Genomic DNA, 46,372 nt, shown 5'->3' with positions numbered 1-46,372 from the left:
GTGGGGGGGTTTTCTGGGGGAAAGGAAGACCAGGAGGAAACGCGGGGTCACTGTGGTTGGGGTGGGGGGGTTGGCCCCAACCGGATGGGCGACCCCGCCCGGGCCCCCCCCACGGGACGGCGACATCCGCGCCCGGATCGCGGCGGTTCCCGGCATGCGGCTCGTCGGCGAACGCCCCGGTACCGACGGGCAGACCGTCCTCGACCTCGCCTTCCGGCAGCCCACCGATCACCACCACCCCGAGCGGGGTTCCTTCGAGCAGCGACTGACGCTGGTGCACAAGTCGGTCGACCGCCCGATGGTGCTGTACAGCAGCGGCTACGACCTGGGGTCCACGCCGCAGCGCCCCACGGAGCCGACGGTGCTGCTGGACGCCAATCAGATCACCACCGAGCAGCGGTTCTTCGGGGAGTCCAAGGCGGCGGACCAGGACTGGTCCACGCTCACCATCTGGCAGGCGGCCAGCGACCACCACCGTCTGATCGCCGCGCTCAAGCAGCTGTACCGCGGGGCGTGGATATCGACCGGGGGCAGCAAGGGCGGGATGACGGCCGTCTACCACCGCCGCTTCTACCCGGACGACGTGGCCGGCACGGTCGCGTACTCGGCGCCCAACAACACGGACGACCGGGACGACCGCGCCTACGACGCCGGCCTGGCCCGGGTCGGCACCCCCGAGTGCCGGGCCGCCCTCATCGAGGTCCAGCGGCAGGCCCTGCTGCGCCGCGAGGCGATGACACAACGGTACGGCCGCTGGGCGGAGGAGCAGAAGGCCACCTTCCGGACCGTCGGCAGCGCAGACCGGGCGTTCGAACTCGCCGTGCTGCGCCTGCCGATGATGTTCTGGATGCACCAGCCGGCGGACGCCTGCGCCAAGGTGCCCGGGGCCGACGCCTCCGATGACGCGCTCTACGAGTGGGTGGCCGGGGTGACGCTGCTTCCCGTGTACACCGACCAGTCGCTGGAGCCCTACACCCCGTACTTCTACCAGCTGGGCACCCAGCTCGGGTACGCGACGTTCTCCGCCCCGTACCTGGAGGGGCTGCTGCGCCACCCGGGAGTCCAGGAACTCCGGTCGTACGTACCGCGGGAGATACCCCTGCACTTCCAGCGGGGAGCGATGGCCGACATCGACCGCTGGGTGCGGAGCGACGGCCGCTCGCTGATGTTCGTCAACGGCCTGAACGACGTGTCGGTCGCGGAGCCCTTCCGGCTCGGCAGGGGCACGCGCGACTCGTACGTGTTCGAGGTGGGCGGCGGCAGCCACCACGTCTCCGTCAAGGGCCTGCCCCCGGCCGATGCCGACCGGGCCACGACCGCGCTGCGCCGCTGGGCCGGGCAGACCGGCGCCGGCCGGGGGTGAGCTGCGGGCCGCCGGTCAGGGGTGGGCTGGTCCGGGCAGCGTCCGGCGGCACATCCAGTGGCCGTCGGTGCTCCAGCCCAGGAAGCGGCGGGCCAGGCCGCCGTGCGCGGTCCCGTCCGCTCCGAACGCGCCGCCCGCGGCGACCATCCGGAGCCCGGCCACGGCCGGGCCGAGCCGGGCGGCCGTGTGCCACGGCCGACGGGCGGCCTCGGCTGCCGCCCACTCCACGAAGGCCGCCTGCCGGTCGGAGGTGCACAGCGACAGGTGGAACAGCATCTGCCGCCAGGCGTAGGCCGCGTCCTTCACCGTGGCCAGCGGGCGCGGGTGCCCCTCCACCCGTGCGACCAGCCGGCAGGCGGTGGTGAAGCAGGCCCGGGCCAGGGCCTCCCAACCGGCCGCCGGGGCGATGCCGGCGTGCCGGACGAGGACGGCCAGGTTGTGGGTGGTGAGGATCTGCGCCTGCTCGATCACGGTGCCGTTCGCGGCGGGCGACCACGACCGGGAAGCGCCGCCCCCGGAACCCGCCGAGCGGTCCCGGGCGGCATCGGCCCGCTCGGCGCACATCCCGGCGAAGGCCGGCGCCGTCGCCGGCCCCGCCCCCGTCCGGGCCCCGGCGCCCCGGGCGAGGCGCTCGGCGGCCTGGACCACCGCCATGCTCCGCACCGCCGCGCCGTCGATCCCGTAGTAGCGCGCGTACAGGGTGCCGTCCAGGAGATCGGCGGCCACCCGGGCGGCGGTCAGGAACTTCGGGGAGAAGGTGCCCGTGAAGATGTCGGCCGCCAGCTCTTCCACGAACGGCGCCTCCGTCAGCTCCGCCTGCCGTGCGAGCTGGGACAGTTCGCGCACCAGCGGGTTGGGCAGCAGCGTCCCCGGGAACGCACCGACCGCCAGCTCGCCGAGCTGCCTCAGGGCGGCGCCGGCCGCGCCCCGGGCGCGGTCGGCGGCGTCCGCCTCGGTGCCGTGGGCGGCGAGTGCCCGCACCCAGGGCAGCTCCTCCACCCGCACCTGGTGGGCGAGGTCGAGCAGCAGCAGCGAACGGCGGTTGCGGAACGCGCTGTACGTCGCGGCCGCCAGGGTGCGCAGCGCGGGGTCGCCGTAACGCTGGGCGGTCGCCGCGGCCACCAGCTGCGGCACCAGCTCGGCGAGGACCTCGGCGGACGGTACGACGCCCTGCTCGACCAGGGTCTCCAGCGGGGCGCTCAGCGCGGAGCGCACCGTCTGCCGCAGCCGCTCCGGAACCGCGGTACCGGCCGGCAGGCCGGAGGCGCCCGCCTCCGCCTCGGTGACCGGGGCGACGGGCGATTCCACGTCGGGCGTTCCGTCGCGCTGGTCCAGCGGGGCAAGCCGCTGCGCCACGAGCGCGGCGATGCGGTGGTGGGCGGGCAGGGCCGCCTGCCGGGCCTGGATCCGGCGCAGCTGCGTGTGCTCGGCGGATCCCGGCAGGCCGCGCTTGGCGACCATGGAGGTCACGGCGTGCTGCAGCAGCCCGGCCAGTCGGGCGGGGACGGGCCGTCCGTCGGCGGTCTCCTCCAGGGCCCGGCGCAGGATGCCGGCGTTCGACTTCGGGTTGCGGTGCTTGCCGCACAGCGGGTGGGCGGCGGCGAGCTCCCGGTAGCGCTCCAGCAGCGCGACGGCCTCGGCCCGCGACGGGTCGCCCGCCGTCTCCGCCACGTTGGGGGTGCCGGTGCCGTACCGCAGCCAGTGGGCGAGCAGTTCGTCCTCGAACGGCCGCCACACGGTCAGGGCCTCCCGCTGCGCCTCGACGGCCGCCTTGGGCTGCCGGGCGGCGAGCTGCCCCGCCACCTCGCCGACGCTGCGGCGGTGCACGGCGGCCGCGTCGGCGGCCGGCCGGTCCGTCGGGCGCGGCAGGAAGCGCAGTCGGTCCGCGAACGGTCGGATTTCGGCGACCAGCGCGGCCGCCGCGTCGATGTCGCCGGCCCGGACCAGCCAGGCCACGGTCAGCAGTGCGGACTCCTCCGGCAGCACCACCTCGTAGCGGCCGCTGTCCAGCAGCTCCCACAGGCCGGTGAGGCCTTCCTCGGTCAGGGCGTGCGCGAACAGCCCGGCGCGGGTCGCGGGAAGGCCGGCGCGGCGCGCGGCCTCCTCCTCGTACGGGGTGAGCGGACCGCTCGCCGCGGGCGTGCCGGTGGCGAAGCCGCCCCGCACCACCTCGGGCGTCACCCAGGCCGGCAGCCCGGCGACGGGGGTGCGGGACCCGACGGTCAGCTGCCCGGCGGCCATGCCGGACAGCACGGCCCGCCACTGCCGCACCCGGCCCTCGGCGCGCTTCCGCGTGGCCGCGTCGGGGTGGGCCACGGAGGTGCGCAGCGCCTGCGCCAGCCGGGCCGCGGCATAGGTCGGGGAGGCCGTGGCGGTCTGCGCCGGCGGCGCCGTACGGGGCGTGGTGGGCTGCTGGTCAGCGATCTCGTCCATAAGCCGGCGTGGCAGGTTCTGCCCCTGCGCCCCCCGGATGGGAAGTCCGGTGCTCTGCTGACTGAGCTACACGCCGTCGGTGCGCCCGACCTTAGGGAGGCGCGCACCGCCCCGGCAAACGATTTCGGGGCGGGCGGCCGGGCCGGGGGCCCGGTCGCCCGCGTCGACGAATCATTCGATAATGAGGCACATGGCACAGAAGGGCTCAGCGCGTCACCAGCCGTCGACCCTGACCGTCAAGGGCCGTGACGTGCGCCTGCGCACCATCGGCTTCGTCGTTCTGGCCGCCCTCGCCGTCTGGTTCATCGCCGTCAACACCGGGCGGGTCACCGTCAGGTTGTGGGTCCCCACCGTCGCCGTCCCGCTCTGGGTGGTCCTCACCGTCACCCTCCTCGTCGGCATGGTCCTCGGCGTGTTCCTGGCCCGGCGCCGGGCCGCCCGCCGGTAGCGGCGGCGCCCTACCGGTCCCCCGCCGCGGGGCGGCGGCCCACGGGCAGCAGGTACATCAGCGGCTGCTCCAGGTCGTCCAGGCCGAGGAGTTCGTGGGACAGGTCGTCGTGGAACCCGCCGAGCGGGGTGCCGCCCAGTCCGAGCGCCGATGCCGTCAGGAGCAGGGTCTGGGCCAGGTGGCCCGTCTCCAGGAGGGCCAGGCGCAGGGCGCGTAGTCCGTAGCGGCGGCGCAGCAGGCCGAGGTTCGTGTACACGCCGAGGACGACCGGCGCCCCGTCGACGCCTATCCAGTCGGGGTCCGTCGACGGACGCGACAGGTACGTCGACAGGGGCTTGATCTGCGACAGCTCGGGCACCGGGCCGATACGGCTGAGCGTCCGCCGCTCCGGCACGCAGTCGTACGTGCCCGCGGGCACCCCGGCCACGTCGAGCACCAGCAGCCGGACCCGGGCCGTGTACAGGGCGCCCGCACTCGGGTAGGCGCGGTGGACGAGCGTACGGACCGTGCCGTCGGCCAGGGTCTGCTCCGAGCGGCTGTTCGCGGAGAGGGAGTTCCACAGCAGCGCGCCCAGGGTGCCCGCGTCCAGCGGTCCGGCGAGTGCGCCGCGCAGCGAGGCGCGGTCGACGAGCACGGTTCCCAGCGGCACGGCCGGCAGCGGGTCGGCGGGCAGGGCGAACTCCGGACCCGGCGGGACGGGCCGCGGGGCGGGGAGGTCGTGCAGCGCGGAGTCCTCGCCGCGGCCGATCTGGAACTTGCTGCGTTCCAGGTACTGGACGTCGGCCGCGGTGTGCCCCTGCGGGAAGAAGCCGGGCGGCTCGTCGGTCTCCAGCAGGGTGCGGGCGGCGAGCCGGCACACCGCCCGCTCCTCGTCGGGGGTGACGCCGAGCCGGTTGAACAGCATGTGGAGCTGCGAGGCCCAGATCCATGCCGTCGCGTCGCGGGTGGTGGCCCGCTCCTCGTCCGCGGTGCTGCCGGCGCGCAGCAGTGCGTCGGCCTCGTGGACGCGGTCCGCCCAACGGCCGAGCCAGCCGGCCGCGGTGCCGGTCTCCAGGCGTTCGCGTACGGCCGTCGCGCGCCGCGCCAGGCCCGTACGCTGCCCCGCGTAGACGGAGTTGACGCGGGCGTGCACGGAGGCGCCCGGTAGCAGCGGCACCTCGGTGACCCATCGCCAGCCCGCCGCCTGGCCGCGCAGCCAGCGGGCCGTGGTCAGCCGGTCCATGCCGAGGGCGCACCCGGTGGCGTGGGCCAGGTCCGCGGCGAGCGTCAGCCGCACCGCCGCGCCCGCTCCGGCACCGCCGACCGCGTGGAGGTCCCGCAGGGCGTCCAGGGCCACCTGCGTCGACGCGGCGAAGACCTCCTCGGCGACCGGGAGGGCCCGCGGGCCGCCGTAGCGGTCGGTCTCGGGGACGTACGGGACCTCGCGGACCTCCCCGTGCCGGGAGGGCCACGGGCCCGGTACCGCCGGCACCTCCTTCGCCGCCCGCGCCAGCTCCCGCGCCAGGTCCGCGGCGGCCGGCGCGCTCAGCCCGCGCACCCGGATCCGCAGGTGGGGGCCGTCCTCGCCGTACCGGATGAAGAACCAGCGGGTGGCGTCCCCGCCGGGCGCGGTGAGCCGGTCGAGGAGCGGGGCCGCCTCACGGAGGAGGAAACGGTCGGTGTCCTCGGTGCTGGAGTGCAGGAAGAGGTGGAGGCTGTGCCAGGTGTCGGTGGTCATCGCGTGCGGTCCTCGTTCGCGGGTGCGGGTGCGGGTGGAGGGGCGGGGTCAGGGGAACGGGTGCGGGTGCAGGGCCAGGTCCTCGTGGCGCAGCGGCCGTTCGGTGCGGCCCAGCCGGTACGGGACCTCCAGCAGCCGGGTCAGCCCGCGGGTCCGCCGGTTGACGTGCCCGAAGGTCATCGGCAGCGAGCCGGGGACGACGACCTTCACGCAGTGCAGGCCGAGCTGGTCGCGCAGCCCCGGTTCGGTCTGGTCGACGGTGATCACCTCCAGGCCGGCCCGGGAGAGCCGCTCCACGGTGGCCCCGAGCAGGTCGGTGAGGTCGCGGACCGGTTCGGGCGCCCCCGGCCAGGCCTCGGCCACCGACACGCAGGGCGTGTCGGCGTGGAGGAACTCCAGGCGCGGGCCCGCCTCGGGCAGGGTGTTCAGCCCGACGTGGTCGTCGAGGCCCACCACCAGCTCCGGGCGGTCCAGCATCGGTCGGAGCCGCTCGGGGTCGCGGGGCCCGCCCTCGGCGAGCGAACGGTGCGCGGATTCCAGCACGTTGGTGACGACCTCGGCCACCGCGGACCTGATCGCGGCGCGCGGGTCGTGGTGGGCGCCCGCCGCGAGGAACATCCGCGGTGCGTCCGGGTGGCCGCCCTCGTACCGGCAGACGGCGACGACCGCCGGGATGCCGAAGTCGTTGGTCGCGTCGAGCAGCGACAGCCGGTAGCCGGCCAGGGCCGCCCGGTCCGCGAGCATGGCCGTGCCGGTGTCCTCGGGCGGTGGCTGGACGCGGCGCAGCGGGGTGGCCGCGTACCAGGCCATGAGGAAGGCGTCGCGTTCGGCGACCTCGAACAGACCGTAGAGCGCTGCCTCTTCGGGGCTGTTGCCGAGTCCGCAGCCGTTGGAGGACTCGTACACCACGCGCGGCCGGCCGGGCCCCGGAACATCCCAGTAGGCGGCGTGCTCGGGGACGGCGACGGCCCGCTGCCGGGTGAGCGACCAGCCCTGCACCCAGTCCATCTCCAGCTCCGGGGTGTACGGGACGGTCGGTGAGGCGGAATGCCCGTGGTGGGCGGGGTCGGGCAGGCCGAGCCGCTCCGGGTCGAGGGCCCGGTCGGGCCCCAGGGCGGCGAAGGAGGCCCGCAGGTCGGTGCGGCGGCCGGTGGGGCGCATGCCCGCGTACCGCTCGACGGCTTCGAACAGGGCGATGCGCTCGCTGTCGGCGAAGTCGCGGGCCCGGCCGTACCCGCCGTCGTCCAGGTCCCGGCCGTCGGTGACGACGGCGGTGGTCAGGGAGAAGGCCGAGTCCTCGGCGCGCATCAGCCGGCGCACCGGGCCGAACCGCTCGTCGTACAGCGCGGCGCGCAGGCCCTCCGCGGTGGTGCGGGAGTTGGGGGCGCGCAGCACGTACGGATCGGGCAGCGGTCGGGGCCCGGCGGGCAGCGGGTCCGCGCCGGCGGCCGTGTCCAGGGGGAGGGGGCGGCACACCGGGCAGCCGCCGACGGGCCGGATGCGGTGGGTGGACCAGGTGCCGCGGCCCAGGTGGACGACGTACACGGTGGCGGTCTCGACGGCGCCGGCGCCGCCCGTACCACCGTCGCCGTCGCGGCCGTCATGGCCGTCATGGCCGTCATGGCCGTCATGGCCGTCATGGCCGTCGGCGCCGTCCAGCAGGTCCTGGGCGAGGGCGCCGACGCAGTCCGCGAGCGCCGGGGACAGGACGCCGGCCAGCTCCAACCCGGGGCTCCGCCACGGCACCCGGCCGCCCGCCGTGGCCAGCCGCTGGTACTCGGCGCAGCTCAGGCAGGCCGCCGCGCCGGGCCACAGTACGGGACCGACCACCGCCAGGGCGCCGTCGAGCCGTACGGGCACCAGGGCCACGGGGTGGCCGAGCGCGTGCCGGCTCAGCTCCTCGGCGAGGCGCGGGGTCCACCGGGGCAGCAGGACCGCGGCCCGGCCGGACGGCAGCGCGAGCGCCGCTCCGGCGTCGAGCACGGGTTGCGCCAGGGTGCCGCCGAGCGGCCCGGAGGCGTCCCGGGGGGCGTTCGCGGCCGGGACGGCTGCCGCCGCCTTCGTCATCGTTCCTCCTCCGGGGTGTGCAGGACGGTGAAGCCGAAGGCCCGCAGCCGGTCGGCTAGTTCCCGGGCCTCCGCCGGGAGGGCCGGCTCCGGTCGGCCGGCGGTGGCGGGGCGGTCCGCTCCGGTCAGGCGTCGCAGCGCGGTCTGGAACGCGGCTTCCCGGCCGGCCAGGTCGGCCAGCCAGCCGCCGGTCCAACCGGGGTCCTCCCAGGCGGCCGTGCGCACTCCGGCGGCGGCCAGCGGGGCGACGGCGCCGCCGGACGGCGGCGGGCTCCCGGCCGGAAGTCCGGCGTCGCGCGCGCAGAGCGCGGACACCGCGGCGAGCGCGGCGAAGGCGGCCGCGTCCCCGGGGGTCGCCTCGACGGCTTCGCCGAGCACCGGGCCGGCGGCCGGCCCCGTGCCGTGGACCACGGCGTGGTGGACCTGCGCGCCCGGGGCGGCCCGGAACACCTCCAGGCGCGCCGACACCCCGAGACGGACCGTCAGCGTGGTCCACCAGTGCCCGGCCTGCGGATGGCCGGTCCACTCCCCCGGGTCCCCGGGCGTACGGTCCGCCGCGCGCCCGAGGCGGTCGGCCGCCGCAGCGCGCAGGGCGCGCCCCGAGGCGTGCCCCGGATCGGCGCCGACGGTGTAGCCTGCCCCGCCCAGCCGCAGTTCGGCGGCCCGGCAGAACACCTCCAGGCGCGCCAGGTCCAGCCGCGGCGCGCCACCGACCGGGCCTTCGAGGCCCGCAAGGCCGTCCGCGGGCCCGGCCCCGGAGGGCGCGCAGGCCGCGAGCGGCACGGGAAGCTGCGGCAGGCTCCCCGGGAGGGGCTCGGGCAGCAGCCCGCACCGCCGGTCGCCGAGGGCCGTCACCCGGCGGAGCGCCTCGGCGAGGGTGCCCGCGGGTGCCAGGTCGCCCCGCCGGTCGGCGTCGATCCGTTCCGGGCCCAGCCAGCTGCGGTACTCGGCCCGCAGCGGCCGGGCGTCCGCGAGGAGCACCGCGGGCAGACCGGGGAGCAGGCGCCCGTCCTCACCCTCGTCCGCGGGGTCCGGCAGGCCGGCCGCGGCGCAGAGCAGCCGGTGTGCCGCGGCGCCGCCGATCAGGGTGGCGGGCAGGCGCGGGGGGCCGGCGGGGGCGGCCGCGGCCTTGGCGAGCCGTGTCTCCAGGGCGGTCGCGTCCGCGCGGATCTGGGCGGCGCTGCCGGGGGCCGTGGCATAGCCGGCCCCGCCGCACAGCCCGGCCGCGACGCCCCGGTCCGGACCGGACCCGCGGGCGTACAGCAGGATGCGCCCCGCGGGCAGGGCCGGGTCGGCGGCGTACGAGACGGGCAGCCCGCCCGCGGCCAGTGCTCGCCCGGCGGCCCTGGCCAGCGGCCCGTCGGGGGATGCGGCCACCACCTCCGCCCGCGTCGTGGCCAGCGCGGCGGCCGCGGCGGCGGGATCCTCGGCCGCGGCTTCGAGCCACGGGGCGTCCGAGCCGGACCCGCCGACGGAGCCGGCAGGGCCGGCAGGGTTGACGGCGGGGACGGCAGGGCCGGCAGGGTTGACGGCGGGGACGGTGACGAGCAGGTCGTACTCGTCCAGCCGGCCCAGGAGCGTGTCCACCGCGGTCCGCAGGGCGGAGTCCGGCTCGATGCCGTCCAGCAGATCCTCGAGCCGGCCGTCCCGCAACGGCCCCTCCAGCAGCCGCCACAGGGTGGGCAGTGCCTTGCTGCCCTCCAGGGTGACGCTCCCCCGCCGGCCCCGCAGGTGCAGGCCGTCCCGCACCACGGTCACGGCGACGTCGGGACGCAGCCGACGTACGGGCGCGGCGGGAGCGGGGGTGGCGGCGGCGGCGGCCGGAACGACTACCGGAGCAGAAGGACCAGGAGCAGGTGCAGGAGCAGCGGACCGTGCGGTGCTCATGAGCGCGCCTCCACGGCCTCGATGACCGCGTCGATCTCCGCCCGCCAGTCGCATCCGGTCAGCCCGGGAACCGTACCGATGACCAGGTACGCGGCCAGGTAGCGTTCCAGCGGCCGGATGTCACAGATGGCGAAGAGCCGGTACAGGGCGTTGGTGCAGGCCCGGTACACCAGGTAGTCGGGACGGCTCCACATCGCGCCGTGCGGGTCGGAGCGGCGCAGCAGGCGGTGGAACTCGCTGTAGCGGGTGCGGAGGTCCTGGTTCCAGCGGGCGTGCACCTCTTCGTCTCCGGTGGCGGCGGCCCGCGCCCGGTACTCCAGCGGTACGCCGTGGAGGTCGGCGCCCGCGTCGTAGCGGCTCTGCGCCAGCTGCCAGGCCCCCGCCGAGAAGTCCGCCCAAGCCCGCTCCCAGCCCTGGGCACCGCCCTCGGCGATCCGGCCGACGAGCGCGGTGACGGAGCCGCCCGCGCGTTCCGCGTGGCGCTGGAAGCTGCTGCGGATCCGGCCGTCCGGGTCGTCGTGGACGAGGAAGTCCTCCAGGTGGGAGACGTATGAGAAGTGGCCTCCGGCCAGGCCGTCGGGGTGGGCGCAGGCGTGCGCCGCCAGGGCGGTGACGGCGAGCCGGAGCCGTGCCTGCGGGGTGTCGCCGTGCTCACCGAGGAAGCCGGCGCCGGCCGTCAGCGGACGGATCCCGGCCCGCAGCAGGTCGTCGCGCAGGTCGGCACCGTCGTCCCCCAGCAGCCCGACGAGGGGGGTGCGGTCGACGGCCTCGATGCGGACCGTGTTGTCGGGGACGATCGGCCCGTACGGCGGCGGGATGAGCTCGCTGCGCCCGGCCTGGGCGGCCCGCTCAAGCAGCTCGGCCTCCGTGAGGTCGCCCTTCGAGGGGTGTGCGCGGAGCCAGTCTCGGATCCGGGCGGCAGCGGCCGCGGCGGCCGTGTCCACGCGCGCGGACGGCCCCTGGAGGCGCAGCCGCAGGTGGGGTCCGTGCAGCCAGTGTCGTTCGACGTGGGCGGCCAGGCCGTCCGCCGTACAGGCCTCGGCGAGGGGGAGCATCACCTCCCTCAACAGGGACGCCTTGACGGGGTGGTGGTAGTAGGCGACCACATCGCGGGCGCCGTCGTCCTGGGGCTGCATGCCTGGCACGCTCCGTTCCTCTGTCGTCTGTCGGCGGGTCATCGCTGCGTCCGTCCGGCCCGGTAGACCTCCAGGACGAGCTCGACCGCGCGGGTGGGCACGTCGAGGCCGCCGGGGGCGGGCAGCGCTTCTTCGAGGACGGCGCCGTCGGCGTACCGGGAGAGCCATTTGGGCAGGCAGCGCAGGTGCAGGGCGTTGCCGAGGTCCACGAACTGGGGCTTCGGGCGGTCGAGCCGGGCCAGGAAGTCCTCGGCGGCGCGGCCGGTGGGTGCGGTGGCGGCCGGGTGCAGGAAGAGCTGTCCGGGCAGGTCCAGCAGGGCGCGCCAGCGGGCCACGGCCTCCGCGGGGACGGCTCCGGCGGCGCCGAGGTCGGCGCGCAGTTCCCTTACGACACCGGGCGGCAGCAGCCAGCGGCGGCGGTCGAGCACCACGTGGCGGTGGCGCAGGCGGGGGGTGAGGGCGACGCGGCCGCCGGGAGCGGTGAGGGTGTGCCGGGGGGCGAGCGCCCTGAAGTCGACGACGCCGTGGGGCTGGTCGCACAGGTGGGCCCCGATGCGGCGCGGGAGCAGGACGGGCGCGAGGAAGCCGAGGTAGAGCACGTCCAGGTGTTCGCCGGAGCTCTTGAGCCGGATGCGGACCTGGTCGGCGGCTGCGTCGTGGACGAGTTCGAGGTCGGCTTCGGCCAGGGAGGCCCGGCTGCGGTCGGGGCCGATCTCGTCGGGGACCAGCAGCGGGTGGAGGTTGGCGTTGAAGCCGCCGACGGGCCGGATCTGCGCGGCGCGGGCGGCGGGCCCGAGGCCGCGCCGGATCTGCCGGGACACCTCGGCGGCGGCCCGCGGGTCGAGTGCGTCGAGGAACCGGCTGGTGAAGCGGCCCCAGCCGCCGTACACGTGGTTGACGCACAGCAGGCCGCGGGCCGGGTCCCGCTGGAGGAAGTAGGCGTAGCTGAGGGGCCGTTCGACGGCCCAGCCGGGCAGCCGGTCGCCGAGTCCGCGGAGCAGGTCCGGCGGCAGCACGACCTCTTCGGCCACCGCGGCACCGCCCTGGCCGCCGCCCGCGGCTGCGGTCGCGCTCGCAGCTGTGGTCGCGCTCGCAGCTGCGGCTTCCCGGATCCGGTCGGCCGCCTCGGCGCGCAGGCGGGCCAGTTCGGCGACACCGGTGGGCAGGGCGTCACGGCCGGCGGGGTCGAGGAGGGCGAGGTTGCCGGCGGTCTCCCAGGCCTCGGCCACGTCGGCGCCGAACTCCCACGGGTGGGCGCAGCGGCCGCCGGGCCCGTACCGTTCGACGAAGCGGTCGCGAATGACGCGGCGTACGAGGTGGCCCAGGTCGAAGAGTTCGGCGAGGGCGGTGGCCTCGCCGAGCGCCTCGTGGTCGGCGGCGCCGAGGAGGCCGTCGAGTTCGAGCGGGTGCGGGGCGACGACGTCCTCCGACAGGACGGTCAGCGGGGCGGAGACGGCCGGGACGGGCCGTCCGGCGTCGGCCAGTTCCGCCGTCCACCGCTCGGACAGGGAGGCGAGGAGTGCGGGCCGCCGGGCTGCGGGTGCGTCGGCGAACGCGGCGGTGTCCCGGTCGAGTTCGACGAGGCGGTCGGCGCGGGCGGCGTCGGCGGCGCGGTCCGCTTCGCCGGGCGCAGCGGCGGCGGTCTCGCGCAGCCATGCGGCGAGGCGGTCGAGGGGTTCGGCGTCCTGCGGCGGGACCGGGTCGTCAGGTACCAGCAGGCCCGCCTGTCCGAGGCGGTCGAGGAAGGCGCCGGCCGCGGCGGGGGCCTCGCCTCCGGCCCCGTTGAGGGCGGCGGCCAGCAGCCGCGTCAGCTCGTCCAGGGGCACGGCGGCTGCCCGGGTGTGCTCGGTGACCAGGCGCAGCGGTCCGCCGTAGGCCAGTTCCGCCTCGTCCTCGCCGGGGACGAGGTAGCGGCCCCCGGCGAAGGAGGACCGCGCGCGGGAGTAGGTGGCCCGCCCGTCGGTGATGCGGGCGGTGCTGGTGGTGCGGTGCGGGAGTCCGGCGCGGCGGTGCGGGGAGTCGAGGAGGGCGAGGGTGAGGGCGGCCGTCAGGGTGCGGTTGGGTTGCACCAGGGCGCGGAAGGGGCCGTCGAAGCGGGGCCCGGCGCCCCAGGAGCGCACCGAACCGGTCGGGGGCGCGGCGGGGCCCGGGTCGGTGCGGAGGGGCCCCCAGCCGACGGCGGTGAACCAGGACAGCGGGCTGGTCTTGGTGCTGGCCCGCAGGGCGTAGCGCAGCACGCTGGCCTCCTCCTTGCGGGCGCGGCGGTCGGCCGCGCCGGTGGCGGCGCGGGCCACGGCCCGGTGCAGGTCGGCGCTGGTGAGGGCGACGGCCCGGGCCAGGGCGGGGTCGCTGCACAGGGCGGCGAGGGCGGTGCGTTCGGCGGCCAGGGCCCGTTCGGCGGCGGCGTCGAGCCCGTCGAGCAGGGCGCGGCGGCTCTCGCGCAGGTCGATCCAGGCGGCGAGCCGGGGCATCCGGTCGGGCAGGTCGCCGAGGCGGGCCAGCAGGGCGGGCCGGGGCTCGCGACCGTTGTGCAGTGCGCGGCGCAGGGGAAGGACGACGTCGCGGTGGAAGTCGGCGGGATGGCCGTCCCGGCTGTCGTGCAGGTCGTCGCAGAGCGGAACGGTGGTGCGGAGCAGCTGTGCGTCGAGCCGGTGCAGGCGGTCGAGCAGGGCGCGGAACGCGGTCGCGGCCGGGTCCTCGGCCGGGTGGGCGAGCACGGTGGCGCGGGCCAGCGCGTAGGGTGCCGACCGGACCCGGTAGCCGTCGGCACCGACGCGGTCGCCGACGCCGGTGGTCGAGTCGGCGACGGCCGTGGAATACGGCTGCGGCATGGGGTTCCCCGTCCTGTCGGTGGTGGTGCGCGGGCCTCCCGCCGCACGCGGGGTGCGGCGGGAGGCTCTGGGTGTGCGTGCGGTGGTGATGTGGTGCCGTTAGAACGGCTGCGGGTACTGCGGGTGGGCGCAGGAGGAGGAGCCGCAGGAGCAGGAGCTGCCTCCGTTGGACGCCCCGCCCTCGGGCAGCGCGATGGTGTCCCGCATGGAGGTCACCGTGAGGTCTCCGAGGTCGAGGTCCTCGATCTCGAATGCCGTGGTGCCGCTTTCACCGGTCATGGCTGTTTCCTCTCGTTGAGGGTCTGCTGGTCGGAATCGGTGCGGTGTACGCGTGTGCGCATGAACGCGTGTGCGCATGAACGCGTCTACGCATGGACGCGTGTGCGCATGGACGCGTGGACGCCGGTCGTCAGCCGACGAAGATGTCGCTGTCCAGGGTCGGCTTGTTGCAGGAGGACGAGGCCTGGCAGGAGCAGGAGCCCCAGGACGCCCCGCCCTCGGGCAGCGCGGCGGTGTCGCGCATGGCGGTGACGGTGAGGTCACCGAGGTCCAGGTCGAGGTCCTGGAGGTCGAATTCGGACATGCGTATCTCCCGGAAATTGGAGGTGGAAAAGCGAATGCGCGATGCACGAAATACCGCAGTCACGGGATGCCGATAACGCCGACATCCGGGACTGCTTTCGAGCTGAAAAAATATTGCCGGGCTCACCGCACGGCCACAAGGGAGCACAGAACAAACACAATTAGATTGTCAGGTCCACGCCTTCTGGCCTGTTCCGTGCGGCCTGAAACCAACCAGCCGAAAAAAATCAAGAACTACGCGTTCCGCATTACGCATGGCCGCATGTACCGCCGGTCGATCGCAGCTACGACCTGCGGTTTCCCGGCCCATAGGCCCCAAAAGTCAGCACCGGACCAGCACCGGAGCGAGAGGGGCCGGCTCGGAGCGGCAACGAGGGCAACTCCGCGAACTACCAGGACCTCCCGCCACCTTCGCGAGAAACTCCTGGACGTTGCCTGAACGCGGCATCAGCACGGCGGCCGGAGCGGCGCGCTCGACCGCCTCGGCTGTGTCGGTCCAGCCAGGGAGGCGAGGCGCTGCTGCTATGCGAGGCTGCGGGTCAAAGGCGACGGACATCGGCCGCCCGCGACATCCTCCACGACGACCAGGACGCTTTGAACCTGTGGGCGCTCAACCGGTGGGCACAGGACGGCACGGAGGTGCTGCACCGCCTCCCGGATCGGTTCGATTCCTACGAGCTGCACCCCTTCCTGGAGCACAGCGACTGCGTCCGCCGCTACACTCTCCGTCCGCCCGAGCGCAGTGATGCGCAGGCCTGGAGGCCGCGCCGCAGCCGGTCCGCTATGGCGTCGGGGACCGCTTTGGTGTCCGTCATCTCGTCCGTCTCCGGACCCTGCAGCGGCGAGCCGGGACTCCTCCGCGTGCCTGCGGGCGGGCAGGCTGCCGACCTCCTTCGTCTGCTGCCCCCGGAGCGGATCCCGCAGATCATCGCGTCGTGGGCGGCGGGCCTACCGGGGGAGTACGCCATGCCCGACTGGCCCGCACGCCCCCGGGACGCGCTGGTCGTCGGCGCTCAGCGGGTTCCCTCATACGGCCAGCATGCGGTTGTTGCCCATGGCGCTTTCGGCGTCGGCGGCGTACGGCTGCTCCGGTGCGTCGGTGCGGTTACTGGCGGCGACGTGCCAACGGGGCTCGGCGGCCCGGAAGTCCTGTCGCCCCTGTTCGGGCAGCGCGGGCCCGTCTTGGCGGGCCGGCGCGACGGCGTGCCCGGGTCCCCGCGGAGCAGGGCGATTCGTGGCAGCCCCGCTTTCGGGCCGGAGACGGCCCCCACAGGCGCGCCCGGGCGGCGGTGTGGGTGGGGTTCACATGCCCGGGGCGGTAAGTGTGGTGACGGGCAACATGTGCGGCTGACCTGGGCGTTCCTATGGTGTGGCGACACGGAAACGTCCCCAGCCCCGTCCGGAAGTGGTACTCATGGCCGCCTCTGCCACACCGTCCCCAGCCCCCGGCAGCATCAAGCGCATCGTCGCCGCCAGCCTCATAGGCACCACCGTCGAGTGGTACGACTTCTTTCTCTACGGCAGCGCCGCCGCCCTGGTGTTCAACAAACTGTTCTTCCCCGCCACTGATCCCCTGACCGGGACGCTGATCGCGTTCATCACCTATGCGATCGGGTTCGTGGCCCGGCCGCTCGGCGGGGTGGTCTTCGGCCACTTCGGCGACAGGGTGGGGCGCAAGAGCCTGCTGGTGGTCAGTCTGCTCATGATGGGCGGGGCCACGTTCGCCATGGGGCTGCTGCCCACGTACGCGAGCATCGGCGCGGCAGCCCCCGTCCTGCTGACCGTGCTGCGCCTGGTGCAGGGCTTCGCGCTGGGCGGTGAGTGGGGTGGCGCGGTGCTGATCGTGTCCGAGCACGGCGGGGACCGGAACCGCGGGTTCTGGGCCTCCTGGCCGCAGGCGGGTGCACCGGGCGGGAACCTGCTGGCCACCGGTGTCCTCGCGGTGCTGGCGGCCGTGCAGTCGGACGCGGCGTTCCTCGCCTGGGGCTGGCGCGTCCCCTTCCTGCTGTCCGGTGTCCTCGTGGTCGTCGGCCTGTGGATCCGGCTCAGCGTCTCCGAGTCCCCGGTCTTCCTCGCCGCGCAGGCCCGGGCCCGGGCCGAAGCCGCCCGCGGGGCCCGGGAGAAGGCCCCGGTGGTGGAGGTGCTGCGGCGCAGCCCGCGGCAGGTGCTGATCGCCATCGGCACCCGCTTCGGCGAGAACATCTCGTACTACGTGCTCACCTCCTTCCTCCTCGTGTACGTCACCACCCACCTCGGCCTGCCCAAGAGCACCGCCCTCAACGCGGTCCTGATCGGCTCGGCCGTCCACTTCGCCGCCATCCCGGCCTGGGGCGCCCTCTCGGACCGGATCGGCCGGCGACCGGTCACCCTGATCGGCTCGGCCGGCATGGCCCTGTGGGCCTTCGGGTTCTTCGTGCTCGTCGACTCGGGGTCGTTCGCCGTCATCACCGCGGCCGTCACCGTCGGGCTGCTGCTGCACGGGGCCATGTACGGGCCGCAGGCCGCCTTCATCTCCGAGATGTTCGACACCGAGGTCCGCTACTCCGGTGCCTCGCTGGGCTCCCAGCTCGCCTCGATCGTCGCCGGGGCGCTCGCGCCGATCATCGCCGTGGAGCTCCTCAAGGACCACGGCTCCTCGGTGCCCGTCTCCCTCTACCTGTGCGCTGCCGCGCTGGTGACCACCCTGACCGTCGCCCTCGCCCGGGAGACCCGCGGCCGCGACCTGGCCGTGGGGAGCGGGGCCGCCGCCGGCCCTGCGTCCGCGTCCGCGCACGCGTACGGGACTGCGGCCGCGGCCGGGCCCGACCCCGCCTGAGCCGGGCCGGACCCGCACGGGAGAATGCCGCCATGACCTCCGCGAAGGACCCCGGCACCGCACCCGGCGGGGCGGCGGCCGCCCTGCGGGAACTGCTCGGCCTGCTCCACGAGGGCGCCCCGGTCGAGCAGTTCACCCGGCCCGCGGAACGGGCCCGGGCGGCCGGGGCGGGCCCCGCCGAGCAGGCCCTGGTGGCGGAGGCCACGCAGGTGGCGCTGGAGGTGCGGCGCACCCTCGACCAGCGTCGGCGGCGCGAGGCGGAGCTGACGGCCCTGTTCGACACCGCCGGCGACCTCGCCGCGCTGCGCGACCCGGACGCGGTGCTGCGGGCCATCGTCCACCGGGCCCGCATGCTGCTCGGCACGGACGTGGCGTACCTGACGCTCAACGACCCGGTCGCCGGGGACACGTTCATGCGGGTCACCGACGGTTCGGTGTCCGCCGCCTTCCAGCAGCTGAGGCTCGGCATGGGCGAGGGCCTCGGCGGGCTGGTCGCCCAGACGGCCCGCCCGTACGCCTCCGCCGACTACCGGACCGACGACCGGTTCCGGCACACGCCCGCCATCGACCACGGGGTGCAGGAGGAGGGGCTGCGCGGGATCCTCGGCGTACCGCTGCGGGTCGGGACCCGGGTCATCGGGGTGCTGTACGCGGCCGACCGGGCGGTGCGCGCCTTCGCCCCCGACGCGGTGGCGCTGCTGGCCTCGCTCGCCGACCACGCGGCCGTCGCCATCGACAGCGCCCGGCTGCTGGAGGAGACCCGGGCCGCGCTCGTCGACCTGGAGGCCGCGACCCGGACGGCCCGGGAACGGAGCGAGGAGATGCGGCGCGCGGCCGAGACCCACGACCGCCTGACCCGGCTCGTGCTGCGGGGCGGCGAGGTCGGCGACGTCGCCCGGGAGGTGGCCGCCCTGCTCGGCGGAGGTGACCTGGTGGTGTACGACGCCGACGGGGCGGAGCTCGCGCGGGTCGGCGCGGAGCCGGTGGGCGTGCCGGACGGCGCCCTGGCCGGTGCGCTGGCCGCGTCCCGGTCCGGCGGTCGTGCGGTCGAGGTCGGCGGGGTGTGGGTGTGCGCCGTGCTGGCCGGGCCGGAGCTGCTGGGCGGGCTGGCCCTCGGCGGGCGCCCCGGGCTCTGCGACAGCGAGCGGCGGCTGTTCGAGCGGGCCGGACTGGTGACGGCCCTGCTGCTCCTGCTGCGCCGGTCCGTCGCCCAGGCGGAGGACCGGGTCCGCGGTGAGCTGCTCGCGGACCTGCTCGCCGCGCCGCCGGCCGGGCGGGTCCACGACTCCGACAGCCGGCTCCTGCGGGCCCGCCGGCTCGGGGTGGACCTCGGCCGGCCGCACGCCCTGGTGGTGCTCGACTGCGACGCCGCCCTGCGGTCGCGGCTGGCCGCCGAGGCGGGGCGGCACGCCCGCGCCCGCGACGGCCTGGCCGGCCCGCACCAGGGGCGGGTCGTCCTGCTCGCCCCGGCCGACGACCCGGGCGCCCTCGCCCGCACCCTGGCCGCCGACCTCGGCCGGGCCCTGGGTGCGCCGGTCACCGCGGGCGCCGCGGGTCCGGCGGCGGCCGGGCCCGCGGCGCTGCCGGGCGCGTACGCGGAGGCGGTGCGCTGCCTGGAGGCGATGCACGCGCTGGGCCGCACCGGGCAGGGCGCCGGCCTGCCCGACCTCGGGTTCCTCGGGGTGCTGCTGGGCGGTGGGGCGGACGTGGGCGCGTACGTGGACCGGGTGCTCGGGCCGGTGCTGGAGTACGACGCGCGGCGCGGCACGGAACTGGTCCGGACCCTGGAGGCGTACTTCGCGGAGGGGGCCAGCCTGGCCCGTACGAAGGACGCCCTCCACGTGCACGTCAACACGGTGGTCCAACGCCTGGACCGCATCGGGCAGGTCCTGGGCGGGGACTGGAACACTCCGGCCGGCGCGCTGGAGGTCCAGCTCGCCCTGCGGATCCTGCGCGCGGGCCCCGCCGCCTTCCCCCGCCCGGGGGAGGTCGGGCGGCGGGACGGCGACCGCGGAGGTGGTGGCGGCCCCGGGTAGGGGCGCGGGGCGGGGCGAGCCACGACGGGGCCGGTCGCCGGTGCGGCTCGGCGCGGCGGGCCCGGCGCCGTCAGTCCTCCCGCGGGGTGTGGTGGCCGGCCCACGGGCCGAAGGTGAAGTCGGCGCCCCGGCGGTGGACTTCGAACGCGCCCGGCCCGGCGAGGTGGGCGGGGACCAGCAGCTCGCGGCGGTCGGCGGCCCGTTCGAGGACGCGGCGGCGGGTCGCGGCCGCACCTCGCGGGTCCATGCAGAAGCAGCTGTTGCAGGAGGGACGGAGGATCTGGACCGGGCTGTGGAGCAGGTCGCCGACGAAGACGGCCCGTTCGCCGCGGGATTCCAGGCGCAGCACGGCCGAGCCGGGGGTGTGGCCGGGGGCGGCCTCCAGGGTGAGGTGCTCGTCGATGCGGTGGGCGCCCTCCCACAGGACGGCCTGTCCGGCCCGGTGGACGGGGGCGATGCTGTCCTCGTGGATCAGCCGCTCGTCCTCCCGCAGGCCCTGGCCGTAACCGTTCCCGGGGCCGAAGTGGTGGTCGTCGGCGGCCGGGACGAGGTAGCGGGCGTTGGGGAAGGCCGGGACCCATTCACCGTCCGCGTCGACGGTGTTCCCGCCGACGTGGTCGGCGTGCAGGTGGGTGTTGACGACGGTGTCGACGTCCTCGGGCCGGACGCCGGCGCGGGCGAGGTCGCCGAGGAGGTCGCCCTGCCGGTGGTGGAAGTGCGGGGTGCCGGGCCGCTCGCGCCCGCTGCCCACGCCCGTGTCGACCAGGACCGTCCGTCCGCCGCTGCGCACCACCCAGGTCTGCAGGGCGAGGACGGCGAGGTCGCGGTCGGGGTCCCAGTGGTCCGGTGCCAGGGAGGCCTCGTCGTCCTTCCACACCTGCGGTCCGGCGTCCGGGACGAGCTCGCGGGCGGGAGCGAACGCGCCCTGCCACTCCACGACCCGGATGATCTCGACGTCGCCCAGCACGATGGTCTGCGTGTTGTTGTCGTTGCTCATGACGTCCACCGTAGGAAGGGGAGTTGAGCCGCTCAATGCGCGAGCGGCGCGTACGGATACGCCGTTGTCTCAGGCGTGCGGCGGGCGGGCAGCGGCCGGCGGGCAGGGAGGGCGGTTACGCTGGCGCGATGGACGTGGTGAGCGATGCGATCTCGGCGGTGCGGATCGGGCGGCCCTCCTCGCAGCGGGTCCGGGTGCGCGGGCGGTGGTGCACGCGGTTCGCCCCGTACGACGGGGCGGGCTTCCACGTGGTGTTGGAGGGCGGTTGCTGGCTGCTGCCCGAGGCGGGTCCGCCCGTCTCGCTGGCCGCGGGGGACGCGGTGCTGCTGCCGCACGGTACGGGCCATGTGATGGCCGACTCCCCCGCCGACGCCGAGAGGGTGGCCCGGGCGGTGCCGTTCGACCAGGAACCGGAGGGGGTACGGGCCGGGACGCTGCTGGTGCCCCCGGCCGGCCTGCGCGGTACGGACGGCCCCGCCGACGGACCGGACGGCGGCGGGCCCGGCGGCGTCGGACCGGGCGACGGCGGGCCCGACCAGGTCGGCGGCGGACCGGCCGTGGAGTTGCTGTGCGGCAAGTACCGGCTCGACCGGAGCCGCGCGCACCCGCTGATGCTGGAGCTCCCCGCGGTGGTCCACCTGCCGAACCGCGTGGGCGGCTCTCTCGAACTACGGGCCGCCATCGACCTGCTGGGCGGCGAGCTGGACGGGGCGCGGCCGGGCTCGGCGATGGCGGTGCCCAGCCTGCTCGACCTGCTGCTCGTGTACATGGTCCGGGCGTGGATGGCGGAGGGCTCCCGCGGAGCCTGGCCGGCCGCCCTCGGCGACCCCGTCGCGGCCGCCGCGCTGCGCGCCCTGCACGCGGACCCGGCCGCGCCGTGGACGGGTGAACGCCTCGCCGCCCGCGCGGGGGTGTCCCGGGCCACGCTGGCACGCCGGTTCACGGCACTGGTGGGCCGGCCCCCGATGGCCTACCTCGCCTGGTGGCGGCTGACGTACGCGGCCGCCCTGCTCCGCGACACCGCGGATCCCCTCGCCGCCGTCGCCCACCGGGTCGGGTACGGCACCGCGTACGCCTTCTCGCACGCGTTCAGCAGGGAGTTCGGGACCACGCCCGGCCGGTACCGGGCGGCCCGGGCAGTTCAGGAGCCGTGAGCGGCCGGGGACGGGCCCGGGGCGTGTCCCCGGGCGTGGTCCGCGCCGCTCACGGCTCGCGGTCGTGCCGGGCCGGACGGCCGTCCGGCGGGCTCAGTGGCCCCAGCGGCCTCAGCGGGCCGGGCACTCCTTCCAGGAGAAGTGGTACACGGTGCCGATGCCGCCGTCCGTGGAGTCGACGGTCATGTAGCTGACCTTGCTGGTGTCGGAGGTTCCGACCTCCGCGCGCAGCTCGGTGTTGATGTTGAGGTTGCGCTTCTCGCCGCACGGGGCGAAGACGAGGGCCGAGATGCTGGCGGTGTCGGTCACCTGCCAGTTGTCCTCGAGCGCGCCATGGAACTGGTGGGTCCGGTAGGCGGTCTGGCTCATGCCCTGGAAGTAGTAGCTGGCCTTCTGCGTGCCGACCGCACCCTCGGCGAGGCTGCCGAAGCCGCGGTAGTCGACCTTCGCCACCGCATAGGTGTAGCCCTGGGGGACGTTGACGACGAGGGAGAGGAGGCAGTTCTTGCGGCCCGCGGTGACGGAGCTGCCGCCGCCGGCCTGGGCCAGGTAGTCGCTGTAGGTGACGGTGAACGCCGAGTTGTCGGGGGCGACGGCGACGCTCGCGGTGCCGGGGCGGCAGCCCGAGCCGTTGACGCTGGCGACGTCGACGCCCACCTGCCCCGGAGGAGCCACCGGGGCGGCGCCGGGGGCGGCGCCGGCCGCGGGCGACAGGGCGACCAGACATCCGGTCGCGGCGACGACGGTCAGTGCGGTGCGAAGTGGCTTGATCACAGTGGCCATGGATAACCACCGCCGGACGACCGTCCATCTCACTGGGCACGGGCGCTCACCCTCTCGGACTCCCCGATTCACCGAAGAAACGTTTCATCGGCGGCTTCCGGCGGCCGAACGGCCCTGAGCGGCACACCGTCCGCCGCAGTACGGGGAGTCGAACCGCGACAAACAGCCGTTTTCTTCTACTCTGGGCCCTTTCGGGAGTGGGAGGAGAGCAGCTCATGGCGGATCGGTGTGGGTTCGTACGGCGGTCGGCCGCCCTCTGCGCCGGTACGGTCGTGGCCGCGCTCGCCTCCCTCACCCCGGCGACCTCCCTCACCCCCACAGCCGCCCTCACCCCAACACCCGCTCTCACCCCAGCAGCCGCCCCAGCCCCAGCAGCCTCACTCAACCCGGCGGCCGCCCAGACCCCCGCTGCCCAGACCCCCGCCGCCCGAGCCCCCGCCGCACGGGCCTCGTCCGGAGCACGGACGCGGACCGCCCCCGCACCGGCGGTCCCGGACCCCGGCGAGGCCGCCGTCCTCGGCGAGGCGCACGCCCGGGCCCACGCCGAGCGGCGCCGCGCCACGGCCGGCGCCGAGGACTACCCGCAGGCCAAGCGCAGCTCCGGGCTGGCCGCGCTGACCCTCTCGCAGCGCAAGACCAACGACGCGCTGCCGGCCGCCCGGTTCGGCCGGTTCACGGAGTTCTTCCCCTCCCCCGACTTCGGCGTGCACACGGCCCTGCTGCCCACCGGCAAGGTGCTGCTGTTCTCCTTCGAACGGGTGGAGGTCAACCCCACCAAGGAGACCGGCCCCACCGACCGCATCGGCCGGACCAACGCGGGCCGCGCCTTCCTCTGGGACCCCGCCCTCGGCACCGGGGCCCGTGCGTTCCGGAAGGTGGAGCCGCCGACCGTCCTCATGCCCGACGGCCTGAACGCCCCGCGCCCGGCGCCGTTCTTCTGCGCCGGGCACGCGTACCTGCCCAACGGCATGGTCGGGGTGTTCGGCGGCAACACCGGCGGCAAGGGCGGCAGCGGGGCCAAACTGTCGTTCGTGTTCGACCCGTGGACCGAGACCTGGTTCCGCAACCAGGACATGTCCGTCGGCCGCTGGTACCCGTCGGTGGTGACCGGGGCGGACGGCCGGCAGATCATCATGTCCGGCCAGTCCGAGCGGGGTACGGGCACGCCGACTCCGGTGGTGGAGCGGTTCCCCGCACTGCGGCATCCCGTGCCCTGGCGCACGTACGACATCCCCGTCGGGCTGGCGTCGGAGCGGCTGCGGGTGGACGCGCCGTTCCGCAACGACTACCCGCACCTGTTCTCGCTGCGCGACGGGATGGTCTACGGCCTGGGCCGGGACGCCGACCAGCAGTGGCTGTTCGACCCGGTCAAGGAGACCCGGTCCGACCTGCCCCGGCGCCCGGCCGACTTCCGCGGCTACGGTTCGGCGGTGCCCCTGCCCGCCGGGCTGCGCGGCCCCGACTCGGTCCTGGTCCTCGGCGGGGACCCGCGGGACCCGAACACCTACCGGCTGTCCGGCGGCCGGTGGACCACCGAGGAGCCGCGGGCCTTCGGCCGTACGCAGGACGACACGCTGATCCTGCCGGACGGCACGCTGCTCACGGTCAACGGCTCCCTGGACACCCGGGACTACGGGCACGGGCCGTTCAATCCGAAGGCCGACCTCAAGTACCGGCAGATCGAGCTGCGCGACGCGCACGGCCGGTGGCGGCTCGGGCCGGCGCAGCGGCTGCCGCGCGGCTACCACTCCAACGCCCTTGTCCTGCCGGACGGCCGGGTGCTGGTCACCGGAGACGAGCTCCAGCAGATCGCGAACGACCCCGACATCGGCGACGAGATGGACGGCAGCATCGAGCTGTACGAGCCGCCGTACCTGCACCAGGGCGGCGACCGGCCCGCCCTCGGCCGGGTGCCCGCGGGCGAGCTCGGCTACGGGACGGACTTCGAGGTGGCCAGCTCCACCGCGGCCGCGGTCACCCGGGCCGTGCTGCTGGCGCCGACCACGGTCACGCACGCGGTGAACACCAGTCAGCGGCACCTCGAACTCGCCGTGACGGCCCGCCCCGCCGCCGGCCGCGCCACAGGGACCGGCGGCACCCTCGGCCTGCGGACGCCGCCGAGCGCGGCCGACGCCCCGCCCGGCTACTACCTGCTGTTCCTCCTCGACGGCAAGGGCGTGCCGAGCACCGGGAAATGGGTGAAGCTCGGCGTCCGATGACGGCGCACCGCGCCGCCGGCCGGCCCCGCCTCCGCCTCCGCCTCAGGACGAGGGGGGCGGCTCGACCGCTCGACCCGGGTCGGCCAGTCGGTGAGCAGCGCCTCCACGGGGACGGCGTCGCGCGCGGACAGGGCGTCCAGCAGGGCCCGTTCGTTCGCCGGTGCTCGGTGAACGCCCGGTCGACGAGCTCGCGCCCGCGGGGGTGAGCGCGACGACACGTCCGCGGCCGTCGGCCGCGGACCGGCGGCCCTCGCACAGCCCGTAGCGGCGGTAGGACGGGTTCAGCCGGTCGGTCAGCAGCAGGCCGAGGTGGTGCAGCCGGCCCGACCACCCCCTGTACGGGGCCGCCCTGCGGGCCCTGCCCGCCGGGCTGCTCCTCCTCGCCGTCGCCCGGAAGCTGCCGAGCGGCTCCTGGTGGTGGAAGTCGCCGCCGTCCGACGCCCTGAACACCGGCTGCTTCTTCGCCCTGGTGTACGTCGCCGCCCAGCGCCTGTTCGGCCACGTCCTCGCGAAGCGGTGGAGCGCGTAGGCCGACGTGCCGGCGTCGACGGTGCGGCAGTTCTGCGGCGTCCTGCTGAGCCCGGCGGGCGTGTTCCTAGGGCGGAACAGAGGATTCCTCACCGTTCGTGACAGTGAGAATTCAAGCCGTAATAATTGTGTGAATCCCTGACTGAATTACCGTCAACAAGCCACATCACCTTATCTCGATTTGATAACGAGATGACGCAAAAGGACTGGACCTTTGGCGTCCTACGCGCGTAACTGCGCACTCATACAAGCGAGTTGACTGTTCATCAAATCAGATCACCAGGTAACAGTCTGATATCTCGACCACCATTCCCGTTTGTCCGAATTCTCCTCGCCGCCCATCTGGCAGGCTTCCGCGGACCCACTCCTCCGACCAAGGATTTGAGGTGCGCATGACGGGTCACCGTCGAAGGAAGCCCGAACACCGGCGCAAACCGCGCCGCTTGATACTCGTCACCGCCGCCATGGCCTCGGCGGCGGTGATCGCGGGGGGCATTGCCTACTCCGGCCTCGGCGACGACGCCCAGGCCGAGACGACCGCGCAGGCGGCCGCGGAGACGCTCACGCCGGCCGCCGCACCGGCCCGTGACGCGGAGCCGGACCCCCTGAAGGAGCAGCCCGCCAACGACGCGGACCGCGGCATGGTCTACGACGGCCTCAAGGCCGCGCAGAAGGGCGACCGCTGCGTCGGCGTCTACCGCACGGAGACCGGGCTGTGCAGCCACGGTCCGGACGCCCCGCCCAAGGACGTCGACATCAAGAAGGACGTCGCCCCGGCCGTGAAGTCGCAGGCCGTGGCCTCCGATCCGGCCAAGCCGGACGCCGCCGCGGAAGGCAGCGGGCGTCCTCAGGACGCGCCCGCCGCCGACGCCAAGGCCGCCAAGGACGCGCCCAAGGACGCGCCGGCCCCCGCCGCTGCGGGCTCCGGCAGCAGCAGCAAGACCGCCGCCGCCGGTCCCGCCGGTCAGACCGTCCAGTGCGACGCCGACGGCAACAGCGGCAACCGCGTCCAGGTCGTCTACGTCCACGGCCCCGACCGCGACCGGTACTCCGAGTACTTCGCGTCGTTCCGCAAGTGGGCGGCCGACGCCGACCTCATCTACTCCAACAGCGCCCAGGAGACCGGCGGCGTCCGTCACATCCGCTACGTGACGGCAGCCGACTGCACTCCGACGGTGCTGAACATCGAGCTGTCGGCCTCCGCGATGGCCGACTTCAACTCCACCAACAACGCGCTCGCGGACAAGGGCCTCAACCGCCGCGACCGCAAGTACATGATCTTCGCGGACAGCCAGGTGTACTGCGGCATCGGCACGTTCGCCGGTGACGAGCGCCCGGGCCAGAACAACCAGAGCAACTTCGGCCCCTCCTACGGCCGTACGGACTCCGGCTGCTGGGGCGGACACACCGCGGCGCACGAGCTGGGCCACAACCTCGGCGCGGTCAACAACAGCGCCCCCAACACCAGCCGCGGCGCCCACTGCACGGACGAGTGGGACGTGATGTGCTACTCGGACACGCCGTACTACCCGCAGATGCGCAACGTCTGCACCAACCAGGCGGCCGAGAACATCCTCGACTGCAACCACGACGACTACTTCCACACCAGCCCCAAGCCGGGCAGCTACCTGGCCACCCACTGGAACATCGCGGACAACCAGTTCCTGATGAAGTCCAAGGGCGGCAACGGCACGGACCCGGGGCCGAACCCCAACCCGCAGCCGACGCAGAAGCCCACCCCGACGCCGACGAAGAAGCCCACCGGCGGACCGACGGTGACGGCCGGCCAGATCCAGTCGACCTCGGTCGTCGTCAGCTGGCCCAAGGTGGACGGCGCCGCCTGGTACCAGGTCCTGCTGAACGGCAAGCACCTGACGTGGGTCCAGTCGCAGTCCGTGCGCATCTACAACCTCCAGGCCGGCACGGAGTACAAGGTCGCCGTCTCGGTGCGCGACAGCGCCGGCCGTGACAGCGGCGCGGGCAAGACCACCGTCTTCCGCACCACGGGCGGCGGAGGCGGCAACACCGCCCCCAACACCCGCTACACCCTCCAGAACGGCAGCACCGGCATGACCGCCGAGCTGTGGGGCGGCCGCAGCGCCGACGGCACGGTCCTCGTCGGGGCCCAGGCCAACGGCTACGCCCACCAGCAGTGGCTGTTCGAGGACGCCGGCAACGGCCTGGTCCGCATCAAGTCCGCCGTCTCCGGCAAGTGCCTGCAGACGGGCGGGGCCCCGGCCCAGGGCATGTGGATCGCACAGCAGCCCTGCGGCAACGGCTCCACGCAGCAGTGGAAGCTGGGCTCCCGCAACGGTACGACGGCCATCACGGACCCGAGCGGCGGTTACGCCCTGACCGTGTCGAACCGTCCGTACTACGGCGAGTGGCTGCTCGACCTCCAGCGCGCGGACGGCCGCGCGAACCAGGTCTGGACGGTCCAGAAGGCCGGCTGACCCGAGCCGCCCGACCGCCGGCGGACGGCTGCTCCCCACGCGGCCGTCCGCCGGCCCCTCACGTTCACCGCCCCACCGCACCGGCCGCGCGCCCCCATGGCGCGGCCGGCGCCGCGCGCTTCGCACCGCGGCGACTGCGGGACCGCTCGCATCCCACCGCACCAGGGAGCACCACAACGATGCGCACACGACACGCTTTCCCCGTCCGCACCGGACTCGGAGCCCTGCTCCTGTTCCTCGCCCCCGCCCTGGGCCTGGCCGTGCCGACGCCGGCCCACGCCCACGGCGACACCCTCAAGGTCGTGATCACCGGCCAGCGGGAGGGACACGTCACCACCGAGGTCACCTGGGAGAACGACGGGGACGCCGTCGACGAGAACGTTGCCGCCACCGTCAACGCGACCAGCGTGGACGGGACCCGTACGCAGGGGCCCTGGCGACTCGTGCGGGGCCAGGGCGTCGGCTGGAGCACGGCCGAGGTCCTGCCGCCCGGGACCTGGAAGGTGACCGTCGACGTCGGGTTCCCCTCGCTCGGGCACGCCGAACGCGAGGTCGACGTACCGGTCGTGGACCCCGTACCGCCCACGGGCTCCGCTGCGCCGACCGCTCCCGTCCCGGTGGACCCGTCCGCCTCGGCCGCGGCGCCCTCGGCCGTGCCGTCGGTCGCGGCTCCCGCGCAGTCCCCGTCGCCCGCCGCTCCGGCGTCGCCGCCGGCGTCCGCCGCCGACGCCGAGAAGGCCGGCAGCAGCAGCGCCGTCTGGTGGACCACGGCGGGCGTGGCCGTGATCGCCCTCGCGGGCGCGGCCATCGGCGTACTGGTGCGCCGGGCGCGGGCGCGCCGGCGCTGAACGAACGGGCGCCCGGCCGGATCCCGTCGGCGACCTGACAACCAAACGCGACCGCGTTGACGCTCCGCCGGGCCATGCCGTTCGCTCGGGGCATGAACACCACCACCGCCGTACGCTCCACCGCCCGGGTGTTCCGCCCCTTCCACACCTTCGAGGGCGAGGGCTTCCCGGTCCGCCGCCCCTTCCCGCAGCCCGAACTGCCCCTGGTCGACCCGTTCCTCATGGTCGACCAGGTCGGCCCGCACGTGCTGGGCCCGGGGGAGGCCAAGGGCACGCCGCCGCACCCCCACCGCGGCTTCGAGACCGTCCAGTACGTCATCGACGGCGCCGTGGAGGACATCGACTCCGACGGGCGCAGACGGGTCGTGAACCCCGGCGAGGTCCAGTGGCTGACCGCCGGCTCGGGCCTGGTCCACCTCGCCCGCCCGACCCCCGAACTGCTGGCCGGGGGCGGCCCGCAGCACCTGCTGCAGATCTGGGTCAACCTGCCGGCCCGGCTCAAGGCGACGCCGCCGCGCGTCCAGTACGGGTCGGTGCCGCGCGACATCCCCACCGTCGCGGCCGGTGACGGCGCCTGCGAGCTCACGGTGATCGCCGGCTCCACCCACGGGGTGAGCGGGCCGTTCGACACCCACACCCCGGTCCTCGTCGTCCACGCCCGCCTCGCGGCCGGCGGGCGCGCCGAGTTCGCCGTCCCCGCCGGGCACAACGCCATGCTGTACGTCCTGTCCGGGACGGCGGCCACCCCGGACGCCGAACTCCCCGACGGCCACCTGGCCCTCCTCGCCCGGGACGGGGACCGGTTCGCCGTCTCGGCGCCCGGCGGCCCGGCCGAGGTGCTGGTGCTGGCCGGCGAGCCGATCGGCGAGCCGGTGGCCCGCACCGGCCCGTTCGTCATGAACGACGCCGCCGGGATCCGCCGGGCGCAGCTGGACTACCAGCGCGGCCTGATGGGTCGCATCGACGTCTGAGAACACCAGAACAGCAGAACACCCGGACACCCCCACACCCGAACGCCCGCAGTCCGGGGGTACGGCGTCCCGCGTGTGCGGTGCCGTCCCCCCGGACTGCGGGGCCGGGACGGGGTCAGACCTGCTCGGCGAGCTTCGCGGGGGCGGCCGCCTCCGCGGGGGCCGGGGCGGACCGGTCGGCCGCTACGTCGGCGGTGCCGGCGGGGCCGGGGCGACCGCGCAGTCCCACCCGGGCGATGACCGCGACCAGGGCGAAGGCCGCGGCGCCGATCCAGAAGGTGGCGGTGAAGCCGGACTCGGCGGGCAGGGCGGGGACGCCGGTGGGCAGGTGCTCGATGGTCTTCGAGGCCAGGATCGTGGTGACGACGGCGCTGCCGATGGCGCTGCCCGTGGAGCGGGAGATCGAGTTGATGCCGTTGGCGATGCCGCTCTGGTGGTGCGGGACGCTCGCCATGATCACGGCCGGCATCGCGGCGTAGCCGAAGCTGACGGCCGCACCGACGACGACGCCGGCGCCGATCACGGAGGCGGTGTGGCCGTGGTCGAGGGCGAGCCAGCCGAAGCCGAGGGCGCCCAGGGCGGCGGCCAGGGCCAGCGCGGCGCGCGGGCCGCGGTGGCGGACCAGCTGCCCGCCGACGGGCGAGGCGAGCAGCGAGACGATCGCTCCGGGCAGCAGGAACTGTACGGAGGCGCGCAGGATGGACGCGCCGAAGCCGTAGCCGGTGAGGGCCTCGGGCATCTGCACGAGGTAGGAGACGCCGAGGAAGTTCGCGAACATGCCGAATCCGACGAGGACGCCGGCCAGGTTGGCCATGAGCACCGGGCGGTGGACGAACATCCGCATGTCGACGAGGGGCTCGGCGACCTTGAGCTCGGTGAGGACCCACAGGACGGCCATGACGGCGGCGCCGGCGAAGCTGCCGAGGGTGCGGCCGGAGGTCCAGCCCCAGTCGTGGCCCTGCGAGATGGGCAGCAGGAGCAGCAGGAGGGTCAGGCCGAGGGTGAGCGCACCGAGGACGTCGGTGCGGCCGCCCGTCTTGTGGCGGGTCGCGGGAACCAGGAAGACGACGGCGAGGAGGGCGAGCGCGGCGAAGCCGGTGGCCATCCAGAAGGCGTTGCGGTAGTCGGCGTCGTCGCCGGAGGTGAGCAGACCGGTGGCGACGAGCGCGAGGCCGCTGCCGAACGCGAGGGTGCCGCTGACCAGGGCCATCGCACCGGGCAGCTTCTGCGGCCGGACTTCTTCGCGCAGGACCGACAGGGCCAGGGGGAAGATCGCGGTGGCGGCACCCTGCAGGACGCGGCCCAGGATCAGCAGCGGGAGCGAGGTCGCGACGGCGGCGATGACGGAGCCCGCCACCATGACGCCGAGGACGGCCACCAGCGTGGTCTTCTTGCCGTGCTGGTCGCCGAAGCGGCCGAGCAGGGGGGTGAAGACTGCGGCGGAGAGCAGCGTGGCGGTGGTCACCCAGCTCACGCCGGCGGTCGAGGCGCCGAGGTCGGTGCGGATGAGGCCCAGGATCGGGACCGGCAGGGTCTGCATCATCGACACGACCATGGCGGCGAGGCTCAGGGCGAAGACGATGACCGTCTCGTTGCGGGTCCTGCCGTCGGCGGGAGTGGGGGCGGCGGTGCTCATGTTCCGGGGAAACCTTCTCACTGCTTCAGAACGCAGATGTTTGACGTCATCAAGTAACTCCACAGACGGTAGAGGCCAATGATTAAGGTGGTCAAGTAAATAGTTGATAATGTCAATGATCTTGAGTACGCTCGAAGCATGAGCACCACCGCCCCCGAGACCCCCACCAAGCTCCAGCTGCTGGAGCTGCTCGCCGCCATCGGTACGGCCCAGTGGCGCGACTTCGCCACCGCGGCGGCCCATTACGGGCTCACCTCCACGCAGGCGAAGGTCCTCGCCCAGCTCGACGGCCCGCTGCCGATGCGCGGGCTGGCCACGCTGCTGGTGTGCGACGCGTCGAACGTCACCGGGATCGTGGACCGCCTCGAGGCCCGTGACCTGGTGCGGCGCGAGCCCGACCCGGCCGACCGGCGGGTCAAGAACGTGGTGGCGACGGATGCCGGCCGGGAGATCATCCGGCGGGTCCGGGAGGAGATGCAGGCCACGCACGGGGCGCTCGACACGCTCGGCGAGGACGAGCGTGCGACGCTGTACGCCCTGCTGGGGCGCCTGCGCCCGGGCCTGGAGAAGAACGCGTAGTCCGAAACGCGTAGAACGCGCGGGGAGAACGAACGCGTAGAACGTGCGCCCGTCGGGGCGGCGCCTTACGCGGGCCGGCGGCCCGGAAGGCGGACCACGGCAGTGTGTCCGGGGCTGCGCAGCAGCCCCGCGAACGGCCCGTAGGCCGGGGACCCGCCGATCAGGGCGGCGTCGTGGCGGCCGAGGGCGAGGCTCCCGCCGTCGGCTTCACCGGCGGCACCCGGGACCTCGATGCGGGCGTCGCCCTCCAGGGCGACGACCAGCAGGATCTCGTCCGGCGCGGCCGTGAGCGCGAGCGAGCCGCGGACGACGGCGGTCTCGGCCGGGGCGGCGCCCCGGCGGTACATCACGTTGAAGTTCACGACGGGCCCGGCCAGCAGCCTGCAGTCGGTCGGTGCGTCGCCGGGGAAGTCCTGCGGGGCGAACCGCTCGCCGACCACGCGGCGGGCGCCCGCCACGGTGAGGTCCATGCCCGCCCCCTCGGCGAGGGTGAGCATGCGGTCCACGCCGGGGAAGGCCGAGAACGGCCCGTCCGCGGCCACCTCGGCGAGGCTCACCCGCCACACGAAGTCGTCCATGCCGGCCCCCTCGGGCCAGGCCGCGATCTCCCGGGTCACGCCGCCGCCGTTCTTCCAGGCGACGGCCGGCCGGTCGCCGGCGCGCAGGACCCTGGCCCGACTCCCGCCGGGCACGGCTGCGCCACCCGGTACGACGTGCATGACGGCCTCCCGCGACTGCGCTGTTTCCCGTGCGGGACAGGAACCTAGCAAGGCCGCCCGGCCGGACGCGCACGGGCGGGCCCGGTCGGACAGGAGGTCCCGGGCCCCGGCGGGCGTGCAGCGGGGCCCGCCGCTGCCGGCGGGCCCCTGTCGCGGGATCAGGCCCCGCTGGCCTTCAGCATGTCCTCGCGCTCGACGATCTTCACGCGCTCGCGGCCCTGCGGCTCACCCAGCGCCTTCTCGGCGGCGTCCAGCCGGTACCAGCCCTCCCACGTCGTGTAGCGGACGTTCCGCTCGGCGAGGAAGGCCTCGACGGCGTCCGGGCCGGGCTCGGCGGGGGCGTGCAGGCGGCCGGCCGCGTGGTCCTCCAGGAGGTTCGCGACGGTCTCGTTCGCGTCACCCTTGGTGTGGCCGATGAGGCCGATCGGCCCGCGCCGGATCCAGCCGGTCACGTACGTGGACTGCAGGTGCTGGCCCGCCTCCATCACGCGGCCGCCCTCGTCCGGTACGGTGCCGGTCGCGACGTCCCACGGCAGCTTGGGCAGTTCGTCCGAGAGGTAGCCGACGGCCCGGTAGACGGCCTGCACGTCCCAGTCGGTGAACTGGCCGGTGCCCTTGACGTTGCCGGTGCCGTCGAGCTCGGTGCGCTCGGTGCGCAGGCCCACGACGCTGCCGTCCTCGCCGAGGATCTCCTCGGGCGACTCGAAGAAGTGCAGGAACAGCTTGTGGGGGCGGTCGCCGATGTCGCGGATCGCCCAGTTCTCGAGGGTCTTGGCGACCATGTCCGCCTGCTTGTTGGAGCGGCGGGTGGCGATCGAGCCCTCGTCGTAGTCGATGTCCTCGGGGTTGACGATGACCTCGATGCTGGGCGAGTGGTCGAGCTCGCGCAGCTCCATCGGGCTGAACTTCGCCTGGGCGGGGCCGCGGCGGCCGAAGACGTGGATCTCCAGGGCCTTGTTGGCCTTCAGGCCGTCGTAGACGTTCGCCGGGATCTCGGTCGGGAGCAGCTCGTCGGCGGTCTTGGCGAGGATGCGGGCGACGTCGAGGGCGACGTTGCCGACGCCGAGGACGGCGACCTTCTCGGCCTCCAGCGGCCAGGTGCGCGGGACGTCGGGGTGGCCGTCGTACCAGGAGACGAAGTCGGCGGCGCCGTAGGAGCCGTCGAGCTCGACACCGGGGATCGGGAGCGCGCGGTCCGCCGTGGCACCGGTGGAGAAGACCACGGCGTCGTAGAAGGAACGCAGCTCGTCGAGGGTGATGTCACCCGGGTAGTCGACGTTGCCGAAGAGCCGGACCTGCGGCTTGTCGAGCACCTGGTGCAGGGCGGTGATGATGCCCTTGATCCGCGGGTGGTCGGGGGCGACGCCGTACCGGATCAGACCGAAGGGGGCGGGCATCCGCTCGAAGATGTCGATGGACACCCCCGGGTCGGCGGCGGCCTCGGACTTCAGCAGCGCGTCGGCGGCGTAGATTCCGGCCGGGCCGGCTCCGACGATGGCTACCCGCAGGGGGCGAGGCATGAGTTGTTCCCTTCGACCGAAAAACTGGATCAAAGGGCACCTTAAACTAAGGGCACCCTAACCCGGCACCCGCCCCCCGTTTATAGCCTCATAACCCTAACTTATGACCCTCCAAAGCTTTGCTTTGAGGATTCGGGGTCGACCTGCGGCCGGGGCACCACGGGGGAAACTGGGAGGAAACCGGCCGGATCGGGAGGTGGTCGATGGACCCCGTCGCGGCACTGCAGCGGATCGCCTTCCTCCTGGAGCGCGGCCAGGCGCCGACCTACCGGGTACGGGCCTTCCGCACGGCGGCGGACACCCTGACGCGGATGGGCGAGGACGAGGTCGCGCAGCGGACCGCCGCCGGAACGCTGGAGACGGTCAAGGGCATCGGGCCGAAGACCGCCCAGGTGGTGCGGGAGGCCCTGGGCGGGGCCGTGCCCGACTACCTGCAGAAACTGGAGGACGAGGTCGCGGCGCACCCCGAGGGCCCGCCCGCCACACCCGCCGCCCTAGCGCTGCGCCGGGCCCTGCGCGGCGACTGCCACCTGCACTCCGAGTGGTCCGACGGCGGCAGCACCATCGAGGCGATGGGGCGGACCGCGGCCGACCTGGGCCACGAGTGGGCCGTGCTCACCGACCACTCGCCGAGCCTGACCGTGGCGCGGGGTCTGTCGCCGGACCGGCTGCGCGAGCAGCTGGACGTGGTGGCGGAGCTGAACGAGACCTGGGCGCCCTTCCGGCTCCTGACCGGCATCGAGTGCGACATCCTCCCTGACGGCACCCTCGACCAGGAACCGGAACTACTGGACCGGCTGGACCTCGTCGTCGCCTCCGTCCACTCGAAGCTCCGGATGGAAGCGCCCGCCATGACCCGGCGGCTGCTCACCGCCGTGCGCAACCCCCTGATGGACGTGCTGGGCCACTGCACGGGACGGCTGGTGACCGGCCGGACCCGCCCCGAGTCGCAGTTCGACGCCGAGGCGGTGTTCGCGGCGTGCGCCGAATCCGGAACCGCCGTGGAGATCAACAGCCGCCCCGAGCGGCTGGACCCGCCGCGCCGGCTGCTGCGGCTCGCGGTGGAGGCGGGGACGCTCTTCGCGATCGACACGGACGCGCATGCGCCGGGCCAGCTGGACTGGCAGCCGACCGGCTGCGAGCGGGCCGTGGAATGCGGGGTGACCGCCGAACGGGTCGTGAACACGTGGCGGGAGAAGGACCTGCTGGCCTGGACCCGTACGCGCAGGCCGCCGCGGGGGCGGGGCCGCAGCGGTGCGGGTTCCGCGTCGGCGCGCTGAGCCGCCGGCTCCCGTCGTCGCCGCCGCCCCGAGCCCGGCTGACCGGTAGGCCGGCGGTGCCGCCGGCGTGACGGGCCCGTCGCCGGCCGCCTGCGGGCCGTCCGTGGCTGAGCGCGCAGTTCCCCGCGCCCCTGAGCGGCACCCCCCGACCGCCACCTCACAGCCGAGCCGGACTCCCCCAGGGGTGCGGGGAACTGCGCGAGGAACCGCCGCCGGCCCGCACCCGACAACCGAAACCCAGCCCCCTTAGGGGCGCGGGGAACTGCGCGGGGAACCAGCAACGGCCCGCGCCCGGCAAGCGAACCCCGGCCCACCCAGGGGCGCGGGGAACTGCGCGGGGAGCCACCAACGGCCCGCGCCCGGGAGACGGATCCCGGCCCACCCCGGGGGCGGCCGCCGCCGCGCCGGTGTCGGGATGCCGTCACCCGACCGCGCTGCGCCGTTCGCGCGGGTCGAACGGAGAATACCCGCCCCGCGCGGACCGTGCGCGGCGCCGGTTCGAGATGCGTCCCCGCGGCACTGCTGCTTCGCTGAATCCGCTCTTCCTACCCCCCACCCCCGAGGAGTGATCATGAATGCATCCAGCGGATCCAGCGGCCGTGTCCGGCAGTTGCGCGAGAAGGCGCAGGAGCTGAACCGGGCGGCCGAGCGCTCCACCGACCCGGAGGAGCGGCGTCGCCTCCAGGACAAGGCCCGCCGCCTGCAGGAGCAGAGCGAGCAGGAGAGCAAGATCGACGATCGGGGTATGGATCCGATGTAGGCGTCGATGGTCAGGGGCATCGGCCGGCAGCCGCAGGGCTCCGGCCGATGCCGTGTGCAGACGGCAGCTCAGCGGTACGGACGGATCCGGGGACGGTGGATGAAGGCGACACAGGTACTGGCCGACGGGTACGAGCGGATCCGGGAGGTGGTGCACGAGGCGGTCGAGGGGCTGTCGGCGGACGGCCTGAACGCCCGGATCGACCCGCAGGCGAACTCGATCACCTGGCTCGTGTGGCACCTGACCCGGGTGCAGGACGACCACGTGGCCGACGCGTCGGGCCTCGAACAGGTCTGGACGGCCCAGGACTGGGCGTCCCGGTTCGCACTGCCGCTGCCCGCCGCGGACACCGGCTTCGGGCACAGCGCCAAGCTGGTCGGGATGGTCCGCGTCGACTCCGGCGAGCTGCTGCTGGGCTACTTCGACGCCGTGCACGAACAGAGCCTCGGGTTCATCCGCGGGCTCGCCGCCGCCGACCTCGAACGGATCGTCGACGACCGCTGGGACCCGCCGGTCACCCTGGGCGTGCGGCTGGTCAGCGTCCTCGCCGACGACCTGCAGCACGCCGGCCAAGCAGCCTACGTACGGGGCGTGCTCGGCCGGAAGTGAGCCCGCCGGACGCCACGCCACGCCCCCCACCCCTCTGCCCCAGGACGGAAGGCGGTCGACCGTGACCCGAACGCGCCGCGCCGGACGTGTGACCACCCTGCTCGGCACCCTCCTGCTGGCCGCCGCGACGGGCGCCGCCCCCGCGGCCGGCGCCGGCGGGACGGTGCGGACCGGGACGACACGGGCAGGCGACCCCGTCGTCGACACCGGTCAGGGGCCGGTGCGCGGGCGCGCCCACGGCACGTACGACACCTTCGAGGGCATCCCCTACGCCGCTCCCCCGACGGGCCCGCTGCGCTGGCGGCTCCCCCGGCCCCCGGCCCGCCGGGAGGGCGTCCGCGACGCCGGGGCACCCGCCTCCCGCTGTCTGCAGACGCCCGAACAGGGGCCCGGCGCACCCACCGGTTCGGAGGACTGCCTCTACCTGAACGTGACCGCACCGCCCCGTCCCGCGCCGGCCGGCGGTCGTCCGCGGCCCGTCATGGTGTGGTTCCACGGGGGCGGCTTCGCCTGGGGCGCGGCCGACCCGTACCGGGCGGACCGCCTCGCCGTCCGCGGGGACGCGGTGGTCGTCACCGCCAACTACCGGCTCGGGATCTTCGGCCTGTTCGGGCATCCCGGGCTGGGCGGGGCCCCGGACTTCGCGATCGCCGACCAGCAGGAGGCGCTGCGCTGGGTCCGGGCGAACGTCCGGAGCTTCGGCGGAGACCCGCACGATGTCACGGTGTTCGGGGAGTCCGCGGGAGCGCTCAGCGTGTGCGCCCACCTCACCTCCCCGGGCTCGGCCGGGCTGTTCCACCGGGCGGTCGTCCAGAGCGGGAGCTGCTCGCTCTCCTCTCCGCCCGGTGCGGTCCTGCCCGCCCAGCCCCGGTACGAACCCTTCGTCCCGGAGGCGGCCACCACCGCGGCGGGCGCCGCCACCGCGGCCGCCCTCGGCTGCGGCCGGGCGGACCCGGCCGCCGCACTGGACTGCCTGCGGGCGCTGGACGGGGCGGCGCTGGCCACCGGCGAACTCATGCAGCGCTTCTCGTTCGTCTCGTACGGCAACGGCATGCTGCCCGTGGAGCCCCGGCGGGCCCTGGCGGCGGGGCTCTTCCACCGCGTTCCGGTGGTCCAGGGCGCCAACCTCGACGAGATGCGGCTCTTCCTGCGGACCACCCTGCCCGCGTTCCCGATCGCCGACGCGGCCGCCTACCGGGCACGCCTGGTCCGGTCGTTCGGGGCGCGGACCGCACCGGCCGTGGAGGCCCGCTACCCGGTGGACGGCCACCCGACGCCCGCCCTGGCCTGGGCCGCCGTCGTGACCGACGCCTCGTTCGTCTGCCCCGCCCTGCGGGACGCCCGGGCCCTGGCCCGGTACGTGCCGACGTACGCGTACCGGTTCGGCGACCGGGAGGCGCCGAACTCCACCGGGCTGCCCGCGCTGGAGGGCTTCCCGTACGGCGCGGCGCACGGCTTCGAACTGCCCTACCTGTTCACCGTGCCGGTGGCCCTGACCGGGCCGCAGCGCGCCCTGGCCGACCGGATGGTCGACTACTGGACGGGCTTCGCCCGCACCGGTGTGCCCCGGGCGGCGGGAGCACCCGAGTGGCCCCGCTTCGGAGCGGGCGCGCCCGTGCTGTCCCTCGTGCCCGGCCCGGACGGCACGGCCCCGGTGGACGCGCGGGCGGAGCACCGGTGCGACCTGTGGGACGCCCGGGAGGCCGCGGAGCCGGCCCCGTAGGCTTGCCGTCATGGCGAACGACGATGCCGCTGTCCTGGCCTCCGTGGGTCCGCGGCTGCGGGCCCTGCGCAAGAAGCGCGGCATCACCCTGACCCGGCTGTCGCAGACCACCGGCATCTCGGTCAGCACGCTGTCCCGCCTCGAGTCCGGCGAGCGCAAGCCCAACCTGGAACTCCTGCTGCCGCTGGCGCGCGCGTACGCCGTGCCGCTCGACGAGCTGGTCGGGGCGCCGCCCGTGGGCGATCCGCGGGTGCGGCTGAAGCCGATCAGGCGGGCGGACACGACGATCGTGCCGCTGACCCAGAACCCGGGCGGGCTCCAGGCCTACAAGATGGTCATCCCGGCCGGCCGCAGCACGCCGGACCCGCGGACGCACGAGGGCTACGAGTGGCTGTACGTGCTGAGCGGCAGGCTTCGATTGGTCCTCGCCGAACGCGACCTCGTCCTCAAGGCGGGCGAGGCGGCGGAGTTCGACACCCGGCTGCCGCACTGGTTCGGTTCCACCGGCGAGGCACCGGTGGAGATCCTCAGCCTGTTCGGCCCGCAGAGCGAACGCGTGCACGTACGGGCCAAGCCGCGCCAGGGGTAGCCCGCTCCCTCGGCGGGATCTGGGCTGCGGCGGCCGCTGTGTCTGCGGCATGATCGCGCTGATGGAACCCGTGCAGCCCCTCCAGCCCGTCCTTTTCCTCGATGTGGACGGCCCGCTGATCCCGTTCGGGGCGACGCCCCGGGAACTCCCGCACGGCTACCCGCTGTACGGGCCCGCGGACGACGGGAACCCGCTGCTGGCCCGGCTCGATCCCGCGCTCGGTACGCGGCTGCTGGCCCTGCCCTGCTCCCTGGTGTGGGCCACGACCTGGATGGACGACGCGAACGCGTGGGTCGGGCCGCGGATCGGGCTGCCGCAGCTGCCGGTCGTGGCCCTGCCCGAGCCGGCCGAGGAGGACGGGCCGGGGGCCGGGCCGAGCCGGCCGCACTGGAAGGTGAGCGTCCTCCTCGATCACGCGGCCGGGCGGCCGTTCGCCTGGGTCGACGACGAGATCGCGGCCGCGGACCGGGCCTGGGTGGACGCGCACCACCCGGGCCCGGCCCTGCTGCACCGTGTCGACGCCCGGTTCGGGCTCACGGACGCCGACTTCGCCGTACTCGACGCCTGGCTGCGCGGGCCCGCCCGGCTGGGCCGGGCCCGCACGCGCTGAGCGCCCGTACGGACCGTGCCCGTACGCGCTGTGCCCTCAGGCGGCCGGTTCAGGCCCAGGACGCGGCCACCAGGAACCTCTCGGCGGCGGCCAGGTGGGTGGCCGCGGACAGCCAGGCCCGGGCGTAGCCGTCGGCCGAGGGGTCGGTGAGGCGGCCGAACGCGTCGCGGGGGCGCCGGTCCGCCTCCGCGGCCAGGGCCGTCGCCAGCTCCGCGGCCGTGGTGAACCCGGCCCGGCGCAGCGGCCCGTACGCGGCCTGCGAGCCGCTGCCGCGGGCCGTTTCGGCGACGGCCCGCCGCCCGCCCGCCACCCCGGTCTCCAGCAGGCGTCGCACCCGCCACAGCGGCGCGTCGGCCAGCGGGTCCGGCCCGGGGTCCACGGCGCGGGGCCCCGCTCCGGGGGCGGCGCCGGGCGGGAAGTGGCTGCCCTGGAGGCGCTCGTAGCCGAGGTCGGCGCGGCCGAACCATTCGTCGGGCAGCCGCAGCGTGTGCTCCGCATCCGGCACCGGGCCGACGGCGAGGGGCCGCAGGGTGGCGGCGCGGTCCAGGTCGGGCCGGCCGAGGACGCGCAGCGCGAGGCCAGGGTGGGCGGCGATGCGGCGCAGGTTCTCCCCGTGCGGCAGTTCCGGGTGGGGGTGGGCGGCCCGCAGCCGCAGCAGCGGGGCCGCCGGGGCCTGCCCGGCCCGGATCTCGCGGACCAGCAGGTCCTCGCCGGCCGCGCCGACCACCGTCACGTCGCAGCCCAGCAGTGCGGGACCGGCTGCGTCCGGGTCGGCGTCGGCGAGTTGCGCGGCCACCGCCTCGGCCGCCGGGCGGGCGAAGAGGGCGGCGGCGGGTTCCTCGGTCCAGCGGATGCCCGGCAGCGGGGTCGCCTGCACCCCGCGGCCGGCGCCGAGCCGGCCGTCGGGCGACACCGTGGCCCCGGCGATGCGCAGCCCCCCGCGGGCCAGGCCGGCGTGGTCGAGGACGGCGCCGCCGAGGGCCACGGAGGCGGAGCCGGCGCCCCTGGCGCGGGCGAGACCGCCGGGGCGGACGTCGGAGACCGAGTAGCGCCCCCCGTCGGGGGCCAGCAGGTGGGTGACCACTCCCCCGTAGCCGGTCGCGGACAGCACCGGTTCGCGGCACAGGCCGTGCACCCGCAGGCTGCCGCCCGGCCGGTAGGCGCGCCGGGCGCTGCCGGCCAGGGCGGGGTCGGCGGACCCGGAGGCCAGGACGGCGGCGGTGTGCAGGAGTTCGCGGAAGGCGGCGGTGAGGTCGGCGAGCCGGTGGGTGCCGCTGCGCTCCCGGGCGGCGCGCAGGCCGCGGACGAGCCGCAGGGCGGCGGCCTCGGCGCGGGGCAGCCCGGCGAGGCGGGCGGTGTGGGCGGCGCGCAGCAGCTCGGCCTGGACGACCGCGCCGCCGGCCGTGGCCCCCGCCGCGAGGGCCTCGGCGGCGGCCCGCCACAGCGCGGAGGCGGCGGCGGTCTGGGCGGCGGTCAGGGTGCGGGCGGATACGGGGTCCGCCGGCGCGGAATCCTCCGGCACGGCAGGCTGCGCCGCGGCGAGTGGCATTGCCGGCACCGGCTCGGCCCCAACTTCGGGCTCGGCCGCGGGCTCGGCGTCGGGCTCGGCGTCGGGCGGTGTCGCGTCGGCCAGCGGGGCCGCGCCGAGGACGGCGGCCCGGTGCAGGCAGCGTGGCGCCAGCAGGCAGCTGCAGACGGCCTGTTCGGCGGTGGTGACGGCGCCGCCGAGCCCGGGTCGCAGGGTCACGACGGCGTCCGCGCCGAAGCGGAAGCCGATGCTGCCGTCGGCGGCCGGCTCGGCGGCGGGGGTACCGGCCGCGCAGCCCTCGATGGCGGCGTCGAGCTTCTTGCGCAGCCGGGCGGTGAGGTTCTCGACGGCTTCGGCGAGGACCTCGGGGGCGACGGGCGGCAGCGGCGACGGGGCGGTGCTCAACGGGTTTCTCCACGGAGGCGGTCGCCCACCCAGCGGGCGAGGGCGAGCGGGCTGAGGGCGGCCACCGGCATGCCGGCGGCGACGAGCTGCCGGGCGACGGACACCGAGTAGCGGGGGGTGCCGGTGTCGTCGAGCGCGGCGCAGCCGAGCAGGTGGGCGCCGGACGCGGCCAGCGCGCGCACCTCCGCGAGGAGTCCGCCGATCGGTGCGCCCTCCTCGAAGTCGCTGACCACGACGACGAGGGTGCGGCTCGGCACGGTGACGAGGGAACGGGCGTGGGCCAGCCCCGCCGCGATGTGCGTGCCGCCGCCGACGCGGACCTCCAGCAGCAGCGACAGCGGATCGTCGACCCGGTCGGTGAAGTCCACGACCTGCGTGGAGAACGCCAGGAAGTGCGTGGACAGGGTCGGGACGCCGCCGAGGACGGCGGCGGTCAGCGCCGACCAGATGACCGAGGCCTCCATGGAGCCGGAGACGTCGACGACCAGGATCAGCCGCCAGTCGGCCTCGCGGCGCGCCCGGGTGCTGAAGACGGGCCGCTCCGGGACGACGGCGAGGCTGCCGTCGTCGAGGCGGCGGGTGTGGGCGAGGTTGGCGCGCAGGGTGCGGTCCAGGTCGAGCCGGCCGCCGGGACGGCGGCTGGGCCTCGGGGTGTTGAGGCCGGACAGCGCGGGGCGCAGCCGGGTGGCCAGCTCCTTGGCGAGCTCGTCGACGAGGCGGCGCACCAGCGGGCGCAGCTTGGCGAGCTGGGCCTCCGGCAGGCCGCCGGCGAGGGAGAGCACCGAGCTGAGGAGTTCCACGGAGGGGCGCACGGCGGCCGGGTCGAGCTGGGTCAGCACGTCGGTGCGGCCCGTGTCGGCGGCGGCCGCGAGCACCTCCTCGCGAACGTCCGTGCCGAAGAGCGCCTGCAGTTCGTCGGCCCATTCGCGGGCCGTGGGGAACGAGGCGTCCTGGCCTCCGCCGCCGCCCGCGGCGCCGGCGTCCAGGTCGGCGGAGCCCTCGCCGCGGCCCGTGCCGTACAGCTCGTCCAGGGCGCGGGCGTAGCGGCGGGCACCGTCGGGCAGCCGGTCGCGCTGCCGGCCGAGGAGCAGCCGCCACCGGTCGGCGGGGGTGAGCCGCTGCGGCTCGGCGGCCACCTCGGCTCCGGGTCCGGCTCCTTGCTCGGGACCGGCTCCGGGCTCGGGACCGGCTCCGGGCTCGGGACCGCGTACGGGGCCGGGGGCCTCGGCCGCAGCCGGATCCGCGGCCGGGGCGGGCGTGGCCTGATCCGCAGCAGCGGTCGGGGTCTCGGCGGGGGCCTCGTGCTCCGGGCGGGGCAGGGCCTTCAGCGCGGCGGCCCCGGCGGCGTCGGCGGCGGCCCACAGGGCGAGCAGGGCGGGCGGGGCGTCGAGGGAGAGGTCGATGCGGTCGCCGAGCCGTTCGGTGACGGTGGCCAGCAGCCGGTCGCGGGCGGCGGGGGCGAGCGCGTCGAACCCGCCGCGCAGGGCCGGGAGCCGGTCCAGGAAGTCGTGGTCGGTGAGCGAGTCGACCCGGTCGAGGACCGGGACCAGGGCGGCTGCGGACGACTGCAGCAGCGGTCCGGCCGCGGCCAGCAGGCCGCCGAGCCGGCGGGCCAGGGCGCGCCGACCGTCCGCGGCGGCCGCGCTGTCGATCCAGCCGGCGGCGCGGTCGCCGAGTGCGGCGGCCGCGTCGAGGTCGAGGACGACGCGTACGGCGTGTGCCGCGCCCTGCATGAGCGGGGACCCGCCGGCGGCGAGCCCGGCGAGGGCCTCGTCCATGCGCAGGCCGAGGTGCCGGGCGGCGGCCCGGTCGGCGAGGGCGACGAGGGCGCGCGCATCGGCCGGGTCCTCGCTGCCGGCGAGGCCGGGCAGGGCCCGTACAGCGGCGTCGAGCAGCTCGCCGGCCAGCGCGCCCGCGGTGGCGCGCACGGCGTCGGAGTCGACGGGGAAGTGCCCGCGGGAGAGCCCTTCCAGTAGGTCCAGCGCCTCCAACAGCTCGGGCAGGGCCGCGGTCTGCGGCAGGACGGAGGCCGCCTCCTCCAGGCGTACGGTGACCAGCTCGGGCAGGTCGCAGCGTGCGGCGGCGGTCAGGCCGGCCAGGATCTGCGCGGGGGTCGGGCCGCCGTCGGCGGCGGCCCGGCGGGCGGTGTCGCGCAGGGTGCCGGCGGCCGCCTGGGCGGCGGTGACGCCGCGGACCCCGGCGAGGTCGAGGCGGGCCGGGACGGAAGGGGTCCACTTCAGCCGCCACTTCGTACCGAGCGCGGTGCCGTCGCCGGTGGCGGCCACGTCGAGCGGCTCCCCGTACCCGGCACCCAGGACGGCCAGCCGCTGGAGCAGCACCTCGCGGCGCCGGTCGAGCGGGGAGCGCAGCGGGTCGAGGCGGACCTCGCGGGGGGCGGGGTCCTCGGGGCCGGGCAGCCGCAGCTCGGTGACCTCGGCCTCGACGCCGGGGCCGAGTCCGGAGCGGGGGGCGTGCGGGGTGGTGCGGCCCCGGCCGGCGCCGACGAGGACGGCTTCGAGGGCGCGGGCCAGCGCCCGGCCGCGTCCCAGGGGTTCGCCCTGGCCGAGGACGGTGGTGACGGCCTCGAGGAGTTCGCCGCGGCCGGGGGCGGGCAGGCCGCGCAGAACGGCCAGGTCGCAGGCGAGGCGCAGGGTCTCGGCGGCCTCACCGGTGCCGGCGGTGTGGCCGGCCCGGCGCAGTTCCCGGCACAGGCCGGTGATGGCGGCGGAGGCCGCGGTCCGCAGGCGCTCGGGGTCGCCGCCGGCCTCCAGGACGGCCTGCTGCCACAGCGGGTCGCGGATGCCGGCGGGGTAGCCGGAGCGGGAGTCGAGCAGGTCGAAGGAGTAGGGGACGAACGAGGTGACGGCGGCCCCGGCCCCGCCCGCCCCCGCGACCACCCCGTCGGCGCCGTCGGCGCCGTCCCCGGCGGCCCGGTCACCCGCTCGGGAGCCGGAGTCGAGGAGGGCGGGCGCGTGGAAGGCGCCGATCACGGCGGCGACGCGCCGGCCTCCGGCGGCCGCGGCCGCGATGACCTCGCGCATCCGCCCCTCGCGGGCCAGGTCCACCGCGGGGACGCCGGCGGCCGCGTCCTGGCGCAGCGCCCAGCCGACGCCGAGAGCCGCCCGGCGGACGGCCTCCGGGGTGCAACCGGGGGCCAGGACCTCCACGGCCCGGTCCCACAGGTCGTCGCCGTCCCGGCCGGTGCCGGCCGCGCTGAGGGCACCCGCGTACGAGCGCGCCCGCGCCCCGGAGTCGGAGCCGGCGGAACCGGCGGAACCGGCGGCGGAACCAGCGTCCGGGGCGGCGTCGACGGGCGCGTCCGGAACCGGTTCCGCGGCCGTGTCCGGGGCGGCGGTCGCGCGCAGGGTCCAGCGCGGGTCGGACAGCGGAAGGTCGCAGCACAGCACCTCGGCGCCGTGCGCCCGCGCCCAGCGGATCGCGGCCAGCTCCGGGGAGAAGTCCGCGAACGGGTAGAACGCCAGTCCGCCGTCGGGCCCGGTGCCGGCGAGGGCGACCGGGGCCTTCGTCTCCGGGTCCGCGAGGTGTTCCAGCCACGGCTGGAACTCGGCGGGCAGCTCGACGCAGACGACCTCGGCCCCGGAGGCGTCGAGCAGGGCCGGGACCACGGCGGCCAGGGCGGGGCTGTGGTGGCGCACCCCCAGCAGGTACGGCGTCCGGGAGGCGGCGAGCGCTTCCATCGTGCCCCGGGGATCGGCGTCCGGATCCGGGACGGCGGCCGGCGCCGCAGCGCCCGCCGACAGGGCGGTGGTGGTGGTCATCGCAGGCTCCCGCGCAGGTCCCACAGGCGGCGCCACATGGCCGAGCCGTCCTCGGCGCGGCGGCGGACCGGGCCGTCCCAGTAGCCGAGCAGGCGGCCGTGGTCGGCGGGGTCGTCCTTGCGGACCACGCCCAGGAGGTGGCCGGGCAGCAGGTCCAGGACGTCGCCGCCGGGCAGATAGGCGGCCGCGACGCCCAGCGAGGTCGCCACCTGGACGGCCTCGGCGGTGGACATGACCGTACCGGGGCGTTCCACGTCCCAGCCCTCGGCGGAGCGCCCGGAGCGCAGGTCCCGGAAGACGGTGACCAGCGCGTCGAGCACGGCGTCGTCGACGCCGAACGGGGCGCCCGCGCGCTGGACGGCCGCGACCGCCTGGCGGCGGATCAGCGTGGCCTCGGCGTCGGCGTCGGCGATCGGGTCGACGGTCTCGAAGTTGAAGCGGCGCTTGAGGGCGGCGGACATCTCGGAGACGCCGCGGTCGCGCAGGTTGGCGGTGGCGATGACCGTGAAGCCGGGGGCGGCGCTGACCACCGCGTCCTCGGTGGCGGCGAGTTCGGGCACGCTGACCCGCCGGTCGGACAGGATCGATACGAGGGCGTCCTGGACCTCGGGCAGGCAGCGGGTGATCTCCTCGACGCGGACGACGCGTCCGGTGCGCATGGCGGAGAGGACCGGGGAGTCGACGAGGGCCTGCGGGGTCGGTCCCTGGGCGAGCAGCAGCGCGTAGTTCCAGCCGTAGCGGAAGGCGTCCTCGGTGGTGCCGGCGGTGCCCTGCACGGTGAGGGCGCTGGTGCCGCAGACGGCGGCGGCGAGCAGTTCGGACAGCATCGACTTGGCGGTGCCGGGTTCGCCCGTCAGCAGGAGGCCGCGCTCGCCGGCGAGGGTGACGACGCAGCGTTCGACGAGGGCGCGTGCGCCGACGAACTTGGGGGCGATGACCAGCTTGGTGGGCAGGCCCGCCCGGCGCTTGGGCAGGGTCAGCTCGGTGCCGTCGCTGCCGCAGACGAAGGTGACGACGGCGCGCGGGGTCAGCGCCCAGCCCGGCGGGCGGGGGCCGGTGTCCTGGGCGGCGAGGAAGGCGAGTTCGGTGGCGTGACGCTCCTCGGCGGGCAGGTTCTGGCGGGCCGGGGCGGCGGCGTCTTCGGTGACGGTCGTCATGGGAGTCCTCGGAAACTCGTACAAGGGCAAGGAAGGGGAACGGAAAGGGGAGAGGAGGGGGAGGGACGGACAGGTCGGGGGGTGGGAGGCGGGAGCCTGCCTGGCGGGGGGGGGGGGGGGGGGGGGGGGGGGGGGGGGGGGGGGGGGGGGGGGGGGGGGGGGGGGTGGGGGTTCGGTTCCCCAAGAGCGGGGGGTCGCCGGCGGGGGAACC

The 46,372-nt window shown here is 75.5% G+C and carries 32 protein-coding genes, 1 tRNA gene and 1 pseudogene; 17 read left to right on the top strand and 17 right to left on the bottom strand.

All coding sequences use genetic code 11. The features are described from left to right. Positions 1-154 precede the first annotated feature (154 nt). The gene (locus ACZ4VL_RS31250) at positions 155-1,363 is read left to right on the top strand and encodes a S28 family serine protease (RefSeq protein WP_468206629.1); all 1,209 of its coding nucleotides are present in this window, start codon (positions 155-157) and stop codon (positions 1,361-1,363) included. Positions 1,364-1,378: 15 nt separating this feature from the next. Here the strand turns inward: ACZ4VL_RS31250 and ACZ4VL_RS31245 are convergent, their stop codons facing one another. After that, positions 1,379-3,796: a hypothetical protein gene (locus ACZ4VL_RS31245; protein WP_468206626.1), complete on the bottom strand. Its 2,418-nt coding sequence runs from the start codon at positions 3,794-3,796 to the stop codon at positions 1,379-1,381. Between the two features lie 3 nt (positions 3,797-3,799). Continuing rightward, positions 3,800-3,872: transfer RNA gene (locus ACZ4VL_RS31240), tRNA-Gly, on the bottom strand. A gap of 114 nt (positions 3,873-3,986) precedes the next feature. Here ACZ4VL_RS31240 and ACZ4VL_RS31235 point away from each other — a divergent pair. Further along, positions 3,987-4,244 carry a LapA family protein gene (locus ACZ4VL_RS31235; protein ID WP_468206623.1) on the top strand — a complete coding sequence of 86 codons (258 nt, stop codon included), beginning with the start codon at positions 3,987-3,989 and terminating at the stop codon, positions 4,242-4,244. Positions 4,245-4,254: 10 nt separating this feature from the next. Here the strand turns inward: ACZ4VL_RS31235 and ACZ4VL_RS31230 are convergent, their stop codons facing one another. The 7 genes from ACZ4VL_RS31230 to ACZ4VL_RS31200 all read right to left on the bottom strand — a co-directional run bounded on the left by ACZ4VL_RS31230 (position 4,255) and on the right by ACZ4VL_RS31200 (position 14,464). Further along, a complete protein-coding gene (locus ACZ4VL_RS31230; RefSeq protein WP_468206620.1) occupies positions 4,255-5,961 on the bottom strand; it encodes a thiopeptide-type bacteriocin biosynthesis protein in 1,707 nt (568 codons plus the stop codon). Positions 5,962-6,009: 48 nt separating this feature from the next. Further along, positions 6,010-8,028 (bottom strand): TOMM precursor leader peptide-binding protein, encoded by a 2,019-nt coding sequence (locus ACZ4VL_RS31225; protein WP_468206617.1) that lies wholly within the window; start codon positions 8,026-8,028, stop codon positions 6,010-6,012. After that, positions 8,025-9,914, bottom strand: coding sequence for a hypothetical protein (locus tag ACZ4VL_RS31220; RefSeq protein WP_468206614.1), 1,890 nt, complete (start codon positions 9,912-9,914; stop codon positions 8,025-8,027). The genes ACZ4VL_RS31225 and ACZ4VL_RS31220 overlap by 4 nt, the downstream gene beginning before the upstream one ends. Then, positions 9,911-11,050 (bottom strand): lantibiotic dehydratase C-terminal domain-containing protein, encoded by a 1,140-nt coding sequence (locus tag ACZ4VL_RS31215; RefSeq protein ID WP_468206635.1) that lies wholly within the window; start codon positions 11,048-11,050, stop codon positions 9,911-9,913. Before ACZ4VL_RS31215 ends, ACZ4VL_RS31220 begins: the two co-directional genes overlap by 4 nt. A 38-nt stretch (positions 11,051-11,088) precedes the next feature. Further along, positions 11,089-13,881 carry a lantibiotic dehydratase gene (locus tag ACZ4VL_RS31210; protein ID WP_468206611.1) on the bottom strand — a complete coding sequence of 931 codons (2,793 nt, stop codon included), beginning with the start codon at positions 13,879-13,881 and terminating at the stop codon, positions 11,089-11,091. 99 nt (positions 13,882-13,980) lie between these two features. After that, positions 13,981-14,160 carry a thiazolylpeptide-type bacteriocin gene (locus ACZ4VL_RS31205; RefSeq protein WP_404242964.1) on the bottom strand — a complete coding sequence of 60 codons (180 nt, stop codon included), beginning with the start codon at positions 14,158-14,160 and terminating at the stop codon, positions 13,981-13,983. A gap of 130 nt (positions 14,161-14,290) precedes the next feature. Then, a complete protein-coding gene (locus tag ACZ4VL_RS31200) occupies positions 14,291-14,464 on the bottom strand; it encodes a thiazolylpeptide-type bacteriocin (RefSeq protein WP_361085353.1) in 174 nt (57 codons plus the stop codon). A 1,413-nt stretch (positions 14,465-15,877) separates the two neighbouring features. Between ACZ4VL_RS31200 and ACZ4VL_RS31195 the strand changes: the two genes are divergently transcribed. Beyond that, the gene (locus ACZ4VL_RS31195; protein ID WP_468206607.1) at positions 15,878-17,278 is read left to right on the top strand and encodes an MFS transporter; all 1,401 of its coding nucleotides are present in this window, start codon (positions 15,878-15,880) and stop codon (positions 17,276-17,278) included. A gap of 32 nt (positions 17,279-17,310) precedes the next feature. Next, on the top strand, positions 17,311-19,314 hold the full coding sequence (locus ACZ4VL_RS31190) for a helix-turn-helix domain-containing protein (RefSeq protein ID WP_468206604.1): 2,004 nt from the start codon (positions 17,311-17,313) through the stop codon (positions 19,312-19,314). 70 nt (positions 19,315-19,384) lie between these two features. Here the strand turns inward: ACZ4VL_RS31190 and ACZ4VL_RS31185 are convergent, their stop codons facing one another. After that, positions 19,385-20,311 carry an MBL fold metallo-hydrolase gene (locus tag ACZ4VL_RS31185; RefSeq protein ID WP_468206601.1) on the bottom strand — a complete coding sequence of 309 codons (927 nt, stop codon included), beginning with the start codon at positions 20,309-20,311 and terminating at the stop codon, positions 19,385-19,387. 128 nt (positions 20,312-20,439) lie between these two features. Between ACZ4VL_RS31185 and ACZ4VL_RS31180 the strand changes: the two genes are divergently transcribed. Next, positions 20,440-21,465, top strand: coding sequence for an AraC family transcriptional regulator (locus ACZ4VL_RS31180; protein WP_468206598.1), 1,026 nt, complete (start codon positions 20,440-20,442; stop codon positions 21,463-21,465). Positions 21,466-21,576: 111 nt separating this feature from the next. Here ACZ4VL_RS31180 and ACZ4VL_RS31175 read toward each other — a convergent pair whose 3' ends face one another. Beyond that, positions 21,577-22,248 (bottom strand): DUF4360 domain-containing protein, encoded by a 672-nt coding sequence (locus ACZ4VL_RS31175; RefSeq protein ID WP_468206595.1) that lies wholly within the window; start codon positions 22,246-22,248, stop codon positions 21,577-21,579. Between the two features lie 215 nt (positions 22,249-22,463). On the opposite strand from ACZ4VL_RS31175, the gene ACZ4VL_RS31170 reads away from it, so the two are divergent. The 5 genes and pseudogenes from ACZ4VL_RS31170 to ACZ4VL_RS31150 all read left to right on the top strand — a co-directional run bounded on the left by ACZ4VL_RS31170 (position 22,464) and on the right by ACZ4VL_RS31150 (position 29,267). Continuing rightward, on the top strand, positions 22,464-24,467 hold the full coding sequence (locus tag ACZ4VL_RS31170; protein ID WP_468206593.1) for a galactose oxidase-like domain-containing protein: 2,004 nt from the start codon (positions 22,464-22,466) through the stop codon (positions 24,465-24,467). 322 nt (positions 24,468-24,789) lie between these two features. Next, positions 24,790-24,960: pseudogene (locus ACZ4VL_RS31165) on the top strand (EamA family transporter); the annotation flags it as partial. Between the two features lie 478 nt (positions 24,961-25,438). Next, positions 25,439-27,448, top strand: a complete 2,010-nt coding sequence (locus ACZ4VL_RS31160; RefSeq protein ID WP_468206590.1) for an RICIN domain-containing protein — start codon at positions 25,439-25,441, stop codon at positions 27,446-27,448. 179 nt (positions 27,449-27,627) lie between these two features. Next, positions 27,628-28,296 (top strand): hypothetical protein, encoded by a 669-nt coding sequence (locus ACZ4VL_RS31155; protein WP_468206587.1) that lies wholly within the window; start codon positions 27,628-27,630, stop codon positions 28,294-28,296. 92 nt (positions 28,297-28,388) lie between these two features. After that, positions 28,389-29,267: a pirin family protein gene (locus tag ACZ4VL_RS31150; RefSeq protein WP_468206585.1), complete on the top strand. Its 879-nt coding sequence runs from the start codon at positions 28,389-28,391 to the stop codon at positions 29,265-29,267. 115 nt (positions 29,268-29,382) lie between these two features. On the opposite strand, the gene ACZ4VL_RS31145 is transcribed toward ACZ4VL_RS31150, so the two are convergent. After that, positions 29,383-30,903 carry an MFS transporter gene (locus ACZ4VL_RS31145; RefSeq protein ID WP_468206582.1) on the bottom strand — a complete coding sequence of 507 codons (1,521 nt, stop codon included), beginning with the start codon at positions 30,901-30,903 and terminating at the stop codon, positions 29,383-29,385. Between the two features lie 138 nt (positions 30,904-31,041). Here ACZ4VL_RS31145 and ACZ4VL_RS31140 point away from each other — a divergent pair, with 138 nt between their 5' ends. Further along, complete coding sequence (locus ACZ4VL_RS31140) at positions 31,042-31,482, top strand: MarR family winged helix-turn-helix transcriptional regulator (RefSeq protein WP_468206579.1); 441 nt, start codon at positions 31,042-31,044, stop codon at positions 31,480-31,482. Between the two features lie 65 nt (positions 31,483-31,547). Here ACZ4VL_RS31140 and ACZ4VL_RS31135 read toward each other — a convergent pair whose 3' ends face one another. Both ACZ4VL_RS31135 and ACZ4VL_RS31130 read right to left on the bottom strand, forming a co-directional pair. After that, positions 31,548-32,201, bottom strand: a complete 654-nt coding sequence (locus ACZ4VL_RS31135) for a HutD/Ves family protein (RefSeq protein ID WP_468206576.1) — start codon at positions 32,199-32,201, stop codon at positions 31,548-31,550. 158 nt (positions 32,202-32,359) lie between these two features. Next, entirely contained in the window at positions 32,360-33,721 is a 1,362-nt protein-coding gene (locus ACZ4VL_RS31130; RefSeq protein ID WP_468206574.1) for an FAD-dependent oxidoreductase, read from the bottom strand. A gap of 203 nt (positions 33,722-33,924) precedes the next feature. On the opposite strand from ACZ4VL_RS31130, the gene ACZ4VL_RS31125 reads away from it, so the two are divergent. The 6 genes from ACZ4VL_RS31125 (at position 33,925) to ACZ4VL_RS31100 (ending at position 39,292) form a co-directional block, all read left to right on the top strand. Beyond that, on the top strand, positions 33,925-35,001 hold the full coding sequence (locus ACZ4VL_RS31125; protein WP_468206571.1) for a PHP domain-containing protein: 1,077 nt from the start codon (positions 33,925-33,927) through the stop codon (positions 34,999-35,001). A gap of 571 nt (positions 35,002-35,572) precedes the next feature. Next, positions 35,573-35,761, top strand: coding sequence for a DUF6381 family protein (locus ACZ4VL_RS31120; RefSeq protein WP_385668816.1), 189 nt, complete (start codon positions 35,573-35,575; stop codon positions 35,759-35,761). A gap of 99 nt (positions 35,762-35,860) precedes the next feature. After that, entirely contained in the window at positions 35,861-36,370 is a 510-nt protein-coding gene (locus tag ACZ4VL_RS31115) for a mycothiol transferase (protein WP_468206568.1), read from the top strand. Between the two features lie 61 nt (positions 36,371-36,431). Continuing rightward, the gene (locus tag ACZ4VL_RS31110; RefSeq protein ID WP_468206566.1) at positions 36,432-38,093 is read left to right on the top strand and encodes a carboxylesterase/lipase family protein; all 1,662 of its coding nucleotides are present in this window, start codon (positions 36,432-36,434) and stop codon (positions 38,091-38,093) included. 10 nt (positions 38,094-38,103) lie between these two features. Continuing rightward, the gene (locus ACZ4VL_RS31105; protein WP_468206563.1) at positions 38,104-38,682 is read left to right on the top strand and encodes a helix-turn-helix domain-containing protein; all 579 of its coding nucleotides are present in this window, start codon (positions 38,104-38,106) and stop codon (positions 38,680-38,682) included. Between the two features lie 61 nt (positions 38,683-38,743). Beyond that, entirely contained in the window at positions 38,744-39,292 is a 549-nt protein-coding gene (locus ACZ4VL_RS31100) for an HAD domain-containing protein (protein ID WP_468206561.1), read from the top strand. A gap of 49 nt (positions 39,293-39,341) precedes the next feature. Here the strand turns inward: ACZ4VL_RS31100 and ACZ4VL_RS31095 are convergent, their stop codons facing one another. The 3 genes from ACZ4VL_RS31095 to ACZ4VL_RS31085 form a co-directional block, all read right to left on the bottom strand. After that, positions 39,342-41,225, bottom strand: a complete 1,884-nt coding sequence (locus ACZ4VL_RS31095; protein ID WP_468206558.1) for a hypothetical protein — start codon at positions 41,223-41,225, stop codon at positions 39,342-39,344. Beyond that, positions 41,222-44,923 carry a vWA domain-containing protein gene (locus ACZ4VL_RS31090; RefSeq protein ID WP_468206632.1) on the bottom strand — a complete coding sequence of 1,234 codons (3,702 nt, stop codon included), beginning with the start codon at positions 44,921-44,923 and terminating at the stop codon, positions 41,222-41,224. Before ACZ4VL_RS31090 ends, ACZ4VL_RS31095 begins: the two co-directional genes overlap by 4 nt. 77 nt (positions 44,924-45,000) lie before the next feature. Beyond that, positions 45,001-46,161 (bottom strand): ATP-binding protein, encoded by a 1,161-nt coding sequence (locus ACZ4VL_RS31085; RefSeq protein ID WP_468206555.1) that lies wholly within the window; start codon positions 46,159-46,161, stop codon positions 45,001-45,003. Between the last annotated feature and the right edge of the window lie 211 nt (positions 46,162-46,372).

It is taken from the genome of Streptomyces sp. NPDC029014 (assembly GCF_055564695.1).
Note: the sequence above shows the minus strand (reverse complement) of the source record. Positions and strands in the feature narration are given on the sequence as shown.

Bases quoted from the DNA above. Each gene is read 5' to 3' on its own strand.
- ACZ4VL_RS31250 (WP_468206629.1), top strand. From the start codon at position 155: ATGCGGCTCGTCGGCGAACGCCCCGGTACCGACGGGCAGACCGTCCTC.
- ACZ4VL_RS31245 (WP_468206626.1), bottom strand. From the start codon at position 3,796: ATGGACGAGATCGCTGACCAGCAGCCCACCACGCCCCGTACGGCGCCG.
- ACZ4VL_RS31235 (WP_468206623.1), top strand. From the start codon at position 3,987: ATGGCACAGAAGGGCTCAGCGCGTCACCAGCCGTCGACCCTGACCGTC.
- ACZ4VL_RS31230 (WP_468206620.1), bottom strand. From the start codon at position 5,961: ATGACCACCGACACCTGGCACAGCCTCCACCTCTTCCTGCACTCCAGC.
- ACZ4VL_RS31225 (WP_468206617.1), bottom strand. From the start codon at position 8,028: ATGACGAAGGCGGCGGCAGCCGTCCCGGCCGCGAACGCCCCCCGGGAC.
- ACZ4VL_RS31220 (WP_468206614.1), bottom strand. From the start codon at position 9,914: ATGAGCACCGCACGGTCCGCTGCTCCTGCACCTGCTCCTGGTCCTTCT.
- ACZ4VL_RS31215 (WP_468206635.1), bottom strand. From the start codon at position 11,050: ATGCAGCCCCAGGACGACGGCGCCCGCGATGTGGTCGCCTACTACCAC.
- ACZ4VL_RS31210 (WP_468206611.1), bottom strand. From the start codon at position 13,881: ATGCCGCAGCCGTATTCCACGGCCGTCGCCGACTCGACCACCGGCGTC.
- ACZ4VL_RS31205 (WP_404242964.1), bottom strand. From the start codon at position 14,160: ATGACCGGTGAAAGCGGCACCACGGCATTCGAGATCGAGGACCTCGAC.
- ACZ4VL_RS31200 (WP_361085353.1), bottom strand. From the start codon at position 14,464: ATGTCCGAATTCGACCTCCAGGACCTCGACCTGGACCTCGGTGACCTC.
- ACZ4VL_RS31195 (WP_468206607.1), top strand. From the start codon at position 15,878: ATGGCCGCCTCTGCCACACCGTCCCCAGCCCCCGGCAGCATCAAGCGC.
- ACZ4VL_RS31190 (WP_468206604.1), top strand. From the start codon at position 17,311: ATGACCTCCGCGAAGGACCCCGGCACCGCACCCGGCGGGGCGGCGGCC.
- ACZ4VL_RS31185 (WP_468206601.1), bottom strand. From the start codon at position 20,311: ATGAGCAACGACAACAACACGCAGACCATCGTGCTGGGCGACGTCGAG.
- ACZ4VL_RS31180 (WP_468206598.1), top strand. From the start codon at position 20,440: ATGGACGTGGTGAGCGATGCGATCTCGGCGGTGCGGATCGGGCGGCCC.
- ACZ4VL_RS31175 (WP_468206595.1), bottom strand. From the start codon at position 22,248: ATGGCCACTGTGATCAAGCCACTTCGCACCGCACTGACCGTCGTCGCC.
- ACZ4VL_RS31170 (WP_468206593.1), top strand. From the start codon at position 22,464: ATGGCGGATCGGTGTGGGTTCGTACGGCGGTCGGCCGCCCTCTGCGCC.
- ACZ4VL_RS31155 (WP_468206587.1), top strand. From the start codon at position 27,628: ATGCGCACACGACACGCTTTCCCCGTCCGCACCGGACTCGGAGCCCTG.
- ACZ4VL_RS31150 (WP_468206585.1), top strand. From the start codon at position 28,389: ATGAACACCACCACCGCCGTACGCTCCACCGCCCGGGTGTTCCGCCCC.
- ACZ4VL_RS31145 (WP_468206582.1), bottom strand. From the start codon at position 30,903: ATGAGCACCGCCGCCCCCACTCCCGCCGACGGCAGGACCCGCAACGAG.
- ACZ4VL_RS31140 (WP_468206579.1), top strand. From the start codon at position 31,042: ATGAGCACCACCGCCCCCGAGACCCCCACCAAGCTCCAGCTGCTGGAG.
- ACZ4VL_RS31135 (WP_468206576.1), bottom strand. From the start codon at position 32,201: ATGCACGTCGTACCGGGTGGCGCAGCCGTGCCCGGCGGGAGTCGGGCC.
- ACZ4VL_RS31130 (WP_468206574.1), bottom strand. From the start codon at position 33,721: ATGCCTCGCCCCCTGCGGGTAGCCATCGTCGGAGCCGGCCCGGCCGGA.
- ACZ4VL_RS31125 (WP_468206571.1), top strand. From the start codon at position 33,925: ATGGACCCCGTCGCGGCACTGCAGCGGATCGCCTTCCTCCTGGAGCGC.
- ACZ4VL_RS31120 (WP_385668816.1), top strand. From the start codon at position 35,573: ATGAATGCATCCAGCGGATCCAGCGGCCGTGTCCGGCAGTTGCGCGAG.
- ACZ4VL_RS31115 (WP_468206568.1), top strand. From the start codon at position 35,861: ATGAAGGCGACACAGGTACTGGCCGACGGGTACGAGCGGATCCGGGAG.
- ACZ4VL_RS31105 (WP_468206563.1), top strand. From the start codon at position 38,104: ATGGCGAACGACGATGCCGCTGTCCTGGCCTCCGTGGGTCCGCGGCTG.
- ACZ4VL_RS31100 (WP_468206561.1), top strand. From the start codon at position 38,744: ATGGAACCCGTGCAGCCCCTCCAGCCCGTCCTTTTCCTCGATGTGGAC.
- ACZ4VL_RS31090 (WP_468206632.1), bottom strand. From the start codon at position 44,923: ATGGAAGCGCTCGCCGCCTCCCGGACGCCGTACCTGCTGGGGGTGCGC.
- ACZ4VL_RS31085 (WP_468206555.1), bottom strand. From the start codon at position 46,161: ATGACGACCGTCACCGAAGACGCCGCCGCCCCGGCCCGCCAGAACCTG.